This window comes from Almyronema sp. (genome assembly GCF_052168255.1).
GTDB classification, from domain to species: domain Bacteria; phylum Cyanobacteriota; class Cyanobacteriia; order Phormidesmidales; family Phormidesmidaceae; genus Sphaerothrix; species Sphaerothrix epifaneia.
The window spans coordinates 1-50468 of the sequence record NZ_JBQLZL010000116.1 but is presented as its reverse complement, the minus strand read 5'-3'; the positions used below and the strand labels follow the sequence as shown (position 1 = coordinate 50468).

At 50.3% G+C, this 50468-nt stretch carries 48 protein-coding genes; 28 read left to right on the top strand and 20 right to left on the bottom strand.

Annotated elements, in window-relative coordinates:
• Nucleotides 1–133: 133 nt before the first annotated feature.
• A complete protein-coding gene (locus ACTS3T_RS23690; RefSeq protein ID WP_377962349.1) occupies nt 134–265 on the bottom strand; it encodes a hypothetical protein in 132 nt (43 codons plus the stop codon).
• A gap of 66 nt (nt 266–331) precedes the next feature.
• Here ACTS3T_RS23690 and ACTS3T_RS23685 point away from each other — a divergent pair, with 66 nt between their 5' ends.
• The gene (locus tag ACTS3T_RS23685) at nt 332–979 is read left to right on the top strand and encodes a Uma2 family endonuclease (RefSeq protein WP_377962352.1); all 648 of its coding nucleotides are present in this window, start codon (nt 332–334) and stop codon (nt 977–979) included.
• Nucleotides 980–993: 14 nt separating this feature from the next.
• On the opposite strand, the gene ACTS3T_RS23680 is transcribed toward ACTS3T_RS23685, so the two are convergent.
• Entirely contained in the window at nt 994–1362 is a 369-nt protein-coding gene (locus ACTS3T_RS23680) for a DUF2237 family protein (RefSeq protein WP_377962355.1), read from the bottom strand.
• A gap of 210 nt (nt 1363–1572) precedes the next feature.
• Between ACTS3T_RS23680 and murI the strand changes: the two genes are divergently transcribed.
• The 7 genes from murI to ACTS3T_RS23645 all read left to right on the top strand — a co-directional run bounded on the left by murI (nt 1573) and on the right by ACTS3T_RS23645 (nt 8312).
• On the top strand, nt 1573–2376 hold the full coding sequence (gene murI / locus ACTS3T_RS23675) for a glutamate racemase (protein WP_377962358.1): 804 nt from the start codon (nt 1573–1575) through the stop codon (nt 2374–2376).
• Nucleotides 2377–2493: 117 nt separating this feature from the next.
• Nucleotides 2494–2781, top strand: coding sequence for a hypothetical protein (locus tag ACTS3T_RS23670; protein WP_377962361.1), 288 nt, complete (start codon nt 2494–2496; stop codon nt 2779–2781).
• Nucleotides 2782–3162: 381 nt separating this feature from the next.
• Entirely contained in the window at nt 3163–4245 is a 1083-nt protein-coding gene (gmd, locus tag ACTS3T_RS23665; protein ID WP_377962363.1) for a GDP-mannose 4,6-dehydratase, read from the top strand.
• Between the two features lie 198 nt (nt 4246–4443).
• Complete coding sequence (locus tag ACTS3T_RS23660) at nt 4444–5400, top strand: GDP-L-fucose synthase family protein (protein WP_377962366.1); 957 nt, start codon at nt 4444–4446, stop codon at nt 5398–5400.
• A 166-nt stretch (nt 5401–5566) separates the two neighbouring features.
• On the top strand, nt 5567–6103 hold the full coding sequence (locus tag ACTS3T_RS23655; protein ID WP_377962369.1) for a DUF2996 domain-containing protein: 537 nt from the start codon (nt 5567–5569) through the stop codon (nt 6101–6103).
• A 136-nt stretch (nt 6104–6239) separates the two neighbouring features.
• On the top strand, nt 6240–7490 hold the full coding sequence (locus ACTS3T_RS23650; protein ID WP_377962372.1) for an FtsX-like permease family protein: 1251 nt from the start codon (nt 6240–6242) through the stop codon (nt 7488–7490).
• A gap of 54 nt (nt 7491–7544) precedes the next feature.
• Complete coding sequence (locus ACTS3T_RS23645) at nt 7545–8312, top strand: ABC transporter ATP-binding protein (protein WP_377962375.1); 768 nt, start codon at nt 7545–7547, stop codon at nt 8310–8312.
• 3 nt (nt 8313–8315) lie between these two features.
• On the opposite strand, the gene ada is transcribed toward ACTS3T_RS23645, so the two are convergent.
• Both ada and ACTS3T_RS23635 read right to left on the bottom strand, forming a co-directional pair.
• Nucleotides 8316–9404, bottom strand: a complete 1089-nt coding sequence (gene ada / locus ACTS3T_RS23640; protein ID WP_377962378.1) for a bifunctional DNA-binding transcriptional regulator/O6-methylguanine-DNA methyltransferase Ada — start codon at nt 9402–9404, stop codon at nt 8316–8318.
• Nucleotides 9391–10302, bottom strand: coding sequence for a DMT family transporter (locus ACTS3T_RS23635; RefSeq protein ID WP_377962381.1), 912 nt, complete (start codon nt 10300–10302; stop codon nt 9391–9393). The genes ada and ACTS3T_RS23635 overlap by 14 nt, the downstream gene beginning before the upstream one ends.
• 237 nt (nt 10303–10539) lie before the next feature.
• On the opposite strand from ACTS3T_RS23635, the gene ACTS3T_RS23630 reads away from it, so the two are divergent.
• The 4 genes from ACTS3T_RS23630 to ACTS3T_RS23615 all read left to right on the top strand — a co-directional run bounded on the left by ACTS3T_RS23630 (nt 10540) and on the right by ACTS3T_RS23615 (nt 13617).
• Nucleotides 10540–11037 carry a GNAT family N-acetyltransferase gene (locus ACTS3T_RS23630; protein ID WP_377962384.1) on the top strand — a complete coding sequence of 166 codons (498 nt, stop codon included), beginning with the start codon at nt 10540–10542 and terminating at the stop codon, nt 11035–11037.
• A gap of 917 nt (nt 11038–11954) precedes the next feature.
• Entirely contained in the window at nt 11955–12149 is a 195-nt protein-coding gene (locus ACTS3T_RS23625; protein WP_377962387.1) for an NblA/ycf18 family protein, read from the top strand.
• 43 nt (nt 12150–12192) lie between these two features.
• Nucleotides 12193–12996, top strand: a complete 804-nt coding sequence (locus tag ACTS3T_RS23620) for a DUF1838 domain-containing protein (protein ID WP_377962453.1) — start codon at nt 12193–12195, stop codon at nt 12994–12996.
• A 117-nt stretch (nt 12997–13113) separates the two neighbouring features.
• Nucleotides 13114–13617, top strand: a complete 504-nt coding sequence (locus ACTS3T_RS23615; RefSeq protein ID WP_377962390.1) for a DUF6141 family protein — start codon at nt 13114–13116, stop codon at nt 13615–13617.
• Here ACTS3T_RS23615 and glsA read toward each other — a convergent pair.
• Nucleotides 13614–14582, bottom strand: a complete 969-nt coding sequence (glsA, locus tag ACTS3T_RS23610; RefSeq protein ID WP_377962393.1) for a glutaminase A — start codon at nt 14580–14582, stop codon at nt 13614–13616. The two genes, ACTS3T_RS23615 and glsA, sit on opposite strands and share 4 nt — an antisense overlap.
• 121 nt (nt 14583–14703) lie before the next feature.
• On the opposite strand from glsA, the gene ACTS3T_RS23605 reads away from it, so the two are divergent.
• Nucleotides 14704–15324 carry a DUF3267 domain-containing protein gene (locus ACTS3T_RS23605; RefSeq protein WP_377962396.1) on the top strand — a complete coding sequence of 207 codons (621 nt, stop codon included), beginning with the start codon at nt 14704–14706 and terminating at the stop codon, nt 15322–15324.
• A gap of 68 nt (nt 15325–15392) precedes the next feature.
• Here ACTS3T_RS23605 and ACTS3T_RS23600 read toward each other — a convergent pair whose 3' ends face one another.
• Nucleotides 15393–16085 carry a glutathione S-transferase N-terminal domain-containing protein gene (locus tag ACTS3T_RS23600; RefSeq protein ID WP_377962399.1) on the bottom strand — a complete coding sequence of 231 codons (693 nt, stop codon included), beginning with the start codon at nt 16083–16085 and terminating at the stop codon, nt 15393–15395.
• A gap of 68 nt (nt 16086–16153) precedes the next feature.
• Here ACTS3T_RS23600 and ACTS3T_RS23595 point away from each other — a divergent pair, with 68 nt between their 5' ends.
• Nucleotides 16154–16783, top strand: coding sequence for a hypothetical protein (locus ACTS3T_RS23595; RefSeq protein ID WP_377962402.1), 630 nt, complete (start codon nt 16154–16156; stop codon nt 16781–16783).
• An 82-nt stretch (nt 16784–16865) separates the two neighbouring features.
• Here ACTS3T_RS23595 and ACTS3T_RS23590 read toward each other — a convergent pair whose 3' ends face one another.
• The gene (locus ACTS3T_RS23590) at nt 16866–17273 is read right to left on the bottom strand and encodes a thiol-disulfide oxidoreductase DCC family protein (protein ID WP_377962405.1); all 408 of its coding nucleotides are present in this window, start codon (nt 17271–17273) and stop codon (nt 16866–16868) included.
• 172 nt (nt 17274–17445) lie between these two features.
• Between ACTS3T_RS23590 and ACTS3T_RS23585 the strand changes: the two genes are divergently transcribed.
• From ACTS3T_RS23585 to pstB, 4 genes are all read left to right on the top strand, one after another.
• A complete protein-coding gene (locus ACTS3T_RS23585) occupies nt 17446–18459 on the top strand; it encodes a PstS family phosphate ABC transporter substrate-binding protein (RefSeq protein WP_377962407.1) in 1014 nt (337 codons plus the stop codon).
• A gap of 152 nt (nt 18460–18611) precedes the next feature.
• Nucleotides 18612–19559, top strand: coding sequence for a phosphate ABC transporter permease subunit PstC (gene pstC / locus ACTS3T_RS23580; protein WP_377962410.1), 948 nt, complete (start codon nt 18612–18614; stop codon nt 19557–19559).
• A complete protein-coding gene (gene pstA / locus ACTS3T_RS23575) occupies nt 19559–20491 on the top strand; it encodes a phosphate ABC transporter permease PstA (protein WP_377962413.1) in 933 nt (310 codons plus the stop codon). The genes pstC and pstA overlap by 1 nt, the downstream gene beginning before the upstream one ends.
• 63 nt (nt 20492–20554) lie before the next feature.
• Entirely contained in the window at nt 20555–21370 is an 816-nt protein-coding gene (gene pstB / locus ACTS3T_RS23570) for a phosphate ABC transporter ATP-binding protein PstB (protein ID WP_377962416.1), read from the top strand.
• A gap of 208 nt (nt 21371–21578) precedes the next feature.
• Here the strand turns inward: pstB and ACTS3T_RS23565 are convergent, their stop codons facing one another.
• From ACTS3T_RS23565 to ACTS3T_RS23540, 6 genes are all read right to left on the bottom strand, one after another.
• Nucleotides 21579–22817, bottom strand: a complete 1239-nt coding sequence (locus ACTS3T_RS23565) for a DUF445 domain-containing protein (protein ID WP_377962419.1) — start codon at nt 22815–22817, stop codon at nt 21579–21581.
• Nucleotides 22814–23536 (bottom strand): bifunctional demethylmenaquinone methyltransferase/2-methoxy-6-polyprenyl-1,4-benzoquinol methylase UbiE, encoded by a 723-nt coding sequence (gene ubiE / locus ACTS3T_RS23560; RefSeq protein ID WP_377962422.1) that lies wholly within the window; start codon nt 23534–23536, stop codon nt 22814–22816. The genes ACTS3T_RS23565 and ubiE overlap by 4 nt, the downstream gene beginning before the upstream one ends.
• Before the next feature lie 71 nt (nt 23537–23607).
• Entirely contained in the window at nt 23608–24462 is an 855-nt protein-coding gene (locus ACTS3T_RS23555; protein ID WP_377962425.1) for a response regulator, read from the bottom strand.
• Between the two features lie 88 nt (nt 24463–24550).
• A complete protein-coding gene (locus tag ACTS3T_RS23550; RefSeq protein WP_377962428.1) occupies nt 24551–24916 on the bottom strand; it encodes a VOC family protein in 366 nt (121 codons plus the stop codon).
• 7 nt (nt 24917–24923) lie between these two features.
• Nucleotides 24924–26717 carry an aspartate--tRNA ligase gene (aspS, locus tag ACTS3T_RS23545; RefSeq protein WP_377962431.1) on the bottom strand — a complete coding sequence of 598 codons (1794 nt, stop codon included), beginning with the start codon at nt 26715–26717 and terminating at the stop codon, nt 24924–24926.
• Nucleotides 26718–26853: 136 nt separating this feature from the next.
• On the bottom strand, nt 26854–27939 hold the full coding sequence (locus ACTS3T_RS23540; protein WP_377962434.1) for an adenosine deaminase: 1086 nt from the start codon (nt 27937–27939) through the stop codon (nt 26854–26856).
• 452 nt (nt 27940–28391) lie between these two features.
• Here ACTS3T_RS23540 and ACTS3T_RS23535 point away from each other — a divergent pair, with 452 nt between their 5' ends.
• From ACTS3T_RS23535 to ACTS3T_RS23510, 6 genes are all read left to right on the top strand, one after another.
• The gene (locus ACTS3T_RS23535; protein ID WP_377962436.1) at nt 28392–29726 is read left to right on the top strand and encodes an adenylosuccinate synthase; all 1335 of its coding nucleotides are present in this window, start codon (nt 28392–28394) and stop codon (nt 29724–29726) included.
• Nucleotides 29727–29826: 100 nt separating this feature from the next.
• Nucleotides 29827–30471, top strand: a complete 645-nt coding sequence (locus ACTS3T_RS23530; protein ID WP_377962439.1) for a 50S ribosomal protein L25/general stress protein Ctc — start codon at nt 29827–29829, stop codon at nt 30469–30471.
• A gap of 83 nt (nt 30472–30554) precedes the next feature.
• Nucleotides 30555–32084, top strand: coding sequence for a bifunctional aminoglycoside phosphotransferase/ATP-binding protein (locus ACTS3T_RS23525; protein ID WP_462935825.1), 1530 nt, complete (start codon nt 30555–30557; stop codon nt 32082–32084).
• A 66-nt stretch (nt 32085–32150) separates the two neighbouring features.
• A complete protein-coding gene (locus ACTS3T_RS23520; RefSeq protein ID WP_377962445.1) occupies nt 32151–32453 on the top strand; it encodes a hypothetical protein in 303 nt (100 codons plus the stop codon).
• On the top strand, nt 32453–33244 hold the full coding sequence (locus ACTS3T_RS23515) for a YdcF family protein (protein ID WP_377962448.1): 792 nt from the start codon (nt 32453–32455) through the stop codon (nt 33242–33244). Before ACTS3T_RS23520 ends, ACTS3T_RS23515 begins: the two co-directional genes overlap by 1 nt.
• A 3-nt stretch (nt 33245–33247) precedes the next feature.
• A complete protein-coding gene (locus ACTS3T_RS23510; RefSeq protein ID WP_377962450.1) occupies nt 33248–33481 on the top strand; it encodes a hypothetical protein in 234 nt (77 codons plus the stop codon).
• Nucleotides 33482–33685: 204 nt separating this feature from the next.
• On the opposite strand, the gene ACTS3T_RS23505 is transcribed toward ACTS3T_RS23510, so the two are convergent.
• The 3 genes from ACTS3T_RS23505 to ACTS3T_RS23495 all read right to left on the bottom strand — a co-directional run bounded on the left by ACTS3T_RS23505 (nt 33686) and on the right by ACTS3T_RS23495 (nt 37361).
• Nucleotides 33686–34873, bottom strand: coding sequence for an S-layer homology domain-containing protein (locus ACTS3T_RS23505; RefSeq protein WP_462935824.1), 1188 nt, complete (start codon nt 34871–34873; stop codon nt 33686–33688).
• Between the two features lie 157 nt (nt 34874–35030).
• Nucleotides 35031–36467, bottom strand: coding sequence for a cation:proton antiporter (locus ACTS3T_RS23500; protein WP_462935823.1), 1437 nt, complete (start codon nt 36465–36467; stop codon nt 35031–35033).
• A gap of 81 nt (nt 36468–36548) precedes the next feature.
• A complete protein-coding gene (locus ACTS3T_RS23495) occupies nt 36549–37361 on the bottom strand; it encodes a carbon-nitrogen hydrolase family protein (protein WP_462935822.1) in 813 nt (270 codons plus the stop codon).
• A 193-nt stretch (nt 37362–37554) separates the two neighbouring features.
• On the opposite strand from ACTS3T_RS23495, the gene ACTS3T_RS23490 reads away from it, so the two are divergent.
• Nucleotides 37555–37896 (top strand): DMT family protein, encoded by a 342-nt coding sequence (locus tag ACTS3T_RS23490; protein ID WP_462935821.1) that lies wholly within the window; start codon nt 37555–37557, stop codon nt 37894–37896.
• A gap of 99 nt (nt 37897–37995) precedes the next feature.
• Here ACTS3T_RS23490 and ACTS3T_RS23485 read toward each other — a convergent pair whose 3' ends face one another.
• Complete coding sequence (locus ACTS3T_RS23485; RefSeq protein ID WP_462935820.1) at nt 37996–39168, bottom strand: GDSL-type esterase/lipase family protein; 1173 nt, start codon at nt 39166–39168, stop codon at nt 37996–37998.
• Nucleotides 39169–39528: 360 nt separating this feature from the next.
• Between ACTS3T_RS23485 and ACTS3T_RS23480 the strand changes: the two genes are divergently transcribed.
• Entirely contained in the window at nt 39529–41007 is a 1479-nt protein-coding gene (locus ACTS3T_RS23480; RefSeq protein ID WP_462935819.1) for an alpha-amylase, read from the top strand.
• A gap of 343 nt (nt 41008–41350) precedes the next feature.
• Nucleotides 41351–42844, top strand: coding sequence for a hypothetical protein (locus tag ACTS3T_RS23475; RefSeq protein ID WP_462935818.1), 1494 nt, complete (start codon nt 41351–41353; stop codon nt 42842–42844).
• A gap of 3 nt (nt 42845–42847) precedes the next feature.
• Here ACTS3T_RS23475 and ACTS3T_RS23470 read toward each other — a convergent pair whose 3' ends face one another.
• Nucleotides 42848–43867 (bottom strand): SDR family oxidoreductase, encoded by a 1020-nt coding sequence (locus ACTS3T_RS23470; protein WP_462935817.1) that lies wholly within the window; start codon nt 43865–43867, stop codon nt 42848–42850.
• A 260-nt stretch (nt 43868–44127) separates the two neighbouring features.
• Complete coding sequence (locus ACTS3T_RS23465; RefSeq protein ID WP_462935816.1) at nt 44128–45858, bottom strand: ABC transporter ATP-binding protein; 1731 nt, start codon at nt 45856–45858, stop codon at nt 44128–44130.
• Between the two features lie 562 nt (nt 45859–46420).
• Here ACTS3T_RS23465 and ACTS3T_RS23460 point away from each other — a divergent pair.
• Nucleotides 46421–49291: a GAF domain-containing protein gene (locus ACTS3T_RS23460; protein WP_462935815.1), complete on the top strand. Its 2871-nt coding sequence runs from the start codon at nt 46421–46423 to the stop codon at nt 49289–49291.
• A gap of 202 nt (nt 49292–49493) precedes the next feature.
• On the opposite strand, the gene asnS is transcribed toward ACTS3T_RS23460, so the two are convergent.
• On the bottom strand, nt 49494–50468 hold a 975-nt coding region (asnS, locus tag ACTS3T_RS23455; RefSeq protein ID WP_462935814.1), incomplete at its 5' end, for an asparagine--tRNA ligase.

The following is a 50468-nucleotide window of genomic DNA, read 5'->3' as shown; positions in this document are numbered from 1 at the left end:
TGAACCCGCTGTTCATCCATGCTGCCATCCTCAAAAGTCGCCGCTCTTACCCTCTACACCCCGTATTCAATCCATTCCGCCCCATTTTTACCCCCTTACCGTAAAAATACAGAACCCTAACTTTTTCAAAAAGTCAGAGATCCTGGCAAGGATTGAAGCGCAAAGCGATCGCCCGCCAATACCGATTCTTCAAAACAGCCAAAAAGCGATCGCCTAAAATGAAACCAGCGATCGCAGCGATCGAATTAACCCAGCTCGAACTCACCGTAGATCAAATTTGGGCAGCCGATAGTTGAGCATCACCGACTTAAGCATTCAGAGATGAACTGAAATGGTCAACATCCTACCAATCCCTCAAAACTTGACCACCGATACCTGGGTACCTGCCACCTGGGAAGAATTTTTAGCAATTGTCGAGCGCCCCGAATTAGAAAAAGCCCAATGCTACTACGACATGGGACGGATGAGGATTGAAACCATGCCGATAGGATTCGCTCACGGGCGAGATAATTCGCTACTGGCTTCGGTGGTCAGCTTATACGGAACTTTGAAAAATCTGCCGTTTTTATCCATCACGAATGGCAGCTTTCGCAAGACAGGCGAACGAGAGTGCCAACCTGACATAGCGTTTTACATTGGCTCAGACCTGCCTAATATTCCTCGGAGTAACAGTCCCGTAGATGTAAATCTATACGGCTCTCCCACCTTGGCAATTGAAGTAGCCTCCACAACGCTGAGCGATGACTTAGGCCAAAAACGGCTGTTGTACGAGCGCTTAGGTGTTCAAGAATACTGGGTAGTTAATGTTGAAGCTGTTGAAATTATTGCTTTTGCCATCTCTAATGGTGGCAGTCGGCAAATTCAGGTGTCAGCAGTGTTGCCCGACTTGTCAATGTCCATCATTGAAGAAGCGTTACGGCGTAGCCAAAATGAGGATGATGGTGCTGTGAATCGCTGGCTGTTGCAACAGTTTCGTTAAAATACCTCATTCACTTAACTGGGTACTGCGTGCTGCTTTAGCTCATCCATTGAGGCATACTCCAGCGCGGCTGCATGGGTCGCCTCTAGCACCACAGGCGGGGCAACGCCATCGTCATAGGCTTCTTTCCAGCGAGCCGCACACAAACACCAGCGATCGCCCGGTTTTAACCCCGGAAACTGATACATCGGCATCGGCGTACTCAAGTCATTGCCCTGAGCTTTGGTAAAGCGCAAGAATTCTGCCGTCATCTGGGCACAAACCACATGCACCCCCACATCCCCAGCCCCGGTATGACACATGCCATCTCGGTAATAGCCCGTCATTGGAGAAGTGCAGCAACTCTGTAGCTTGCCACCCAGCACATTACTCGCCTCTGCCATGATTTCTTTCCCTGCGCAAATAAGCTATTTTGAGCCTACTGGTTTTTATTGAGTTTGTACCTGTTGACAGTCTAAAATCTTTAGACTCTCCCACCCGGTAAAACTCCGACTTTAGGTAAAGTGCCTGAAGCGCGATCGCTCTCTAGGCGCAGCCTATATTAGGCTATAATCCCGAAAAATTTAGGAAAACCCAGACAGCCCACAACCGCTATGAACCCTTCCGCACCGATTGGCGTTTTTGACTCTGGGGTAGGTGGTTTATCAGTTTTGCGGGCGATTCGAGCGGCCTTACCTTACGAAAACCTTTGTTATGTCGCTGATTCTGGTCACGTTCCTTACGGTACCAAGCCGCCTGAGTACCTACAGCAGCGATCGCTCACACTCACCCGGTTTTTACTCAGCCAAAATGTCAAAGCCATCGTCGTCGCCTGCAATACGGCCACCGTCGCGGCTGTTGCTGATTTACGAGCTACTTTTCCTATACCCATCATCGCTATAGAGCCTGCGGTCAAACCTGCCGTTCTTGCCACCCAAACCGGGGTTGTAGGCGTCATTGCCACAGCGACCACCTTAGCCAGTCAGCAGTTTTTATCTTTGCTAGAGCGCTTTGGCTCCGGCGTTACCATTTTGACGCAGGCTTGTCCCCATCTGGTGCGGCAAGTTGAAAAAGGCGATCTCACCAGCGTCGTAACACGAGCGCTCATCCAAAAATATACCAAGCCAATTTTGATGGCTGGAGCCGATATGCTGGTGCTGGGCTGCACGCACTATCCCTTTTTGCGCCCCCTGCTCGACGAAGTCGTCGGTGCTAACGTCACCCTATTAGACACAGGAGCCGCCGTTACTCGCCAGCTTTCTAATATTTTGGCAGTGCAAAACTTGCTTAATCCGAGTCAGTTACCGGGGCGCGAAGAATTTTGGACCAGTGGTGAAATTAAGCAGGCTCAATCTGTTTTTGCAACGCTATGGGGTGAAGCCGTCAACCTGCAACCTCTGCCGCCAGCATTTGCCTAGAGGCAAGAATTTCTTTTATAAGCTTTTATGGAAGAGAGGACGCTTGATTTAGCCAACCCTGCTCGGCTGAAAAGTCAACTCGCAGCCTTTGCCAGTTTCGTCTGCTTGCTATAAGCCATGTCTTTTCTGTCTTTAATCTTCGCGATTGTGATTTTGGTTAGTGTTTATTTTTGGCTAACGCGATCGCGCCGTGCGGGTCGATCTGGCTATCGTCCCCCTCGTTCAGCTACGAATAAAACGGGTTTGCAACGCCAAACTCAGCGAGAACTGTTGCGTCTAACAAATGGCAATCGAGCCGTCGCCCAGCGATTAGTCGATCGCGTTCGAGATCAAAATCCTGGCCGCTCAGAGCAGTGGTGCTGGGAAAAAGCCATTTATGATTTGCAGCGCGATCGCCGAGCTTAGAGGGCTACGTTGCGGGGCGATCGCCCTTGGGTACTCTTAAGATCGTCTGCTTGTTGACCTGCTACATCGTTTCTCAAGCCTAGCTATGACAACCCATTAGCAGGTATTTGTCAGCAAATGGTGTGTATTCAAAGGGACACTATACCTAGAAATTTGATGCAGTCTTAGTAGACAAAACATCGTTTCTTGATAAAGCGTCCGAAAAATCGATGTAACGTTGTGAAAAGGTTTGAGTAATTTCTCTGATGTAACAGAAGTGCTTGAGAAACACTGTGGGGGTAATCAACATATTCCCAGTGCAATCAGGACTTTTTATCTGAGCAGATATAGAGAAAAGAGCCAGTTAGCTACGTCTAGAAAGTACAAGGGAATCTTAGTAAGATGACGCAAGTGAAGCGCGCACTGATCACAGGTATTACAGGTCAAGACGGCTCATATTTATCTGAGCTGCTTTTGGAAAAAGGCTATGAAGTACACGGCATTATTCGTCGTACATCGACCTTTAATACTGACCGGATCGATCATATTTATGTAGATCCTCACAGCGAAGATGCCAAGCTGTTTTTGCACTATGGCGATTTAACTGACGGCACCATGATGCGCCGCATCTTAGAGCAAGTTCAGCCCGCTGAAGTCTACAACCTCGGTGCTCAATCCCACGTGCGAGTCAGCTTTGACTCTCCTGAATACACAGTTGATTCTGTCGCGATGGGTGCCCTGCGCTTGCTTGAGGCCATCCGCGATTATCAGCAGCGTACGGGTCTAGAAGTTCGCTACTATCAAGCGGGTTCTTCAGAAATGTACGGCAAGGTGCAGGATGTACCGCAAAAGGAAACTACACCTTTTTATCCTCGCAGCCCCTATGCCTGTGCCAAAGTATATGCCCACTGGCAAACGCTAAACTACCGCGAATCCTACAATTTGTTTGCCTGCAACGGCATTCTCTTTAACCACGAGTCGCCTCGTCGCGGTGAAACCTTCGTCACCCGCAAAATCACACGGGCGATCGCCCGCATCGTCGCAGGTAAGCAAGACAAACTTTATCTGGGTAATCTCGACTCTAAGCGAGACTGGGGCTACGCCAAAGACTACGTCAAAGCTATGTGGCTAATGCTGCAACAAGACCAGCCGGATGACTATGTCATTGCCACCGGAGAAACTCATTCTGTCAAAGAATTTTTAGAAGTTGCGTTTGCCCACGTCAACCTCAACTGGGAAGATTACGTGGCCTTCGACCCCCGCTATTTGCGTCCAGCAGAAGTAGATCTGCTCATTGGCGACCCCAGCAAAGCCAAAACCAAGCTGGGTTGGGAGCCTAGCATCACCTTTGAAGGGCTAACTAAGCTGATGGTTGAAGCTGATTTAGAAGCAATTGGCCTGCCTGTCAAGCGCAATGAAAACGGCAACGGTAACCATATTGATATCGCCACCATCCGTCGAGATGTGGCTGGGATTCTTTCCTAACATCTGTCAGCGGTAGCCATGTTCTGGCAGCTACCTTGACAATGAGATTGTTTGAGCCTGGAAGCTACACAAGCCGCCTCTTTAAGCTGGCATTGTGCCGTCTCCAGGCTTTTTGTTTAAAGAAAGGGCTTTTGGCCTTGGCTAGCCAGTGACAAAACCATTGACTATTTTGCAGTCGTGTCGTGATTCTCTAAGCCGATGAATACTCTAGATTTAACGAACAAACGCATTCTGGTAACGGGCGGAGCCGGATTTTTAGGCAAACAGGTCATCGCTCAGCTCGTTGCCGCCGGGGCAGACCCGCAGAAAATTACGGTACCGCGATCGCGCGATTGCGATTTGCGCCAGTGGGAAAGCTGCCAACGCGCGGCTGATCAGCAAGATGTGATTGTTCACCTTGCAGCTCATGTTGGCGGTATTGGTCTTAATCGGGAAAAGCCAGCCGAGCTATTTTACGACAACCTGATGATGGGGGCACAGCTCATCCACGCTGCTTACGAAGCAGGCGTCCAGAAATTTGTCTGTGTCGGCACAATTTGCGCCTATCCCAAGTTCACGCCTGTTCCCTTCAAAGAAGACGACCTCTGGAGCGGCTACCCCGAAGAAACCAATGCCCCCTACGGTATTGCCAAAAAAGCTTTGCTAGTTCAGCTTCAGGCGTATCGTCAGCAGTATAACTTTGACGGCATTTACCTGCTGCCAGTTAACCTCTACGGCCCTGAAGACAATTTCGATCCGCGCAGTTCTCACGTCATTCCAGCGCTGATTCACAAAGTTCACGAAGCTCAGCTTGAAGGACAAAAGCGTTTAGCGGTTTGGGGTGACGGTAGCCCTACGCGTGAGTTTTTGTATTCTGAAGATGCGGCTCGTGGCATTGTCATGGCGACTCAGGCTTACAGCGATTCCGAACCTGTCAACTTAGGTACGGGTTATGAAATTTCGATTCGCGATCTGGTTTACCTCATTTGTGAGGTAATGGAGTTTGAAGGTGAGGTCATTTGGGAAACAGACAAACCCAACGGTCAACCCCGTCGCTGCCTCGATACCCAGCGGGCTAAAGCCGCCTTTGGGTTTGAAGCGCAAACGGATTTTAGAGAGGGTTTGCAGCAAACGGTTGCTTGGTACCGCCAGCAAGCCGTTCCTCAGCCCGCTTAAACGTTTATTGGCAATTTTAGCGGTGGCTCTTGGCGCTCAAGCGTTTTGTTAGCGTCATTTGCCTTTAGAATCTATACAAGTGCAGCGGCATGTCCGATTGGCTACTGGCGATCGCTGGAGTGTTCAGGCATGCTGCTGACTTGAGATAGTTAAACCCGATTGTGCTATGGCAGAAGAGCAGAAGTCTACAGAACAGTCATCTTCAACAAACGCTGACGAAAAACAGCAGTCAGATCAGTCTCAGCCTTCTGCTAAGGCTGCCGGGGAAAATGCTGAAAAAGCAGCTTCAGGCGGCGCTAAAGCAAAGGCCAAAAAAGAAAAACCGCCCGCCCCTGAAGAAAAGCCCTTTCAAGACTTTATTCAGCAAGATTATTTACCGCAGCTCGAAGAAGCCCTACAGCAGCAAGGGCTAGACGATTTGAGCTTAGCCTTTGCAAAGCGAAAATTAGAAATTCTCAGCCAACAAGAAACGGCTGACTGCTGGCAGGTAACTGGCCGTTGGAACAAAGGCCAACGTCAGTTCAACGTAGCCTTTTTGAAGGAAGACATCAAAGGGCCGAAAGTTTTTTCTTACGCCGATGGCGGCGGCCAGCCCAGCACCGTTGAGCAGTTTATGGGAGACGAGCGACGAATCACGCTAGACCTCATGGTGCTGTATGTCATTCAGCGGCTCAATGCCCAAAAGTGGCTGACCCGTAATTAATAATCTGCAGCGTTATGTTTTGCTTGGCAGACTGGGCAGTTTATAAACTGGCTCGTACCGCTTTTTGCTGGCTAGAAAACCACTAGAGTAGAATTAGCCCCTGTATTAGCGGCTGTTTTCTGCTTTTTGACACCTCATGGTTTCTGTTGCACGCAAAAATTTGCTCAAAGATCTGCCTCGGCTATTAGTTGCCCAAGCAGGCATTATGTTTGCGGTCAGCTTAGTCACCATTCAAACGGGCATTCTAAAAGGCTTCACTCGCTCAACGACGCTGCTCATTGAGCAGTCTAGTGCGGATATTTGGGTGGCGTCAGAAAATATTGTCAATTTTGAGCTGACGGAACCCTTTCCGCTGGTACAGCTACGAGAGGCTCGTCAAGTAGAGGGCATTGCGCGGGTAGAAGCTTTGATGATTGGCTCTGGGCGCTGGTATTCCGAAAAAGGCAAACTCACAACGCTCAGAATTTTTGGCTTTGATCCCGAGGGGCAGCTTTTTAGACCGGGGGAAGTCTCTACAGAGGCGATCGCGGCTTTGCAGCAACCTTACACCGTCATTGTCGATAAGGCGAATTTGCGATCGTTTGGTCTGGCACAGGTTGGCGATACCGCTAGAATCCGATCGCTGCCCGCTCGCTTAGTGGGCATTACCGCAGGAACCCAATCCTTAGTTTCTAGTAAGTTTGTCTTTGCTTCCTTAGAAACGGCCAATGCTTACACCACTTCCGGCTTCTCGGCAGGGTTAACGTGTCAGTTGGGCGACGGCGACATTACCTGTGTCAACTCTTACGAGCGCGAGTCTCAAGATGCACCCACCACAGAAACGCCAGCAGCACCAGCGGAGCTAGGGGCAGATGCTCCCATCACTTTTTTGCTCGTTCAGGTTGCGGCAGGCGTTGATTTAGAAACAGCCAAGCAGCGACTTGAGCAGGCTCTACCAGGTACTCGCGCCTTTACGCGTGATCAGTTGATTGCTCAAACCCAGTCTTACTGGCAAAATCGCACAGGCATTGGGTTTATTTTGGGCTTGGGCGCTACGGTGGGCGTGATTGTGGGGATGGTAATTGTGGCTCAAATTCTGTATACGTCGGTGGCTGAACACTTGAAGGAATTCGGTACCCTCAAGGCGATGGGAGCCTCTGATTGGGCTATCTATAGCGTGATTGTAGAGCAGGCGCTATGGATGGCGCTTTTGGGCTATGTGCCCGGTATGCTGCTGTGCTGGGGCTTGGGGGCGTGGACGTTGGCTAGCCAAGGCATTGTGATTTTGATTACGCCGATGTCGGCGGTAGGGGTTTTAGGCGTCACCATTTTTATGTGTGTGGGATCTGCGTTTTTTGCAATTCAAAAGGTAACGCGGGTTGATCCAGGGATTGTGTTTAAGGCTTGAGTATGGCCTGCCTTGAACAGAAAGAGTTTGATAGGCTGAAAGAGAGTTTAGCGAATGACAACTGCATCTATGCCTTATTCTCAGGTACCTTTGCCTGAATCTTCTCATTTGCCTGATCCTGGCCAAGCGGCCAGTCAATGGGCGATCGCAGCTAAAGGGATTGAGATGGTCTTTCGCTCTGGGTTAGAGCAGTTTCGCGTTCTGAAGGGAGTTGATCTAGCGGTTGAACCTGGTGAAATTCGGCTACTGATGGGGCCTTCTGGGTCGGGTAAAACAACGTTGCTTTCAATTTTGGCTGGCATTTTGACCCCTACAGCAGGCCAGGTCTATTTGCTAGGAGACGAAATTACCAGCTTGTCACGGCGAGAATTAACCCGCTTTCGCCGCGACCATATTGGCTTTATTTTTCAAGGGTTTAATCTGTTTCCAGCACTCACCGCGCTAGAAAACGTAGAGCTATCCCTAGAAATTCAGGGTATTCGAGGACGAGCCGCCAAACAGCAAGCAATGAAGTTACTACATCAAGTAGGGCTAGCCGATCGCTCTGACCGTCTACCTCAAGATCTCTCAGGTGGGCAAAAGCAACGGGTGGCAGTGGCGCGAGCTTTGGCAGGCAATCCGCAGATCATTATGGCAGATGAACCGACAGCGGCCTTAGACTCCCAAACGGGTCAAGCGGTCATTGAACTGCTGCATCATCTAGCCAAAGAAGAGGGCTGTACGGTGCTAATTGTGACCCATGACCCTCGAATTACCAGTTATGCCGATCGCATTACATATTTAGAAGACGGGCAAATCAGCCACCATCCAAGCTGGGAATAGGCGTCAAGCTTTGGGGGAGAGTTGCGAGTTGTCTGTTTTCTCCAATTTTTCTAATGCTAAAAGCTGCTGTTTACGTTCAGCCCCCCACCGATAGCCACCGACCCCGCCCGACTTTGGCACAATGCGATGACAGGGAATAGCCAAGGCAACAGGATTGGTTGCGCAAGCGCGGGCGACAGCGCGAGTTGCCTGGGGCTGACCTAGCTTTTCGGCTAGTTGGCTGTAAGTCAGCGTTGTTCCTGCCGGAATTTGGCGTAAGGCTTCCCACACCTGGCGCTGAAAAGCTGTGGCTTTGACGTCAACGGGCAATTGCGGCCAGGGCTGATTGCCTGATAGATAGTCAATTAGGGTTTCTATCCATGCTTGTAATTCGGCTTGAGGCTGTAGCGTAGCGGCGGGAAATTCTTGCCGTAGTTCTTGCTCAAGCGGGTCTGGTGCCTCGCCGAGACGCACATGGCACAGACCTACCTCGGTTGCCGCTACCAGTAAGTAGCCCAAGGGCGATCGCGCGATCGCATAAGAAATCGTTTGATCTTTGGCTCCTTGCTGATAGTTCATGGGGGTCATCCCTAATTGAGAAAGTGCAGTTTCATAAAGACGGCTACTAGAGCCATAACCCGTTTCATACAGCGCCGCTGTCACGCTAGAACAAGATTTGAGCGCTTGCTTAAGCCGATCGCGTCGCAAAGCGTCCCCATACTGATAAGGCGAAATGCCTAAGGCTTTTTTGAACTGACGTTGGAGATGACTGGGGCTAAGCCCTACCTGCTCACCCAACTCTTGCAAAGCTGGAATGCGATCGCGGTGGGCTTCTAAATAGCGGCAGGCCAGCAAAACTTTAGCACTTGGACTGTCAGCCGGATGAAGGCTTTGGGGCTGGCAGCGTTTGCAAGGGCGAAATCCGGCTGCTTCTGCGGCGATCGCAGAGGCAAAAAACCTGACGCGATCGCGTCGAGGCCGCCGACTAGGGCAGGTAGGCCGACAGTAAATACCTGTTGAAGCAACGGCATAGACAAAGCAAGCCTCATACTGGCGATCGCGCCCTAAAACTGCCTGCCAGCGCCAGTCTAAACCGGGTTCAGACGTCATCATTGGCCTCCTGACTAAAAGCGCGAAAATGCCTAAACAAACGACCATCCACAGCTACCAACCCGGCAAAAATCAGGCTCATGCTAAACAATGTCGTGCTATCAATGGTTTCGTCTAGCAGCAGCGTTCCCAACAGCAATGCGCTCACCGGAATTAAAAACGTCACCAGCATCACATTGGTCGCGCCAGCTCGACCCAAAATCCGAAAATAAATAATGTAGGCCAGAGCCGTACTCAGTAAGGCCAGACTCATCATGGCCCAGGTGGTAGGCGCGCTAAAGCGTACCTGCCAGGGGGGTGTAAGGCTAACGACTAGGGGTAACAGCATCACCGACGTAGAGGTTAACATGCCAGCACCCGTGACAATGGGAGGGACGCTGCGAAATTGCCGCCCGTATAAGCCCGCAAACCCATAGCAACAGGCGGCGGCCACCACAGCTAGCTGACCCAAGTTGCTCAGGCTAAAGCCGATGAGAGCCGCTGGCCCCAACAGCACAACAATGCCTGCAAATCCCAGCAGCACCCCCAACAGGCGGCTAGAAGTTAGCCGCTCATCGTGAGTGAGTAAATGCGCTAAAACGACGGTAAACAGTGGCGTAGTTGCATTCAAGATAGCGGCCAGACTGCTGTTAATTTGAGTTTGACCCCAAACAATTAAGCTGAAGGGGATCAGGTTGTTGAGCAAGCCCATGACTAAAAAGCGACGCCAAAGGTGAAGATACTGAGAGAGCTGATAGCCGCGTACGTAGGCGAAAACGATTAAGGCGATCGCAGCCAAACTGACCCGGCTCCACACCAAGATTAAAGGGGTCAGCTCTCGCAGCGCGATTTCAGTAAAAAAGAATGATCCGCCCCACAGGAGCGACAGAAACAGCAAAAGTCCCCAATCGGAGACAGTCATGGTTAATTTGGCCATAGGCGAACCCTATTGCGGATAGCGTCTTTCTAAATTAAATAAATAAAAACTGCGATCGCCATCCGATTATTGCGCTTAAAACAGAAGATGCGACGGGGTAGCTAGAACCAATAGGCAAATAGGCCAACAACCTGTCTATACGGGCGCATAAGTCCAATAGTTTCCCCGCTGCTTCTACTTTGCCGCTATTCTGCCTAATCTGCTTACTTGCTCAATACTGCTATGACCTTACTCATTCGTCGTCCAAAAACTGCTGATATCGCCGCTCTTACAGATTTATATAATCACTATATTCATACCACAACGATTACTTTTGATATTGCTCCTTTCACAGTAGAGCAACGGACTCAATGGTTTAATCACTACCGCGAAACCGGACGACATCAGCTTTTTATTGCTGAACTGGCAGGCGAGGTAGTAGGCTACGCGAGTAGTAGCCAATTACGTTCTAAAGCAGCCTACGACACGTCTGTTGAAACCAGTGTTTATTTAAATCCAAAAGCCCACGGGCAGGGCATTGGTACGCAGCTTTATCACACGCTTTTGTCAGCTTTAGCGACAGAAGACGTTCATCGAGCTTATGCCGGGATCACGCTGCCCAATCCGGCCTCGATCGCGTTACACCAAAAATTTGGCTTTAAAAGTGTAGGGGTTTACCGAGAAGTAGGGCGTAAGTTTGGCCGTTACTGGGATGTTGAGTGGTTTGAGAAAGCGCTTTAGAGCAATTTAGTCGCTTAAAACGGTTTTCCTTATTGCTAAAGGCTCAATTATTTGTTTTGGCTTTGCTTAAAGTGTTTGTCTTTAGAGATGTCAGCACTTTAAAGTCAAACAAGATGCGAGTAAAAAGATATTTGAAAAATCCTGTCTTTTGCAGCAAAAGTGGAGATCTCCCTAAGTTCTGCTTAAAAATGGGGACTTTTAAAACCCCCATTTTAAAGGGTTGGCAGATGTCTAAAGCTACGGCAGATCACTTTTCAAGCAACCTCTAAGGCCGCCCAACCAGAGGTGAAAAGTTATCTGTCTAAAGTTGTAAAAAGAAAAGGTAGCCTATCTCAAGTTTGGGCAATGGCCGTATTTAGCTTTGAAGCCTAGTTGTAAAAGCTTAGCGATCGCTTAAAAGACCTGCTTAAAAGATGGTTTTTCGCTATTTTGAGCTGATCCCTATTTTTCTATAGCCAGAAAATAAAGCTAGAAATATGGTTAGTCTCAAAACTTACTAGAAGCCTTTTTATCAAGCAATCAAAATCTACATAAAATTTGGTTTTCTAAAACAGCATAGCTGGCCTTGTCTAGCTTCTGGTCAATTCAGAGCTACTAGGTTTTTGCTGAGACGCTTTAGCCCGTAGGTTATTGCTAAATATTGAGCGCTCAATGTCAACGAGATAACCAGATAGTTATAATGCGATCAAAAGCTATATCGAGCAAAAAGTGTTCTTCTAGCTACCCGTTCTAAAGCAAAACAGCCATGAACAAGCAATTGACTAAATTTACAACTTTAGCTAGGCAAAAATCTGCTTAGGGATAGATGAAATGGCTGCTTATTTGGCTAGTTCGTTGAGAGAAGCGGCTGAAAATAGATTTTTTATCAGTAAATTTGTTTAAGATAGACCCTGATTAGCTCAGGTCGAGGAGAAACGATGGAAAACTCAGATACATTGACGATGGAACAACAATTTAGATTGCAAGTATTAAGGCAGCAGATTGAAAACCTGACCTTAGAAGAAGCCCAAGATTATTTGTTTGAAGCGCTTAAGCAGTTGATGATTAAAGACAACTGGGTACGGCAAATATTTAAAGCATGTTATTTGCCGGAATTTACCGCTACAGGATGAGGAAACAGTAAGCGCAATGGCTTAGCAACTTTCGTGGGGAACGATTATGATTCAACTTCAAAAACTCGACCCCCTCTATTGGGTCAAGGCTCGCTGCTCTACATTACCCCAGCAGGTATATTTGACCTGGCAAGGTTCTATCTATGCTTGGCAACCTGAGGCTCCCCGGCAACACCTCTTTGACATGGTCGGCATGAATGTAGGGCGGTGCTTGCCGACAGAATCGGGAACTTGGGACTTTACATCGCGAGAGTTAGCTTATTATCTCGATCCTCAAACGGGGGAACGCTTGCACCATTGGCAAAATCCCTGGACGGGTGAAACCGTAAAGGTATTGCCTGTTGCCAATGACCCGGTGCAAGGACGGTTTGCTCAGCCATTTTCAGCTCAGGTGGGGGATGAGGTAGCAACTTTTGTAATTGATTTGTTTCTTAACTACCCCAATCCTTTAGCAGCAGAACCAAAGTTTGCACCCTACAGCCCTCAACCGGTGTATCAGGCGATTGAACTGTTTAAGCTGAGCGTGTCTGCCGCAGAACTGTGGCGTCCTGAAGTGACTGAAGTTTCTCAATTGTTGTTGAGTTGGGATCGTATTGGCCCCTGGCTGCCGTGGATGAAAATGGGCGATCGCCCTGGGCATTTGATCTACAGCGCTCAAGGTCAAAAAGTGCCTGATTTTGAGGCGTTGCCGACGCTACTGCGATCGCAAATTGCTACACAAATGCCTTCGTTTCGCCATGCCCCTACGCACAAGCTACCCCAAGCGAGTATGACCTCGTGGTTATATTTCAAAGCCCATTTTGATGATTATTTAGAAGCTTTAGAAGCGCTGCCGCTCAGCGCTTAATGACCCTGGCTTAGCCTTTTGGCGCTGGTGGTGGCCTAAATAATTAGTTTGGCGATCAAAGTTGCAACCGCCGCAGGCACGAACCTATCTATAGCGGTTAAAAAAGGGTGAGAAGCTATGTTTCGAGAAGTGCAGCAGTTTCGGCAAAAATGGCTTTGGGGTGTGCTGTTGCTCAGCAGTGCGGCTGGGGTGCTGCCCTTTGGCTACGGCTTGTGGCAGCAAAGGGTATGGGGTCAGCCTTGGGGAAATGTTCCTTTGTCGGATACGGCACTGGTGGTGGCCAATGCGATCGCCGTTTTGCTGGCAGTTGCGCTGCTTTACTTCTTCTATGTTCTCAAGCTGGTGACTGAGGTAAAAGCCGATGGCATTCACATTCAGTTTTTTCCTTTGCTGCGGCGCACCATCGCTTTTGTCGATATTCAGGGTTGCCAGGTAAGAACCTACCGCCCGCTGCGAGAATATGGCGGTTGGGGCATTCGCTTCGGCTTTAAAGGCAATGCCTACAACGTCAGTGGCGATCGCGGCGTTGAGCTTGCATTTTTTCAAGGCAAGCCGCTGTTGATTGGTTCGCAAAAACCGGAAGAACTCGCCGCCGCCATCCAAGCCCACTTGCCCCGCTAAACCGCTGCCGTCAAAGACGCCAGAAAGCTACACTTCCCCATTGATAAATCAAACAGGTGAAAACCGTATTGTTGAGCCAGGTCTTCAAACACTCGCAAGCCGCGGACGCTATTGCCATTTTTATCTAACAAAGGTGAAAAAACGGCAATTCCGGCCTGATTCGGCACTACCGCCAAAATACCGCCCGAAACGCCGCTTTTAGCTGGAATACCAACTCGATAAGCCCATTCTCCGGCAAAGTTGTACATGCCACAGGTATACATAACGCTGAGAATATCGCGTATGTACTCTGGATTAACGGCCTGTTCGCCCGTTACCGGGTTAACGCCGCGATTAGCCAGGGTAGCCGCCATTAAAGCTAAATCATGACAGTTAACCAGTAGTGAGCATTGCTGAAAGTAAAGATCTAGAGCTTCTTCAATGGCTCCGTTGATCATGCCAAAGTTAAGCATCAGGTGAGCCATCGCCCGGTTACGATGCCCCGTCGATCGCTCTGACATAAACGTAGAAATGTCGATAAAAACTTCGTGTCCCACATAGCGACGAAACATGGCCATTAGCCGATTGAGACGCTCAGTGGGGTCAGCGCCTTTAATTAAACTGGTAGTGGCGATTGCGCCAGCATTAATCATGGGGTTATCGGGGCGTTTAGAGTCTTCGTCAAGGCGAATGAGCGAATTAAACGGATCACCTGTCGGCTCAACGCCAACTTTGTGCAACAGGGCTTCGCGACCGTGATCTTCAAGCACCATGCCGTAGACAAAGACTTTAGAAATAGACTGAATGGTAAAAGTTTGCTCAAAGTCACCCACCTCATAGCTCTGCCCGTCTACGGTGACAACGCTAATGGCGAACCAGTCTGGATTGGCCTTGGTTAGCTCTGGAATGTAACTAGCTGACTGCCCCGTCGCCAACGGCTGATACTTGGCCTGAAGCGCCGCTAAAAATTGCTGAAACTGAGACATCACCTTACCCGATGCCAACTCTGTGATTGTGCCAGATTTTGCCTGGGAAACTCTGCCTTAGTGCGGGTGAAGTGAATGAACTAGATGTTTACGATCGCAGTGTTGCTGTTCAAGGCTGCGGATGCTCAAGCCGACTCAAACCTTGCCGGATGATTATAAGCGGGTTGCCACGCTTGATCTTTCAAAAGATCTACGGCTGGCGATCGCTTTGAATTTGCTGGGTATCGTTTTATTTTTTGGATGTTTGCTCTTTTTTCTCTGGCTAACCGCCGTATTACGCCAGCAAGTACAGTCGGCAGGAGAACTGACTGTCCGGTTAGACGCCAGCAATAGCCTGCTGGTATTGGTTGGTATGGTAGGTTTGATTTTTGCCAGCATTGTTCTGCATGAGCTGGTACATGCTTTGTTTTTCTGGTTGTTTACCAGGCAGCGAGCGGTATTTGGCTTTAAAGGGCTTTATGCGTTTGCAGCGGCTCCTCGCTGGTATATTCCGCGTAACCAGCATTTGGTGATTACGGTAGCGCCTTTGCTGCTGATTTCGCTGCTGGGCATTGGGCTAATTCCCCTGGTCGCCGAAAAATGGTTGCCGCCTTTGCTGCTGATTTTGATTAGCAATGCTGCTGGCGCAATTGGAGATATTGTGACCCTGACTTGGCTGCTGAGCAAGCCTGCCTCGGCCTATATCAACGATTATGGTGATGGCTTTCACCTGTATTTAGCCAATCTAACCCAGCAGGTCTAGCTGCTAGCTGCGCTGTTAGACAACGGCGCGATCGCTCGCGCCACGCGTGGGTCAAGTATGGCCAAAACCTATTTAGATTGCACCCCAAACAGATTTTTCCGAGCGGCATCGTCCATTTTGATGCGGCTGCGTTCTTCTTTCAGCAGCGCCAAGCCTGTTTGTACGGCAGGCCGTTGGTTGATCGCTTCAAACCAGCGTTTCACGTGGGGATAGTCGGCTAGATTTTGGCCTTGATTTTCGTAAGAGATCAGCCAGGGGAAAATAGCCATATCAGCGATTGAATAATCTCCGGCTACATACTCGACCTCGGCTAGCCGCTTATCTAAAACGCCATAAAGACGGGTAGCTTCGTTGGTGTAGCGATCGATCGCGTAGGCGATTTTTTCCGGGGCATATTGCCGAAAGTGATGAGCTTGCCCCAACATCGGGCCAATGCTGCCCATTTGAAACATCAGCCATTGCAACGTGGCATAGCGATCGCGCGAATTTTCCGCCAGGAACTGTCCCGTTTTGTCGGCTAAATACAGCAAAATTGCCCCTGACTCAAACAGCGCCATCGGTTGGCCTTCGGGGCCTTCGGGGTCAACAATGGCAGGCATTTTGTTGTTAGGGCTAATTTTGAGAAACGCTGGCTGAAACTGATCTCCCGCCATGATGTTAACCGGGATGGGGTTGTAGGCTAGCCCCATTTCTTCCAGGCAGATGCTAATTTTCCAGCCGTTGGGGGTAGGCCAGTAGTACAGATCGATGGGTTGCGACATAGATTGAAGAGGGGTAGCGGTTTACGTTAATGGTAAAGGGTGAAGCTTAAAATCAGCCTAAACAACCTATGCTGCTGACCACTGAAATCCGCTGGTTCCAGCTAGGCGATCCGCCGCGATCGCTGACCGACTGGTTTTATTCAGAGGCTTTAGGCTCAGTACGGCCAACATCAGCCACGCGAGAAGATTGCTACCTAGTGCTACCCCATGACACTTTTTTGGGGGTTAAATTTCGCCAAGGCAACTTAGAGGTGAAATGGCGACAGGCTGAGCTGGGTCAAATCCAGCTAGGTGAAACTTGGACAGGGCAGCTAGAGCGCTGGCTCAAATGGAGTTATGCAGAAGCCGCAGATTGCCAAAACTCGCCGCTACAAGCTTATTTGCAAAGTGGAGGCTGGGTGAGCGTGAAAAAAACGCGATCGCAGCGTATTTACCAAATTCAGGCTGAGCAGGTGATTCCCGTGGAGGCACTGCCCCCAGGCGATCGCGGGTGTAGCTTAGAGTTGACCTGCCTAGAAGCTAACCATCAGCGCTGGTGGACGGTTGGCTTCGAAGCTGAAGGCAATCCGCAACAGTCTTTACAGGCGTTGCGACTAACGCTGGTCTGGCTATCGGTTACCGCCAACCTACCGCCACTAGAACAACTGGCATCTTATGCCTATCCGTACTGGCTTGCCCAGCTTGGCGCTGACGCCTAGCTTTAAGCAGCGGGGGTTATGTCCCCAAACAGCTAAATCCTATGCAGATCAACGGAAACTGAAGCCCACAGCGCTAGCTGGCTCAAGTGCCGCAGTTACCCTCTTCACAAACAGGATAGGCGGGTTCATAGGTGCTAGCACGTTTGCCAAACAACGTATAGCGATTATCCCGAATCTGTTCGTAGGCGCGATCGCCCATCCACCTTAACCCTGGCAAAGCCCGATAAGCATTGACAAAGACTTCTCCTACTGGCAAACGTCGCCCAATCTCTTCAGCGGCTTCGCTCCCCTGCCAGCGGCGCTGCGGATTCGCCGCGTCTAGCAAAATCATGCCCTGCTCACAGTCAGCAGGCGTAATTTTATACTGGCTCAGTTGTTCAGTGTCTTGCATGGGCACGTAGCGAAACTGCTGCCCTTGGTCTAGCTGCTCTAACAACTGCACCAAGCTGGTACAGAGGTTGCAATTGCCGTCATAGATCACGTAGTGCATAAAAATATTACAGTAGGAATGTTCGTAGCAGGTTGAACATTTTTGCCAACCTCTCCGTGGTACCTAAGATGGATTTTTGTGTGATCTTAACCTGACCTTTACGTTCAAGGTGTAGATTGCGTCACGAGTATTGTGCGAGATTCTGCATTTTGTGAGGGAGTGAGGTTTTTAGATGTTTCTCAATTTGCGTTCTATGCGTTTGGCTTATTCTGTTTCTCTGGTAGCTTTGCTAGCAGGCTTGGCAGCTTGCGGCGGCGGCGAAACGACGACTGAAGGAGAAACCCCCACCGATGCAACCACTGCTGCAGGGGGTTCTGAACTTTCCGGGTCGATTGCAATTGACGGTTCCAGCACAGTTTTTCCGATCTCTGAGGCAATGGCTGAAGAGTTTCAGCGGGCAAATCCTGATGTTCAAATTACCGTGGGTGCGTCTGGAACAGGCGGTGGTTTTGAAAAATTCTGTAACGGTGAAACCCAAATTTCGGATGCTTCTCGGGAAGTAAGTCCGGAAGAAATTGCCAACTGCCAAGAAAACGGCATCGAAATGATCGAGCTGCCCGTAGCCACTGATGCGCTAACGGTGGTTGTCAACCCTGACAACGACTGGGTAGAGTGTATGACGCTTGAGCAACTCAGCACCATTTGGGGGCCTGAAGCAGAAGGTACCATCAACAACTGGAATCAGGTTGACCCCAGCTTCCCAGATGCGCCTCTAGTGCTTTACGGGCCAGGAACAGACTCTGGTACCTTTGACTACTTCACCGAAGTGGTTAACGGTGAAGAAGGCGCTAGCCGCAGTGACTACACCGCCAGCGAAGACGATAACGTTCTGGTGCAGGGGGTTGTGGGTGATACCAACGCTCTGGGCTACTTTGGCTACGCTTACTACTACGAAAACCAAGACGACATGAAGGCAGTGTCGATTGACTCGGGTAGTGGCTGTGTTGAGCCTAGCGAAGAGGACGTTCTCAACGGTACCTATGAGCCCCTCTCTCGCCCCCTTCGTATTTACGTCAGCAAGCAAGCTCTAGAAGAGAACGAGGCTGTACAGGCATTTGTTGACTTTTATCTAGATCCAGCAAACAAAGACTTCGTCGCTGGCACAGGCTATGTTCCTCTAGCTGACGATGCCTACTCCGAAGCTCAGGCCAAAGTGGAATCAGGTGAAGTCAAGACGGCTGAATAATTCCGTCTGACTGGCGCTGAGTGCGTATGGTTGTCAGAGCTGAGATCTAGCCTAAGCATCTTAGCTCTGACTCTAAATCTAGTTATCTTAAGAAGCCGCCAGGAGCTGCTGTTACCAGGTGTAGTTGCCTGTATAGAAAGCAAAAGGTCAAAATGACAGACAGCGTTTTACCCAGACCCTCAGATAGCATTCGTAGCGATCGCTGGAAGCCCAATCGCTCATTGAGCAAGCTCACGCAAAAGCTAATTGTTATAATTTTTGGAGCTTTTGCCTTTGTTTCAGTCGCCACCACAATTGGCATTGTCTTTACGCTTGTTTTTGAGACGATTGAGTTTTTCTTAGAAGTTTCCCCCTTAGAATTTTTTACCGCGACTCGCTGGTCTCCAACGTTTGCCAATCCTCAGTTTGGCATCATTGTGCTGCTGTGTGGCACCTTCTTAACCTCAGTCATTGGCTTGCTGGTAGCCGTTCCGCTAGGGCTACTGTCAGCCGTTTGTTTGAGTGAATATGCCCCGCGATCGCTACGCGCCTGGTTAAAGCCAGCCCTAGAAATTCTGGCGGGCGTGCCCACGGTTGTGTTTGGCTACTTTGCCCTGCTGATGGTAACGCCATTTTTGAAGACATTTGTGCCGGGGCTATCCACGTTTAACTCTTTGAGTGCAGGGATTGTTTTAGGATTTGCCATTCTCCCGACCATTGCCTCTTTGAGTGAAGACGCGATCTTTGCCGTCCCACCGAGTTTGCGGCAAGGTTCTTATGCATTAGGGGCAACCAAGCGAGAAACCATTACTGGTGTAGTTCTCCCGGCTGCTCTCTCAGGTATTGTCGCGTCGATTGTTTTAGGCGTAGCCCGGGCAGTAGGCGAAACCATGATTGTTACCCTAGCGGCTGGCCAAAGTCCTACCCTGACGCTAGATCCGCGCAGTGCGGTTCAAACGATGACAGCTTTTATCGTCCAGGTAACGGGCGGAGATGCGCCCTACGGCTCTATCGAGTTTAAGACTCTCTTTGCAGTCGGGATGACGCTGTTTGTGATTACGCTCATGCTGAATGTTTTCAGCTTCTGGTTTGTCCGTCGGTTCCAGGAGAAATACGAATAATGAACCCCGCTGATTCGGAACAGGGTTCTAAGCTACAAGAACCCAAAGCAACGAACTTTAGTCCCAATTTGCAGGGCCGCTATCGCACTGACCAGGTCTTCAAGTCAATTAGCTGGGTGGCTACCTTTACAGGTATTGCTGTGCTGGTAGTGCTGCTGATTGGTATTTTGGCAGGGGGTCTATCTACCCTGGACTTTAACTTTATTGTTAGCTCTCCGTCACGTAGACCTGAGGATGCTGGTATTTGGCCTGCTTTAGTCAGCACCGTCTACTTACTGGTAATTACTGCGCTTGTAGCTTTTCCGGTTGGGGTGGGTTCTGGCGTTTTCTTAGAAGAATTTGCTAAAGATAACCTTTTTGCCAAGATTGTTGAAATCAACATTAGTAACTTGGCGGCGGTACCTTCCATTATCTACGGGTTGCTGGGTCTGTTTGTGTTTGCCCGCATTTTTGAGCCGCTCACAGGCGGACGCAGTATCCTGTCTGGCGGCTTAACCCTAGCCTTGCTGATTCTGCCTGTCATCATTGTGGCAACGCGCGAGGCATTGAGAGCAGTTCCTGACAGTTTGCGCTTAGCAGGTATGGCTTTAGGCTCTACTCGCTGGCAAACTGTTCGCAGTCATGTATTACCGCAGGCTCTACCAGGCATCATGACGGGAACAATCTTAGCGCTTTCGCGGGCGATTGGCGAAACGGCTCCCCTTATTGTCGTTGGGGCTGCGGCATTTGTTCCCTTTGCTCCCGAATTTTCTTTGGATGGGCTTAGATCCAGCTTTACAGCCATGCCCATTCAAATTTATAGCTGGGTTGGGCGTCCTCAAGATGGCTTTCATGCCATTGCAGCTTCAGCCATTATCGTTCTCATGATTGTGCTGCTTGTCATGAATGGAACGGCCATTTGGCTACGCAACAAGTTCCAAAGTTCTCGCTAGTTTTCGTGCGATCGCGTTTTTCAGGATTCTGCCATTCATTTGTTCAGTAAGAGGCTGTTCCCTATGCAATCTCAGCAATCCCAATCTTCCCTAGCTATAGAGACTGAGCGGGTTTTTCATGTTCAAGATACGGGCTACTACTATGGCTCCAACCTGGCCGTTCGAGGCGTCAATTTAGAGATTCCTGGCAACAAAATTACTGCGTTTATTGGCCCCTCTGGCTGCGGCAAAAGTACGGTACTTCGCTGCTTTAACCGCCTCAACGATCTGATTCCTAGCGCTCATATCAAAGGCCGCATTACCTACCGTGGCGTAGATATTTACGACAAGCGGGTTGACCCCATTGAGCTACGCCGTCGTATCGGTATGGTTTTTCAAAAGCCCAATCCTTTTCCCAAGTCTATTTACGACAATATTGCCTTTGGCGCACGTATCAACGGTTACCAAGGCGATATGGACGAGCTAATTGAGCGATCGCTCAAAGGAGCAGCGCTTTGGGAAGAGGTTAAAGATAAGCTGCAAGACAGTGGCCTATCGCTCTCTGGTGGACAGCAGCAGCGTTTGTGTATTGCCCGAGCGATCGCCATTGAGCCAGAAGTGATTTTGATGGATGAGCCTTGCTCAGCGCTAGATCCCATTTCCACGCTAAAAATCGAAGAGTTAATGCATGAGCTGAAGGAAAACTACACGATCATCATCGTTACCCACAACATGCAGCAAGCTTCGCGCGTTTCTGACAAAACGGCCTTTTTCAACGCTGAAGCAACTGAAAAAGGTGGAAAAGTGGGTTATTTGGTTGAAGTAGATGACACCCAGAAAATCTTCAGTAACCCGCAGCAAGAGCAAACGCGTGATTATGTTTCTGGCCGTTTTGGTTAAAGACATCTGAAGATTCTTTAACGGCCTGCAAGCTGGGTAAGCCTAAACGCGATCGCACTTTTTGCCCAAAATAGCCAGTGGCGCGGCAAAACCTGCTGGCAGCGTGATACTGCGGTGTCTTTTCAGATTAACCGCTAGCCCGAACCAAACCGTAAGAGAAGGTAGCCCGTTGCTGCATCTCTTACGGTTTTTAGCATGTTTACCTAGCTCAGGATTGCAAAAAGAGGACAATGCCCTGAAAACAACCGATGGTGAAGCCCAGAATACCGCCTAAATTGACGATCGCCTGCAGTTCATTGCGCACAATTCCCTGAATATTGGCTTCTAAATCGCGCGGAGAAGTTGCCATGACGCGATCGATAATCACCTGGTCAATATCTAGAATCGGAATAGCTTGAGTAACAATTTTTTCTAAATCGCGTTCTAAGTATCGCTCCAAAATGAGCGCGAGTTCTTCGCTCACCAAACCCAAAGAACTGCTGATAATTGGAGATTTTTGCAGTCGATTGAGCAGTTGAATCGCCAGTTCTTGCCAGTTGATAGATTCGCTCAGCCCCTGCAACAACTCAGCTCCGTGAGTTTGGGCATAGGTGCGTACCGTTTCACGCAGCGTGCGTCGTAGCTGCCGAACCGTAGAAACGGGCAAGTTTTGCAGCGAAAAATTTTGCAGCCATTCTTTCAAACGTACCTGTACCCCTAAAGCCGTCACGAGTTCAGCGATGCGTAAATTGCTGGCTTCTCGCTCATCTAAGCAAAACGTTCGCAACCGAATCAGCGAATTGCGTAAGCCAAAGAGATTGGCAACCACCCAGTATGTACCGCTCGTCTTTTCCCGAAAAGCTTCGTCAATGACTTGAATATTGCGATCGGTGAGAAAATCAACAATGAGCTGCCGAATGGCATCAGGGGGCAAAACGCCTTGCAGCATCCACTGCGAAAGCTGATTGGCCTGCTCGTCTGTTAACTGAAACTCCAGCAGCACCTGATCAAATATTTGATTGAGTTGCGCTTCTAAAAAGTCTTCTTGTCTGGCCCAAATTTTCAGCAGCCGAGGCAAAGATTGGCCAAACAAGTCTTTGAGAATATTGCCTAAAATACGAGCCGTTTTATCCTGGGTTTCAACTTGAATTTGGTCGAGTGCCAATCGCAGCAGCCAATCAATAGCACTTTGAATACGCTCGGTTTGCAGCAGCCGTTTAGCCAGGGTTTGTAAAGCTTCTGGGGTAAGGAGTGACCCCATAATGGTGTCTGCAATGCGGTTGGCTAGCCGTTCTTGATTGCTGGGAATGAGACCTGGAGTAAAGGGCAGCTTGCGGCCAAACAAATAGAGGGGCCGATAAGGGCGAAACAGCATTTTAATGGCAATGTCATTGGTAAAGTAACCAATCACACCGCCAACAATCGGCGGGCCTAAGAGTAAAAGTGAATCCGACCAGGTGAGCGTCATCGAGTTGCGACTAAGACTCCCATCATGCCGCCTGCAATTGGATAGTGGACGGCACGACCAAACCCTGCCTGCAATGCTGTGGTGACTTGTTCGGCACCACTCAAGAATCGATCGAGGCTGGGGCTAATGTAAGCATACTCTGATGCTAAGCCATATTGCTTGGCAGTGGGGACAACGATAGTGCTGAGGTACCACTGCTGGAACTGCTGCATCCAGTCGCTAGCGGGACGATGAAAGTCGAGAATAGCTGCTGTCGCGTTAGGTTTAAGGACTCGCCTTAGCTCAGTTAGACTGGCTGTAATATCGACAACGTTCCGTAAGCCATATCCCATGGTGGCGCTGTCAAAATAGGCATCTGCAAACGGCAGTGAAAGTGCGTCTGCTTCTATCCATTGGTAGGACAATGGCGGCCAGACTTGGTTGGCTCGCTGCTGGGCGATCGCCAGTTGAGCAGCAGCAAAATCAACACCATAAACTTTGCCGCTTTGGCCAACTCGTTGCCCTAACAGCAGTGCTAAATCGCCACTACCGCAGCACACATCGAGACAGGTATCTCCCGGCTTGGCTCGGCTCCAATCCACCGCCATTTGCTTCCAAATTCGGTGTAGACCAAAACTGAGCTGCTGGTTGAATGCATCATAAACCGGAGCAATTCGGTTGAATAGATCACGAATGTGAGCGGCATTGCCTAGATAAGCAGACTCCGCAGAATAATCCATAAATAGCGCTAGGCAAGACTATGCAGATCATCCTGACACACTCTTTAGCGGAAAGAAATGCTCAAGCAGGTTTATTGCAAGCTTTTAATCGCGATCGCTACTTGCCGAGAAACAGCTTCTAGCCAAGCGATCGCGTCTACGGTAGAAATGTGGGATAGCGGCCACTGTAGGGCAATCAGCGCTACGAGCTGCTGTTGATAGAGAGCGGGTAGCACAACTTGCGTTTGGGCATCTGCCGTTTGTTGCTGCAAGATCTTTTCTGCGATCGCCGTTTGCACTAAAGTCGAGTCTGCTAGACCTGCAGACGCGCCATCGCTACCCTGATCACCAATAGAGCTTTCGTCAGCCATCAGAAACACTTCGCAGCTACTAGCTTCTAAAGACTGACGCAAGGCTTGTGCCAGGGGGGGCAGCATTGCAGCCGGAGATTGAGTTTTATTGACTAACTCAATAATGTTGAGCATCAACTGAGTTTGCTGCCGCGATTCCAGCAGCTCTTGATTACGCTGCCGCATGAGTTCATAGGTTTCGGCAGCCCGATGTACCACATCTTTAAGCTCATCGGGATCCCAAGGCTTAGTGATATATCGGTAAACCTGTCCAGCATTGATGGCTTCAACCAGGTCTTCGACATCAGTAAACCCGGTTAGGATAATGCGCATCGTATCGGGAAAGTCGGATACGGTTTTGCTTAGAAACTCAGTTCCTTTCATTTCCGGCATCCGCTGGTCAGAGATGATCACTGCGACCTCGCCACAGTCTGCCAGTAACGTCAGCGCTTCTTGCCCACTCTCTGCCCGCAAAACTTGAAAGCTACGGCGAAAAGTACGATAGAGCAAATCGAGGTTGTCAGGTTCGTCATCGACAACCAGCATTTTGGGCTTTTGAGATTGGCGCTGCTGTTTTGAGGTATCTACAATCATCATTTTCGACTTAAAAAGCCAGGGAGCATTTATGTCCAGTCTGCCCAGACTGGCTGGTCAAAATGACAACTGGCTTTGAAGATTGTCGGACTTACGCTTGGCTCAGTTCAACGATGTTGCCATCTGGATCGCGCACAAACAAAGCGGCTCGCCCAGAAGCGCTGAGCTGATAAGGCAAACCCGCAGCGTTCAAAGCAGACTGGGCTGTCTGTAAGTCAGCGATCGCCAAGACTAGGTGAGGATTGCGACCCCACTTTTGGGGATTGACGAGCGTACTTGGCGGCGTCTCAGCCAGGATGAGATGAATTTGCACCTCGCCGACTTGATACCAGGTACCGGAGAAATTGAGCGATCGCTCAACCTGGGGCAACCCTAGCAAATCTCCATAAAAAGCCTCGGCCTTCGCCAGATCACTGACCAAGACAGCGACATGCAAAGGCCGAATAACTTGAATCATGACGGTATTAACTATCTTTAGGCTTGGGTTTGTAGGTCGAGGCGACGTGAAGTTCTTTGAGCTGTCGGGTATCTACTTTAGAAGGAGCATCTGTCAACAGACAGCGGGCTTGCTGCGTTTTTGGAAAGGCGATCGCGTCTCGAATCGAGTCTTCGCCCGCTAAGAGCATTACCAGGCGATCGAGTCCGTAGGCAATACCACCGTGGGGCGGTGTGCCATACTCGAAGGCTTCTAGCAAAAAGCCAAATTTGTCGTGGGTTTCTGCCGCCGATAAGCCAATAGCTTCAAAAACCTGCTGCTGTAAGTCTGGCTGATAAATTCGCAGGCTACCCCCGCCGACTTCGTAGCCGTTGTACACCAGGTCATAGGCTTGCGCGCGAGCCGTCTTCAAGTCGCTTTGGTCTTCGGGGTAAGGGGCGGTGAAGGGGTGATGTAGCGCTTCTAAGCGCTTTTCGTCAGCGTTCCATTCAAACATCGGAAACTCAGTCACCCACAGTAAATTGGTTTGCTCGGCGGGGATCAGCTTCATTTCTTGGGCGATCGCCTGTCGCAGCCGATCTAACGTGGCGTTGACCACTTCTGCCGCATCAGCGCAGAAAAGCAGCAGATGCCCGTCAGTCGCGCCTGAGCGTTCTAGAATCTGCTGTTTTTGAGCCTCACTGAGGTTGTCTTTAATCGCACCGATAGTATCAATATCGCCATTGCGAACTCGAATATAGGCCAATCCTTTAGCCCCAGCCTCAGCCGCAATCTTAAAGAGATCGCCACCGGGCTTAATCCGAACGTTAGAAATGACTTCGTTGCCCCCCGGAATGGGCAGCACTTTAACTAAGCCGCCATTTTTGACAGCGCCAGAAAAGACCTTAAACCCAGAGTCAGCCACCAAGTCAGAAACATTGACAAGCTCCAAAGCATAGCGGGTATCAGGCTTGTCTGTTCCGTAGCGATCCATCGCTTCAGCGTAGGTTAAACGAGGGAAAGGGCGCGGCACCTCAACCCCTTTGACTGTTTTGAAGATATGGCAAACCAGCCTTTCGTTCAGTTCTAGAATTTCGGCCTGAGTCATAAAGCTCATTTCCATATCGAGCTGGGTGAACTCTGGCTGGCGATCGGCTCTGAGGTCTTCATCTCGAAAGCAACGAGCAATTTGGTAGTAACGATCTATACCTGACACCATCAGCAGTTGCTTAAAAAGCTGGGGCGACTGCGGCAGGGCATACCACTCGCTGGGGTTAACGCGTGAAGGCACCAGGTAATCGCGCGCGCCTTCTGGTGTAGATCGCGTCAGAATGGGCGTTTCAACTTCAACAAAGCCTTCTTCATCTTCTAAAAAGCGGCGAATAGCCCGGTTAACCCGGTGACGCAATTGCAAATTCTGGCTCATGCGCTCTCGCCGCAAGTCTAGATAGCGATAGCGTAGCCGCAACTCTTCGCGCACAGGCTCTTGCTCAGCCGTTGAAACTTGAAACGGCATCTGTTTGCGGACTTCGTTGAGCAGTTCAATCTGGTCAGCGTAGATTTCGACCTGCCCGGTCGGCAGCTTAGGATTGAGAGATTCTGGCGGACGCTGACTGACGCGACCCACCACTTTGATAACGTACTCGTTGCGTACCTGTTCGGCCAGCGAATAGGAATCAGGTGTGCGCTCTGGATCGCTGACAATTTGCACAATGCCACTGCGATCGCGCAGATCTAGAAAAATAACGCCCCCATGATCGCGGCGACGGTCTACCCAGCCAAAGAGGGTGACGGTTTCTCCAATATGTTCCGCTCGCAGATGACCGCAATAGTGGGTTCGCATGACGCTGATCGGTTTCGTTAAAATATCAAAACTTTTTCATTATGGCAGCATTATTTGACCGTTCAAAATGTTTTTTAGGGTGCCTCTACGACGACACCCTTAGCTAAGTTGGCAGACAACAGAGGCTGAGCGATCGCTACTGAAACCAAGCCTGGTTGATCAATCCGGAGGGGGCTTCAACGGTTTCTGCTTCTGCACGGGGCAAGCGAGTTCGGCGCAGCAGCGCTGAAAGCATTGATGAGGGTTGGGAATTGTGAGGCCAAGCAAAGGCATGGCGAAAAGCCGCTTCCTGACAAGCCTGCAAGCCATCAAAGCCAATCACATCCTGGGTGAGCAGCGTTTCGTATTCAAACGGCAACCGCACGTTGTGTAAACCTGCGTTATCTGTACAAATAGCAATGTCAACTCCAGCGTCAAAGCAGCGATCGAAAACGGTCTTGAGCTGGCGAATTTCTTGCAGGGTGCCTGTCTTTAGATAAGTCGTTGGGCAAACTTCTAGACACTGCCCTCGGGCTGCTACCTCTTTAAGCAACTCAGGATGCCGTAGCGGAATCTGGATGCCATGCCCAATTCGCATCAGATAAGGCAGTAGTTCAGGGTAGCAACCTTCCGTGGTTTCGTAGAGGTGCCCAGTTGTATTGATGCCTAGAGACTGGGCATGGGCATAGAGGCTTACCAGTTCATCAAGGCGATCGCGGTACTGAGCATCGCCACCCGCAAGGTCAACAGCACAAACATACTCAGGATATTGCGCTGCCAAGTCAACGATGGCGCGGTTGACTTCACCTGGCAATTTAGAGTGCATACAAAGAATCTGGCGGGTTACGACCGGATACTCCGTTTGCTGGCTGGCTCGACCGACCGTTTCAACGATTTCGGCCATTTTTTCGATCCGCTCGTTCTGGGGCAAATGCTCAGGTGTTCGCAGGTAGGGCGTATAGCGTAGCTCTAGATACGCCAAGTTCTCAAAAATGTAAGCGCCTCGAATCAAGCGATAAATAAAGTAAGGCAGCGCTTCTTGAGTTTGTACGCTTTCTACTAATGTGTGCAGTTCGAGATACTCTTCTAGCGTTTTACGGGGACGGGTATAGAAGTCTTCGAAAGCGTCATAAGCGGCAAACTGACTGGAAATATCGGGACGATTGCGTTGAAAATAGCGCCAAAGAATCCGGGGAACCACAGAACCCCCCAGGTGACGGTGCAGTTCAGCATAAAGTGTCATAGATCACCTCAGTAGAATTTAGGATTTAAGGTTAAAAATTATTAAATTGTAATTGATCTGTTGTAGCGTAATTTTCTCAATCTGGTGATAGAAATTCAGGACTCAATTAGCAGCCGTCAATCAAGTGAATGGCTTCTTGCGGCTGAGATGCTTGCGCTAAAAGCCGTTGAATCTTTTTCAAACAGTCTATAGACTTTGGGGCTAACAACTTAAATAACGAATAAACTGAGGCGCGTCAGGTCTGAGTTTTAGCAGCCTCCTCAGGCTATCTTCACTCTTTGCCTGCCGGAACTAGCGGCTGAGAGTTATCAGAGCCATTGAACTCGCAAAAGTTCGGAGGCTTGCTGCGTTTTGGCCGCGATCGCTAAGAAAAGTTAAAAGAATAAGTTGACGAAGATCGCTTTTGCTGCCGATAATGGTGATTTGTGTGAACGCTAGCTCCTTAAAAACTCTTGGCAAACGTTATCGTAATCGGCGCCCAGTGGGGCGATGAGGGCAAAGGCAAAATAACCGATTTGCTCAGCAATTCGGCGGATGTCGTTGTACGCTACCAAGGCGGCGTCAACGCAGGGCATACCGTCGTGGTTAAAGATCAGACCTTTAAGCTGCACCTAACGCCCTCTGGCATTTTATATCCAGAAACTCAGTGCGTTATTGGCAGTGGCACGGTGATTGATCCGAAGGCGCTGATTGCAGAACTCGATAAGTTAGATCAATTAGGAATCTCGACGAATAACTTATTTATTTCTGAGACGGCTCACGTCACCCTGCCTTATCATCGCCTGCTTGATCAAGCTGCCGAAGAACGTCGCGGTAACCAAAAAATTGGCACCACCAAGCGGGGAATTGGCCCAACTTACGCCGACAAATCGGAGCGCACAGGGCTAAGAATCATCGACTTGATGAATGCCGAGACGTTTCGAGAGCAGTTGGAATGGACGATTAACTATAAAAACATTGTTTTAGAGAAGCTATATAATCTGCCGCCTCTAGACCCACAGGTTGTCTTTGACGAATATCATGAGTATGCCGAGCGGTTGCGGCCTCATGTTGTCGATAGTTCGCTGCTGATTTATAACGCTATTCAAAAACGGAAGAACATCCTGTTTGAAGGGGCGCAGGGAACGCTACTCGATCTAGATCACGGTACCTATCCCTACGTGACATCGTCTAACCCAGTAGCGGGGGGAGCATGTATTGGCTCAGGCATTGGCCCAACGATGATCGATCGCGTGATTGGCGTTGCCAAAGCTTACACCACGCGTGTAGGCGAGGGGCCATTTCCTACTGAGCTACACGGCGAAATGGGGCAGTTGCTATGCGATCGCGGGGCTGAGTTTGGCACAACAACCGGGCGCAAGCGTCGCTGTGGCTGGTTTGATGCCGTGATTGGTCGCTATGCAGTTCGCATTAACGGCTTAGACTGCTTGGCGATTACCAAGCTAGATGTGCTTGACGAGCTTGACGAAATTCAAGTTTGCGTGGCTTACGAGATTGAAGGCCAGCAATGCCGAGATTTTCCGGTGAGCGCTCGTCAGCTAGCGCAGTCTCGGCCCATTTACAAGACGCTGCCAGGGTGGAAGCAGTCAACGGCCAACTGCCGTTCGCTGGAAGATTTACCCAAGCAAGCCCTAGCTTATCTTAAGTTTTTAGCCGAACTGATGGAAGTGCCGATCGCTATTGTGTCTTTAGGGGCAAGTCGCGACCAGACCATCATTGTTGAAGATCCCATCCACGGCCCTAAACGTGCTTTGCTATTTGAGAACGGCACCCCTCAAGTAGCTTAAAGGTTTAAAGCTGCGATCAGCCGCGATCGCTTGTCTAGCCGCTGACCGATTTGCCCAATAAATTTGTTTACCACTCTTCTAGAAAACACGAGTAATTCCTATGGATCTGTCAATTCAATGTCAAAAACGAGACTTTTCTCAAAATCCTAAGGCAATCCGGCGAGAAGGGCGTTTACCAGCGGTTCTCTATGGTCACAAAGGAGCCGAATCGGTTGCGCTAACAGTCGATGCTAAAGAAGCAGACATGCTGCTACGCCAAGCAGCGATTAACAATACGTTGGTCACAGTTCAAGTTCCTGACCTGTCTTGGAGCGGCAAGGCGCTGCTACGAGAGGTGCAAACTCACCCGTGGAAAAACACCATCCACCACATCAGCTTCTTTTCAGTGGCGGCTCAAGATGAGGTTGAAGTGGTTGTACCACTGAGCTACACAGGCGAAGCTAAAGGCGTCACCAACGAAGGCGGCACGCTAGATACGCTGATTAACGAGTTGGCTATCAAGTGCCCTCCAGACGCTATCCCTGAAAGTATTGAGATTAATGTTTCAAACCTGGGAGTAGGCGATATTTTACGAGTGGGCGATTTAGTTTTACCAGCGGGTGTTGTTGCCGTAGCTGAATCCGAAAAGTCGGTTGTATCGGTATTAGCGCCGACGGTCAGCGCTGAACCGGAAGAAGAGCCGGAACTAGTAGACCTTGCTATTCAGCCGGAAGCTGAGCCAGCCAAAGCGGATGTCGCCGAATAGAAAGCGCTTTCTCTGTTAGGCTGACGAAATAGATAAGCCAGGGATAGTGTCCCTGGCTTTTTGCTGATAGGTTTTTGAAAACTATGGTTGACGCTGCTTTACCGCCTCTGATTCAGCAAATGCTGCAGCCGGAGTTTTATCCTCATCCGGTGCAGGTGCCAATTGAGCTGGTTCAAACTCACGTTTCTTACGTGCTGCTGACAGGCGAGTTTGCTTACAAGCTGAAGAAAAATGTAAATTTTGGCTTTTTAGACTACTCTACGCTGGAAAAACGTCAGCACTTTTGCCAGGAAGAGCTACGGCTAAATCGGCGGGCGGCAGCACCGATTTATTTAGAAGTGGTGTCTATTGGCAAAACGGGCGATCGCTTTCAGTTAGGTGAGGGGGAAGCGGTTGAGTATGCCGTTAAGATGCGGCAGTTTCCGCAATCAGCTTTGCTTAGCCACTTATTTGAGCAGGGAGCGTTGACGGCAGAATTGCTGCAAAGGCTAGCTCAGGCGATCGCTGAGTTTCATACTGAGGCCGAAACCAATGACTATATTCGTGGTTTTGGCGAGGTCGCTCAGATTCGGGCTTCTATTGACGAAAATTATGCGCAAACCACCGATTTTATCGGCGGGCCTCAAACCCAAACGCAGTTTGACCAAACCCAAGCCTATACCGATCGATTTTTTGCGCAAGAGCAAGCCTTGTTTCAGCAACGCATTGACCAAAATCGCATTCGAGCTTGTCACGGCGATCTGCATCTCAACAATATTTGCCTGTGGCAAGATCAGCTCTATTTGTTTGACTGCATTGAGTTTAACGAACCGTTTCGCTTTGTCGATGTCATGTTTGACATTGCCTACATCGTTATGGATTTAGAAGCGGGCGATCGCCCCGATTTGCGTACGGTGTTTTTAAACCACTATGTAGAGCAAACAGGTGATTGGGAAGGGTTAGAAATTTTACCGCTCTACGTCAGCCGCCAGTCTTATGTCAGGGCTAAAGTAACTTCTTTTCTCTTAAATGACCCGTCGGTTTTGGCGGCAGAAAAGACCAAAGCCAGCCGTAAAGCTGCCCCTTACTATCGTCTGGCGTGGGCTTATACCCAGCCGCAGCAAGGACAGATCTTTGTCATGTCAGGGTTGTCAGGTTCCGGCAAAACAACGACAGCCCGACAGCTCGCCCAGCAGATAGGAGCCATTCATATCCGCTCTGACGCGGTGCGTAAGCATTTGGCTGGAGTACCTTTGGCGGCAAAAGGCAGCGATGCCATTTATACGCCTGAAATGAGCCAGAAAACCTATGCTCGATTGCTAGATCTCGGCATTCGTTTAGCCAAGCGTGGCTATCCGGTAGTGTTAGACGCCAAGTACGATCGGCAAGCTATGCGGCAAGCGGTAATCGAACAGGCTGAGGCGAAAGACATACCGCTGCAAATTTTGTACTGTGATATTCCTCCAGCAGTGATGCAGCAGCGGCTGCAGCAGCGCACAGGGGATATTGCAGATGCGACCCCGGCAGTTCTCGCTCAACAGAGAATGGAGCCGTTTAGCCATGCTGAGCAGATTTATGTAAAGACTATTGATACAACCCAGGATCTCACGCCTCAGCTAAAGGCGATCGCCTAAACTAGGCAAAGAACCAACGCAGATATTGAACGATGCAGGTTGATTGGTGGGGCTGCGGAGCGTGTCATGGTTGATAAGGCCATTCCAGCCGGACTCAAAATTTGGCTAACCTTTTTGCTGGGATTGCTAGTCGTGGGCTACCCGATTGTGCCCAGCATTTTGTTTGGGGCGATAGGGGGGGTCGCGGGGGGTCTGGTTTCGGCCTGGTGGCAAACGCCGGGAGGCGTGCCAACCGCTGAGGCAGAAAATCCGCTCAAGCGGATGCAGCAGCGCCTACGGGAACGTTCTAGCCGTTTACGCTTGCCGTTTGGTAGCCGTGAGCTACAGCGTAGCCAACGACCTCGCCGGATGCGACGCCGACCCCGCTGATGTTTGTATTTCTTTCTAAGCTACTGCCGCTGTTTGTTTACCCACTGGGTTTGGCTTGCTTGCTGTTGCTGAGCGCTTTAATCTTGCTGTGGCGTCGTCCTCGCTGGGCTGCTGCCGCGATCGCTTTAGCTTTGCTGCTGCTGAGTTTGGGGGGCAATCGCTGGGTGGCTGATAGCCTGGTGCGATCGCTGGAATGGCGATATCTACCAGCGGCTGAGCTGCCCACGGCGGAAGCGATTGTTGTGTTGGGAGGGAGTGTTTACCCTGCGATTCCCCCGCGACCGTGGGTAGAGGTTTCTGAAGCGGGCGATCGCGTGATTTATGGAGCCAGACTGTTTTTGGCAGGCAAAGCGCCAGTGCTGATTTTGAGCGGTGGGCGGATTGACTGGAAAGACGGTGGGCCACCAGAGTCGGCTGATATGGCAAAATTAGCGCGAATGCTAGGAGTGCCCAACCAGGCAATTTTTGAAGATCCAACATCGCTCAATACTTACGAAAACGCAGTGAACGTCAAGCGAATTTTGCAGGCTCAGCGGATCAACCGGGTTTTGCTGGTGACTTCGGCAATTCACATGCCGCGATCGCTTTTAATTTTTCAAAAGCAAAATATTGAGGCCATTCCGGCTCCTGTAGACTTTGTGATCACAGAGCAAACGCTACAGGAAAATAGCACCACCCCGGAGGGAAGAGTGCTGAGCTTAATTCCTGATGCTGAGCCGCTAGAATATTTGACGCGGGCTCTTAAGGAATACATCGGTATGGGTGTTTATCGCCTCAAAGGCTGGCTTTAACTGATGCTTGATCCGCTCTCAATGCCTAATTCGGCTGAAGTACGGCCCGCTGCCAAAGCCTTTGAACTCCAGCAATGGGCTATAGAATTTCGGCAAGAAGTAGCCTACCGCGAAGATTTGGAAGCTTACTGCCAGTGGTACGACCAAACTGCTGCTGAAAATCAACAGACGCTAGCAGCCATGCAGCGAGAAATTGACTTTTTCGGCTGTTTTTGGCGGCGGCGAAGCCAAAGTTAAGGGCAGAAGGCCAAAGGCAGAGGGCAGAATAAAAACGTTTCTGTCAGGGGCTTTTAGCACTCTTTAAAAACCTCAACGCTAGGGGCTACAACTGCAATGGCCTTTGAGTAACTAGGCGGTAGGGGACTCATCACAAGCCTAAAAACGCTAGCAGCAAAATTTCAATGGCTATCCACGATTCGTTCTTTAGGGATTGCCGACGGCTTAAGGCAGCCGTTGCAGGCTGTTCATCATAGCTGCTAGTACTTGCTTGTTGCGCTCATATTGTTGGGTGGCAATGTCATAAGTCGAACCTACCAAAATGCGATCGCCCCAATCCACCACATAACGGTATGAACGAATGCCTGCTGGTAAAAGTCCTTGCCCCGTGGATTCTCCTTCGCTCACCAGTGCCTGCTGTCCGGCAATAGTGATAAACCGTTGCGAGATTATCCGTTCGGCAATGTTTTCGTTGGCGATAATGCGATCAAAGGCAATAGCATCTACTCGAATGAGAACCGCTTCATCAAAGCTTTCTGCTCGCTCAGGCAGCGTGATTTCACTGGGGTCAAACGCTTGGCAAACCTGAGTTACATCACCGTCATTTGTCTGCCAGTCTTCTGGATAGCGAACGCTATAGCCAGCCGTTTCGTTGATGCAGGTTGCCGCCAGCGCTATATCTGGCGCGGCTGGCGGCTCTGTAGCGGGTTGGGCCACATAGGTTGCCGGAATGCCAGCGTTTTCAAACTTGATTTCACATAAGGCCGCTGCGACTTGTGCTCTGGTTGCAAGACCGTTTGCATTCATTAAAGGATCGGCGATCGCAGCGGGGGGAGCAATCAAAAAACCTTGCTGAACAGCCGCTGCTATTTGAGCAACCGCATAGTCGGGAATGTCGTCAGCATCGACAAAGGTTAAATTCAGAAGCGCCTGAGGTGATGTAGGCAAGCTATAGCCTAAACCGCTCACCAAAGCAACAAACGCCTCAACGCGGCTTAAAGATGCTGCTGGCCGAAAAGTTTGATCCGGAAACCCAGAGAGAAAGCCGCGCTGATACGCCGTTTGGATGGCGGCTTGTCCCCAGTAACCTACTGGAACATCCGCAAATTGAACGGCTTCACGCTCAGGCTGCACTTCCGGAAAAGCCTGGTTGATCAACGCTGCATACTCTGTCCGGCTAATCACGGCTGCTGGCCGAAACGTGTTGTCTGGGTAGCCGCTGACAATTTGCTGCTGGCTTAGCTGATCAACGCAGCTTTGAACCCAGTGTCCCTCTAGGTCACGATAAGTTTGTCCGACGGCAGGGGCTGCTTGAGTAAAGCCCATCCCCCCGGCGATGAGTCCGGCTGCAATCCGGCTAAAAACGGCTTTCCATTGGTTGAGCGGCTGGGTAAAGCGATTGGCAAAGCGCATAAACAACTCCTAACTAAAACGTTCTCACGGGTTCGTTTTAGCGAGCATGGCTGAGCTAATCGTCTAGCTATAGAAGAAGTCTTCCCCCGCCTGTAGCTATACCTCAAGACAGAGGATTACCTCTTAAAAAAGCAAAAATAGTTTGAAATCGACGCGGCTATGTGCTCTCAGGCGCAGAGTCGGCTTCTTCTAGCTCGGCTCCAGCTTTTTCTAAAACAGCTTCGTCAGTGTCTTTAAACACTATGCGCAGCAGCGGCGGTGCCAAAAAGGTCGTGAGAATGACCATAACAATGATGGCGGCCTCTAAAGATTCAGATAGAACCCCGCTAGCAGAGCCTACACCCGCAAATACCAGACCTACCTCACCTCTAGGAATCATGCCAATTCCGATCGCCAGTCGGTTAATGCCTGGTTGACCAAAGATGGCAAATCCAGTCACCACCTTACCGATAATAGCGACCACAATTAAAAACGAAGCAATGATCAACCCTTCCCGATTGCTCGGTACGGCAGGATTCAGCACGCTCAAATCTGTTCGGGCACCAACCGTGACGAAAAACACGGGCACCAGCATGTCGGCGATTGGGGTGATTTTTTCTTCTAGCTCTTTGCGTTTGGTCGTTTCTGCCAAAATCAGTCCGGCTGCAAAAGCGCCCAAAATGGCCTCTAGCTGAATAGCGGCTGCAATATAAGACAGAACAAAAGCAAAAATCAGAGAGCTGATAATGAGCTGTCCTCTGGTTTTGAGCTGATCGACTAATCCCACAAAAAAGGGACTGAGTAAACGCCCCACCAAAATCGCCCCTACCAAGAAAACAGCAGCCCCTACAATTAGGTAAACCACGTTGAGAATTTCGATTTCTCCCGTCTTGGCGAGGCTAGCGACCACTGCCAGCACAATAATGCCTAATACGTCGTCTAAGACGGCTGCCCCAATAATGATTTGGCCTTCTTTGGAGCTAAGCTGTTGGAGTTCTGCTAAAACCTTAGCCGTGATGCCAATGCTGGTAGCGGTTAGCGCGGCTCCAGCAAAAACGGCTGGAATGGTGCTGATACCGAAGAGGGCAATCAACCCCGCCGTACCCGCAGCAAAGGGAAGCACCACACCAATAATCGCCACAACTGCCGCTTGCGGGCCTACTCGAATCAGCTCTTTGAGGTCTGACTCTAGGCCAATTTCAAACAGCAAGATGACAACCCCTAACTCTGCTAGCACCGAAATGACTTCACTTTGGGCAGCAAAAACAGAAGTCACCAGTTCAGGTGGCAGGCCAGCCGTCGTTTGTAAAAAATCTGTAATGAGCGAACCAGCGCCTGTCGCACCTTCAGGGAAAACGATCAGGTTGAGGGCTGAAACACCCACGACTACCCCACCGACTAATTCTCCCAATACAGGTGGCAGGTTGATACGGGCGCATAGCTCACCGCCAATTTTGGCCGCAAGATAAATGGCGATTAAGCTAACCAGCACGCCTGCTAGTACCAGAGGGCCAATCTCGGCTTCAGAGGCTTCTGCTAAAACGGGGACGAAATTAACAGAAAACGGGTTAGAAACCGGGACTAAAGAAGATACCGAGTTTATCAGATCAACCATTCGGGTCTTGCAAATCTATCCTGTCTACTTTACCTGAGTTTACAAATTAGAGACAGTCCATCCTAAGAAGGATTGCCTTTGCTAGATGAAAATTCGGTGCTGTAAAGCGGGCATTTGCCGTCTTACCTGTTCTAGACGAGCGGGTTTAATCTCGGCGATCGCCATGCCCGGTTCTTCACCCGCGTCCGCTAAAATCACGCCCCAAGGGTCAATAATGAGAGCGTGTCCGTGAGACTGGCGTATTTGATTGTGGCGTCCGGTCTGGGCAGGGGCAATGACATAGCAGGTATTTTCGATCGCCCGTGCCTGTAGCAAGATTTGCCAGTGATCTTTGCCTGTAAAAGCGGTAAAAGCGGCGGGGACGAACAGAACTTCAGACCCCATCTGAGAGAGGTGCCGATACAGTTCTGGAAAGCGAACATCGTAGCAAACAGATAGCCCCAGGTTGCCAAAATGCTTGGAAGGATAAACCGTAGGGAGTTGTTGACCAGAGGTGACGGTACTGGACTCGCGGTAAGTATTGCCATCTGGCAAATTCACATCGAACAAATGCACTTTTTCGTAGCGAGCCAGTTCTTCGCCATTAGGATCGACCAATAAGGCTGTGTTGTAAACCTTGCCGTTGCTGGCTGGGACGGGATAGCCACCCCCCAAAAGCGTTACCTGATAGCGCTGAGCCATCGTTTTAAGAAACTTTTCGCTGAGCTGGTGAATGGTAGAAGCCTGCTCTAGCTTGGCGGCTTCGTCTCCTAAGAAGGAAAAGTTTTCGGGTAGGGCAATCAGCTCTGCGCCTCGCCGAACTGCTAAATCAATTAATTCTTCTGCTTGAGCTAGGTTGTGCTCTAAATTTGGAATGCTGGTCAATTGCAGAGCGGCTGCCAGGTAAGACCTCATGGGTGGGTATCGCTTCAGTCAAAAGGTTTGTCATCCAATTTTATGGCATGAGGGCTGAATGAGGCGGTTTTAACAGCAGGATTCGCCTGTCTGGGCAAGCTTTTGGCTCAGGTGTCCGGGCTGTTACCAAAGTGTCTCTAGGCGAAATATCAGCCCAGCGTTACACTGCCTTTCATGCTTTGCCAATACCTCTATGCTTAAGCCGATTGCGCTACTGCTGATTTCCAATGTTTTTATGACCTTTGCCTGGTACGGTCACCTCAAAGATCTGAAAACGGCTCCGCTCTGGATCACTATTTTTGCCAGTTGGTCAATTGCTTTTTTTGAGTATTGCTTTCAGGTACCTGCTAACCGGATCGGGGCTAGTTATTTCAATTTGCCGCAACTGAAAGTAATGCAAGAAATTATCACCATGCTGGTTTTTGCTGGCTTTAGTGTGACCTATATGAAGGTTCCGGTGACGCGCAACTATTTCTTTGCTGCCATGTTGCTGGCCGGGGCAGCTTACTTAGTTTTTAGCGACAAAAGCCGCTGAGCGTCAGTGCGATCGCGCTGCCATGACGCTAGGCAATTTGAACCTATTTACAACATTTCAGCCTACAAAGCCTCCAGCTTTATCCGCAGCGCTCACACGCTAAAGGGTTGCCAGCGCTACCTGCCAGATCCGGTAGCCTTGGGGGCTGAGGTGTAACCCATCGGTTGTCAGTTCGCGCCGGAGAATACCTTGCTCATCTTGAAAATCGGCTTGCAAATCGATAAAGGTAGCGCCTGCTTGCGCAGTCATGGCATTAATCTGCTGATTGAGGGCTTGAATGCGATCGCTAGGGAGACTGGCCAAGCGGGTTGGCAAAATTGAGTGAACGACAACCTGCGCTTGAGGATGGGTTTGCCGCAGACGCTGCACAATTTGTTGCAGATTGTGCAAAACCTGGCTGTCGGTTGCTCCATTTTTGAGATCGTTGATGCCTGCCATGAGATGAATGGTGGTCGGTCGTGTCTGATCAAAGGCTGAGAGCCGCTGCAAAATTCCGGCTGTGGTATCTCCTGAAATGCCCTGATTCAGCCAAAACTGGTTGGTAGGCAACCACTCCGGCGGCAGCCACAGGCTAAGCGAGTCGCCAACAACGACAGTCAACCGATTTTGGCCTTGCCCCGTGGCCATAGCTTGGGCTTCTTGCGCTAGCAGTTGCCGCCATTGCGGGTAGGTAGGCTGTTGGGTAGCATTGGCCCATTGAGAATAAAATTCATCGGGAGACAGGCGCGTGTAAAGCCGACCTTGCTGCAAAGCCGCTCGGCGCTGCTGAAAGAGCTGACTGCCTGATTGAGGCCGTGGCCCTACAAAGCGCGGCAAAGTTTCAACGGGGGTTCGCAGGGCTTGCAAGCGGCTAAGCTGGGGCGCTGACTGCACAGCTCGATAACCCGATGCAGGCGGGCGTTCTGGGGATGGCTGATTGGGGCGATCGCTAGAAATACCTTTTAGCAGTTGTTCGAGGGTGGGAGGTGTTAGCTCTGGCGGCTGGGTGGGCAGGGGGCTGTTGACCTGGGCGATCGCGGCGCGACGGCTCAGCCATCCCGGCGAAGCTGGTGGCGTTAGCGTTTGGTAAAGCTGCTTAACAGCCAGAAGGGGCAGGCTAAAACGAGGCCGATGGGGCGTAACCGGAGCCACCGCAGACGCTAGAGGTTTAGGATGGGGGGCGATCGCTGCTTCTGTCAGCGGCGCTACCTCAGCCGTCAATGTAGCCCGCTGAGCCTGCTGTAAATTCTGCTCTGCCAATAGCTGGGCTGTAAACAACGTCAGATCTGCCATACACCAAATTCTCCCTCAGCAACTTATTAGCTATGGCAGCCAAATCATCACAGGTCAGGACGTTTTTTAAATCTTTCTGCGAAGTTCTGACCACCCGATTCACCTGAGTTAGCTTGAAATCGCTAGAAGCTGTGCTGACATCAGGAAAACTGACTCAGACCTTTGTGGATAAAAAAGGAATTTTTTGGCGCTGCCTAAACCAGCAATTGCTGATGCAAGATTCAAAAGGAGACATAATCCCGCTTTTTTCCCTAAGCTGCACCTGCTGAGACTTTGGCCGCCAAGCCTTCAACCTCGATTCAACCAGTTCCTACCCATTTTGCTTGTCCCCAGCGTGTAATCCGATATGGAGAACGACAGATGGCCTCGATTAACGGCACAATGATGCAATATTTCCACTGGTATATTCCCCCCGGTGGTACCCATTGGAACGAGCTTAAAGATAAAGCTCAAGAATTGGCTGAAGCTGGCTTTACCGCCTTATGGTTGCCGCCGCCTTACAAAGCCAGTGGTGGCGGTTACGACGTTGGCTACGGGGTCTATGATTTATTTGACCTGGGCGAATTTAATCAAAAAGATACCGTAGGCACCAAATATGGCACCCGCGATCAGCTAATAACGGCAATCAAAACGGCTCAGGCTGCCGGACTGCAAATCTATGCGGATGGAGTCTTTAACCATCGCAATGGTGCCGACGAAACAGAAATTGTCGAGGCTGTTCCGGTTGCCTGGAACGATCGCAACTACGAAATTGGCCCCCCGCGTAACATTCGGATCTGGAGCAACTTTACCTTTCCGGGTCGGGGCAACCAATATTCCAGCATGAAGTGGCACTGGTGGCACTTTGATGCCGTCAACCACAACGCTGATGACCCCTATGATTTTTCAATCTACCGTCTGAAAGACAAGCAATTTGATACCGAAGTTGACCTGCGCGAAGGCAACTATGACTTTTTAATGGCGTGCGATCTGGATATGGGGGTTGATCAGGTTCGGGGGGAATTGAAATATTGGGGGGAATGGTTTTTAGAAACCACAGGCGTTGATGGGTTTCGCTTAGATGCGGTTAAGCATATTCGCGCTTTTTTCTTCAATGAATGGCTAGACCATGTGCGCGACAAGTCCGGCAAAGAACTTTTTGCCGTAGGTGAATACTGGCTCGATGACATTGAAACGCTGCACTGGTTTATTGGTATTACCGGTGGCCGCATGTCTTTGTTTGACGTACCGCTGCACTACAACTTCTATGAAGCCAGCAATGCGGGTGGTCACTACGACATGCGCCGTATTTTAGAAGGAACGCTGATGCAGCAACAGCCCAGCAAAGCCGTCACCTTTGTAGAAAACCACGACTCTCAACCGTTGCAAATGCTGGAGTCAGTCGTAGAGCCTTGGTTTAAGCCACTGGCGTATGCGCTGATCTTGCTACGGCGCGAAGGCTATCCTTGTGTTTTCTATGCTGACTATTACGGGGCAAGCTACCGAGACAAGGGACGCGACGGTAATGATTATGAAATCTATATGCCTTCGCATCGCTGGTTAATCGACAAGTTTCTCTATGCCCGTCAGCACTATGCCTATGGCGATCAGTATGACTACTTTGACCACTGGAACACAATTGGCTGGACGCGCTTAGGAGATGACGAACATCCTAAAGCAATGGCGGTGTTGATGAGCGATGGCCCCAAAGGGTCTAAATGGATGGAAGTGGGCCAGCCGAATGCCAAGTTTGTAGATATTACTGAGCATGTGAAAGAACCTGTTCATACGAATGAATGGGGGTGGGCTGAGTTTCATTGCAACGGCGGCTCGGTTTCAGTCTGGCTGCAGGCAGACTAGGGCAACGGTTGAGGGGTTAAGGCAGGCGCTTTCTTGGCATCTAAGAAGCTTTTTAGCGGTAGCCTTTGCCCCTCCGCTAGGTGGCTTGATTGGGCTGTTGATGGCTACCGCTGTACCGTTTGCCAGAAAGCGATCGCGGTAGCCACCAGCGCTGAGACACTTCAATAGCTGCAAGCCGTTGAGAGAAAAACTTTCCTTCTGACCGCTGGCCTTTGCCTTCAGCGATGGCTCTGTTCCCAGTATCGGTATTTTAAGAAAGCTAAATGCCTACTAACTTCCCTGGATATTTTTTTGTAGATCAGCCAAGTTTAAAAAATTCCCTCTAATGGGTTTTGAGGTTGGCATGCAAACTCACGCCCTTGAACCGCAGCCTTCACCTAAAGCTACAGGCGATCGCGCTCAGCTAGCGTCTCGTCCTTTTAGCGCGATCGCTTCCCCTCAAACGGCTTCAGGCGCTCCACCCCCGGCGACGACTTTGCCGCCGCTTTCTCTGCCCGCAGCGGCGGCGTTAGATCCCCAAGCACACCTAGCCCATGTCAAGCAGTTTGGCTTTGATCCGATGCAGGTAAGTCTCTTTGCTGGCGGCAATCCCCCCGTTCAACTTCATCCGTTCAAACCTCTGACGATTCAGCGGCAGCAGGCCGAGCCAGAACAGACGGCTGATATGACGTTTACCCTAGACGAGTTGGAAGCAGGTGAAACGGCTGATCTAGCCGAGCAGCCTACCTGGGCAGAGCAATTTCCTGACGGCATTAGTCTTACATTGTCACTGCGGCCTGATCCCGCCGAAATGGCTGATCATGCTACCCGCCTTCAAACAATGACCTGGGATCAAGTGCTGAGCCGCTATCAGGGTCGCATTGGCAGAAATCCTCGTTTTCAAAGAGCCGTCGCCCTCTTTCGTGCCCGACAAAGCTCCGCAACAGCCAGTGAATCGAGCGATCCCCTTTCTCCTAATGCGGCAGAAGCTCAACTGATTGGACAAGCACTCTATCAAAACGATCGCGAATTTTCTACGCAGGCAATTCCCCATGCTCAATCGCGTCGCAGCATCGGCGGAACTGCGAGAGAGTTGGAAGTTGGCGTGCCTATTTTCTTCACGCAGGCAGAAGATCCAATGGCCAAAGTTCGCTCTGTAAGTGCGGCTGTTTCTGAACAGTCCGTTGAGCGTTGCTTGGAGCGGCCTGCCAATATTCGCGAACTAGCTATCTTCACGCATGGGACTCAGCAGCATATGTCTTTGGGTACGCAAGGCAGTGCTTCTGGCAGCACCATTGCTGGTTTGCTGGCTGACTATTTAACGCCTCATGTGCAAATTCAGCTTTATGGCTGCTCAGCCGCAGGGGGTGAAGATTCTTTTGCTGAACAACTGGCGACGACCTTAGCTGAACACGGACACTCAGCCCGCGTGTTTGGCCACACGACACCGAAGCACACCACGCGCAACCCCGATGGACGCGAGTTTGTTGCTACGCCTGAGGGTGCTGAAGGCGTTCAGGTTAGCGAGGCAGATACCTGGGCGGCCTGCTTTACGCCTGCGTTTTTGGCGGCTGAAACCACGCGCTTAGCCGCTGCCTTAAGCGTTGATGAAGCTGAGGTCGCCGGAGTAATGGAGCCAGTTTCTAGCGGTTGGCTATATGGAGGCAGCGGGCGGCGGGCGGCTCTACAACGCGTTTTGCTAGATGGGCAGATGGCGGCTTATACGCTAGGCTTTGAGCGCGATCGCACGTTGCAAGAGCTACGCGCCTTTTGGCAACAACCCGCAGAAGGTTTAGACGTCATCCAGCAGCGGCTCCGGCGCAGCGCTAGAAGACGGCGAACAAGAACGCGAGAATAAAGCTTAACCCAGCCGGGGATCGCTATCAGAACGGTGACTGATAGCCAGCAAAACAGCGGCTCCTAGGGCGATCGCCCCTGCAACCTTAACCGGATTTTTGACGACCCAATCCGACAAACTAGGGACGCTCAAATGGCCGAAATCTCCGGCTACCTGCTCGTAGCCTGACATTGGCTCAAACAGGTTATCAGGGTCTTGGGGAGCTTTCAGCTCATTAGTTTTTTGCCCTTGAAAGCCCACCTGCACCAAGAACTGGTCTAACCAACCGGGTGCTAGTCGCTGTGCGAGATCTAAAACTCTGCCGACATCGCCGACAATATAGTCTCGCGTGGGATGTTCAGCGGCATATAAAATGGCGTCTGCTACCAACTCAGGCGCGTAATAAGGCGGGATGCCTGTCGGTTTAACGCCGATTTTGGTGCGGGCGTGATTATAAAATGGCGTATTAATCACAGCGGGCTTAATGCTGGTGACATTGATGTGGCTTCCCTCATGCGCTAGCTCAACCCTTAGGGACTCTAAAAAACCTTCCAAACCATGTTTCGCGGTTGAATAAGCGCTTTGCAAGGGCAATGCCCGCCGACCTTCCATAGACGAAACGGCAATGAGCGAACCGCCACCCGCCGCTTTCAGATGGGGCAGCGCTACCCTAGCCCCATAGACCTGCCCCATTAGGGTGACATCAATCACCCGCCGAAACTCTTCGAGGTTGCTGGCTTCAAAAGTCGCCACCATGCCAGCACCAGCGTTGTGAACCCAGGTGTCGATGCGGCCAAAGGCGGCGACAGTAGCATCAGCGATCGCCTGTACCTGCTCAAACTCAGCCACATCAGCCACAACGGCGATCGCTTTACCGCCTAACTGTTGAATTTGACTCACCAGCGAGTCAAGTCCGGCTGAATTACGAGCTGCCACAGTCACGCTCGCTCCCCGTTGGGCAAATTTTAGGGCGGCACTCCGACCAATACCACTAGAGGCTCCCACGACCACCACAACCTGCTGACGAATTGACTTGAGCTGCATAAAATAATTCCCGTTGAACTGGAGGAGCAAGGTGCCATAAAGCCCTGCTTTGACCGTAACGGGTTTTTGAGGATTAAACCGTCCCTCAAGCGGTCGAAGATCAGTCTACCTAAGGGTATAGCTGTAGCCAAAAGCCTTGGGAGACTTACATGGCTGAAAGCCGCTGACGGCAAAGCTTTCCTTCTGCCCGCTGCTCTCACCCTTTTGCCTTAGCTATAGAACTGGTGTCTAGCCAGATTGAGGCGATCGCTGGCAGACCCTTAGTGACCTTGAAACTGCTGGGCGTAGAAGTGGGCGTAGCGATCGCCCTTTTCTAATAGCTCCGTATGGCTACCCTGCTCGACCACCTGCCCCTGCTCTAGAACCAAAATTCGATCGGCATTGCGTACGGTTGCCAAACGGTGGGCAATGATAAACACAGTGCGATCGCGCATCAGCCGTTCTAGCGCTTCTTGCACCAAAGCCTCTGACTCAGAATCTAATGCCGACGTAGCCTCATCTAAAATCAAAATTTTAGGATCTAGCAAGACAGCACGAGCGATCGCAATTCGCTGTCGCTGCCCCCCCGACAAATTCACCCCGCGTTCTCCGACCCAGGTATGGTAGCCCTGCGAAAACTGCTGAATAAAGTCGTGGGCATTGGCCACTTTAGCCGCAGCTTCTACGGCTGCTAAATCAAACTGCGATCGCCCAAAGGCAATATTTTGCGCGATCGTACCCGTAAACAAAATATTTTCCTGGGGCACAATGCCAATCTGCTGACGCAGGCTCCGCAGCGTCACCGTTTGAATATCCTGACCGTCTATCAAGATTTGGCCTGTTTGGGGTTCGTAGAAACGCGGCAGTAGGTTAACCAGCGTGGTTTTGCCCGCGCCAGACGCCCCCACTAGGGCGATCGCTTCTCCCGGCATGACCTGCAAATTAAGATTTCGCAGAACGGGCTTATCGGCTTCGTAGCTAAAGTTGACGTTGGTGTATTCCACCTTACCCGTCACAGCGGGTAGTTCAGAGGCTTGCGGCTGCTCTTGCACACCGGGCTTGATCGCGAGTAACTCAAAAATGCGATCGAGGGAGGCTTCGCCTTCTTTAAACTGACTGTAGTTGATAATGACGTGGTTAACGGGATCAATCAACATTAAGGCAGCGGCAATGTAGCTGCCAAAGCCTTCGCCCGTCAGGTTGCCCGCTGCAATTTGCCAAGAGCCAATCAGCAACAGCAGCGCCACCATAAGCGCATAAAGAAACCCTGTCACTGGGTACTGTACCGACTTTAGCCATTCCGCTGAATAGCGAGCTTGCCGATTGCGCTCTGCCGCCTGCCGAAATTGCTCAATTTCGTAAGCTTCAGCCGCAAAGGCTTGTACCAGGCGAATGCCACTGAACACCTCAATCAAATGCGACGATAGATCAGAAACCAAATCTTGACTACGGCGTGAAAACTGTAGCATTTTGCTCCCAAACCACCCGGTCAAAACGGCTAGCAACGGCACCAAAATTAGCGCCGCTAGCGTCAGTTGCCAGTTGAGGTAAAGCATGTAGCTCAAGACCACCACGAGCTGCAAGACCGATGGCACAAAATCATGAAAAAACTTGTTGACGACTTCGCCAACGCGATCGACATCTTCTGTCAGGCGATAGGCTAAATCGCCGGTTTGAGCTTTTTCAAAGTAGGCCAGACTTAGCCGCTGTAAGTGGCTGTAAACCTGCAGGCGTAAATTTAAGGCAATCTGCAACGCCGCTTTGGCCATTAACGAATCTTGGCCGTATTGACCTATCTTTTGAATCAAAAAGCCGATCATGGTCAGCGTAGCAATCTGAGCCAGCGCGACGACCTGACCCTGAACTAACAGCGAAATAATTTTGCCTGAAAGCCAAGCTAGAATAGGCCAAAATGCTGTAAAAACAAGCGTTGATAAAAAAGCGTAAAAAATTGTGCGCCATTGCTGCCGCACATAAGGAGTAAGCTGCCAATAGTTCGATCGCGTCTTCAAAAGCTGCTGCCATGACCTCGCCTATGGTCAACGCTACCAGCTTTAGTCGCCAATTGAGCATAGCGGCCACAGGGAACCTGCTTTGGCAGATGGCTTTAAGTGTTTTTGAAAAGCTGTGAAGGCTCTACCAGGGCTATGCCAGCCATGATGAGCAGCGGTTATATTGAGAAATACGAGCCAGCGCTCCCCCAGTCTTTGCTGTTTAGTTATCCGGATCGTAAGGATGATTTTAGATTCGTTTCAAAACGAGTCAATTTTTGCCCTAGTTGCAGAGTCAGCCATTTGCTCAAGTCTGTTTAAATTTTGCAAGTTGCCTCTCATCTGCTAGCCCCTATCTGCGCCTAGGAGAAAGGGAGCCAACTCAGAACTTCCCCCAAGCTTAGAAGCAAGATTTGGGGTGGGAGCCGCAGAAGGTATAGAAGCTTCCTCGTGGAAACTGTGAATCCTTACAGGTGGGTGCTGTCATCTTTAAAACGCTGCTTGAAACCTTCAAACCTTAGACAAATTTCTTGAAGGTTTTGCAAGTATATAAATCTATGGTTACTGCTGAATCAACCCTAAGATGAATCATTGGCTTCAAACCATTTTCTCCTCTGAGTTGCCTTATGTTCCGCATGGCCATTGTTATCTCTGGCAAAAGCCTCTGGTTGGCTTGCATGTTGTTAGCGATTTGTTAATTGCGATCGCTTACTTCTCAATCCCAGCGATGCTGATATATTTTGTCCACAAACGTCAGGATACGCCCTTTTCAAAAGTTTTTTTGCTATTTGGTTTGTTTATTACTGCCTGCGGTGTTGGGCATTTACTAGATATCTGGACACTCTGGTTTCCTAACTACTGGATGGCTGGAGCCGAGCGTGCCATAACCGCCTTTGTCTCTTGCCTAACGGCTATTCGCTTAGTTGAGTGGATGCCTCAGTTTTTAGCCCTGCGATCGCCCCAAGAACTCGAAGATCTCAATCATCAGTTACAGCAAGAAGTAGCTGCCCGCAAACGTGCCCAAGAGACGCTGCAAAATCTTTTAGAGGCGACGGCTTCCGTCACTGGCAAAGCCTTCTTTTCTGCCTTGGTGCAGCAGCTAGCTCAAGCTACGGGGGTTGAACATGCCTTTGTTTCTGAATGGCGTGAAGCTGAACCCGATAAACTCCATCTGCTAGCTGCTTGGAGCCGAGGCAGCCGTCAACCGCCTGAAAGTGAGTTGCTGAGCGATTATCCCTGCGAAACTACCCTCCACGCAGGGCAAGCCACTTATATTGAAAACGTTCGCGACCAGTTTTCTCACTCGGAAGCGCTTGCGGCGCTAGGCCCCGTCAAATGCTACCTGGGCGTGCCACTTCTCAATTCGACTGGGCAGGTGATTGGCTCACTGTGCATTATGCATCGGCACAGCCTATCCTCGCGGCGAGAGGCCGAAGCGATTATGAACCTGTTTGCCGCCAAAGCCTCGGCTGAACTCCAACGGCAGCACGCCGAAACAGCCCTCCGCAGGGCTTACGCGGAGATGGAACAGCGAGTTGCCGACCGCACAGCAGCCTTAAGGCAGGCGAATGTGCAACTAACTCAGGTTGCTCAGCAAGAGCGTACCCTGACGCGGGTAATTCAGCAAATGCGTCAAACTTTAGATGTAGAGACTATTTTCCGTGCAGCTACGCAGGAGTTGAAAAGAGCCATTGTTTGCGATCGCGTCATTGTTTATCGCTTTAATCCAGATTGGAGTGGCGATGTGATTGCCGAAGCCATGGGAGCGGGGCGATCGCTGCTGAGCGAACCATCAGCCGATTTACCCTGGCAGACAGGTTTACTCCAGCAAGATCGGTGTACTGTACGTCTGCTAGCTAACAAAGCCACCAGCATTCAAGATACCTATCTACAAGAAACCCAGGGTGGCCTTTATAACCAGGGCACTCCTTACTTAACCGTAGAAGACATCTATACGCGTGACTTTAGCACTTGCTATATCGACCTGCTAGAGCAGCTTGAGGTGCGCGCCTACCTCACCGTACCCATTTATTCAGGGTGCACCCTCTGGGGGCTATTAGCGTGCTACCAAAACACCAACCCGCGCCAGTGGCAAACTGAAGAAATCCGCCTGGTAACGCGCGTTAGCGATCAACTGGGTGTTGCTATCCAGCAAGCAGAACTTTTTCAGCAAACACAAGAACAGGCTCAAGCACTCCAACAGGCCAAAGAAACTGCTGACAAAGCTAATCAAGCCAAAAGTGAATTTTTGGCGAACATGAGCCACGAACTACGCACCCCACTCAATGCCATTCTGGGGTTTACGCAGCTGATGCACCGCGACCCCGCTTTATCCAGCCAGCACCAAGAATATATCGGCATCATCAACACGAGCGGTGAACACCTGCTAGGGCTGATCAAAAACGTTTTAGAAATGTCAAAAATTGAAGCGGGTCAAATGCAGCTAGACGCTGAAGCATTTGACCTGTCTGGTTTATTGCAAGAGTTGCAGGCGATGCTACGCCTAAAAGCACAAAACAAAGGGCTGAGGTTACAGGTTTACCAAGCCCCTGAAGTCCCTACCGCGATCGCCAGCGATCCAGGCAAGCTGCGGCAGGTTTTGCTGAACTTATTGGGCAATAGTATCAAGTTTACGCAAACGGGTTCGATTAGCTTACGCGTTGAGGTGGCCGCTGCCTCGAACAGCCTCCCCGCTGCTCAGCCAGCCACCTCTCAACCCTGCGGCTCAACCACTTTGCAATTTACGGTAGAAGACACAGGCGTCGGCATTGCCCCCGATGAACTAGCAACCCTGTTTCAGCCCTTTCAGCAAACTCAGTCAGGTATCCAGTCGGGTGAGGGCAGCGGCTTAGGATTATCGATTAGCCGCCAATATGTCCACCTGATGGGAGGAGAAATTCAAATTGCAAGCCAGATGGGCCAGGGAACTCAAATAACATTCACCATTCAGGTAGAGCCGACCAGTCTACCAACGCCAGGTTTAGCCGCTAGTCGAGCTAGCCGAGGGTCGCTACCCGATAACAGCCAACAGCGGCATCGCATCCTGATTGTTGAAGACAATCGAGTCAACCAGCTACTACTGCAGCGATTTATGACAGCCTTAAATGTGGATCATCGCACGGCTGGGGATGGCGAAGAAGCCCTCCGGCTTTGGCAGACATGGAAACCGCATTTAATTTGGATGGACATGCGGATGCCGCGGCTAGATGGGTATGAAACAACCCGGCAGATTCGCACGGCTGAAGCAGAGCAAACATTGTCGCCCACTGTCATTATTGCGTTGACAGCGACAGCTTTTGAAGAAAGTCAGGCGGCTATGTTTGCCGCTGGCTGCAACGAGGTGCTGCTGAAACCCTTCAAGCGAGAAAAGCTCCTAGCGTTAATGCGGCAATATTTAGACCCTGCTTGTGGCTATGGGGCTGAGACTTGGCCATCCTCGTCGCAGCCAGCTTAAAAAGTTCTTTTCCTGCTGGACTGGATTTTTTCGGCCTGCACAAACAGCAACCGAACTTTATAGGTTGAAATGGCGTAAACACGTTCAAATTTTTGAGGGTCATTGAAAAGTGTTTGGGCTATCTGGGCTAGCGACCGTTCAGCCGCGATCGCAGGTAAAGCGCTAATCACGAGCGATCGCCAGCAGAAACAAACCTCAATGCTTAAAACTCCACATTGTCGGGTGTGCGGGGAAAAGGAATCACATCTCGAATGTTGGCCATCCCCGTCATAAACTGAATCAGTCGCTCAAATCCCAGCCCAAAGCCCGCATGAGGCACAGTGCCATAACGTCGCAAATCCAAATACCACCAGTAGTTTTCTACGGGTAACCCTTGCGCTTGAATCCGCCGCTCTAGCACAGCTAGCCGCTCCTCGCGTTGTGAACCACCAATAATTTCCCCGACCTTGGGCGCTAGCACATCCATTGCCGCAACGGTTCGTTCATCCTCATTCAAGCGCATATAAAAGGCTTTGATCTCGGTCGGATAGTCCGTTACAATCACGGGCTTTTTAAACACTACCTCCGAAATATAACGCTCGTGCTCTGACTGCAAATCCAGCCCCCAAGACACCGGGTATTCAAACTGACTATCGGCGTTTTCCAACAGCTTGATTGCCTCAGTATAGGTAATTCGCTCAAACTCACTGCTGATAATATTGTCTGCGGTTTCTAAGACAGTTTTGTCAATTCGCTGGTTAAAAAACTCCATGTCTTCAGGGCATTGCTCTAACACAAAGCGAAAGACAAATTTTAGAAACGCCTCTGCTAAGTCCATGTTGCCTTCTAAGTTGCAGAAGGCCATTTCTGGCTCAATCATCCAAAATTCAGCTAAGTGGCGCGAGGTGTTTGAATTTTCAGCCCGAAATGTTGGCCCAAACGTATAAACATGGGTGAAGGCCATCGCCATGATTTCAGCCTCTAGCTGACCGCTGACCGTCAGATAAGTCGGTTTACCAAAAAAATCTTGGCTATAGTCCACGGTTTTGTCAGCGGTCAGCGGCACGTTTTTGAGATCAAGGCTAGTCACGCTAAACATTTCGCCTGCCCCTTCACAGTCACTAGCAGTTAAGATAGGCGTGTGAATCCACAAAAAACCCCGTTGCCGGAAGAATTCGTGGACGGCTTGGGCGCAGGC

What these genes read in the sequence shown, in the direction of transcription:
- ACTS3T_RS23685 (WP_377962352.1), top strand. Translation starts at nt 332, where the DNA reads ATGGTCAACATCCTACCAATCCCTCAAAACTTGACCACCGATACCTGG.
- ACTS3T_RS23680 (WP_377962355.1), bottom strand. Translation starts at nt 1,362, where the DNA reads ATGGCAGAGGCGAGTAATGTGCTGGGTGGCAAGCTACAGAGTTGCTGC.
- murI (WP_377962358.1), top strand. Translation starts at nt 1,573, where the DNA reads ATGAACCCTTCCGCACCGATTGGCGTTTTTGACTCTGGGGTAGGTGGT.
- ACTS3T_RS23670 (WP_377962361.1), top strand. Translation starts at nt 2,494, where the DNA reads ATGTCTTTTCTGTCTTTAATCTTCGCGATTGTGATTTTGGTTAGTGTT.
- gmd (WP_377962363.1), top strand. Translation starts at nt 3,163, where the DNA reads ATGACGCAAGTGAAGCGCGCACTGATCACAGGTATTACAGGTCAAGAC.
- ACTS3T_RS23660 (WP_377962366.1), top strand. Translation starts at nt 4,444, where the DNA reads ATGAATACTCTAGATTTAACGAACAAACGCATTCTGGTAACGGGCGGA.
- ACTS3T_RS23655 (WP_377962369.1), top strand. Translation starts at nt 5,567, where the DNA reads ATGGCAGAAGAGCAGAAGTCTACAGAACAGTCATCTTCAACAAACGCT.
- ACTS3T_RS23650 (WP_377962372.1), top strand. Translation starts at nt 6,240, where the DNA reads ATGGTTTCTGTTGCACGCAAAAATTTGCTCAAAGATCTGCCTCGGCTA.
- ACTS3T_RS23645 (WP_377962375.1), top strand. Translation starts at nt 7,545, where the DNA reads ATGACAACTGCATCTATGCCTTATTCTCAGGTACCTTTGCCTGAATCT.
- ada (WP_377962378.1), bottom strand. Translation starts at nt 9,404, where the DNA reads ATGATGACGTCTGAACCCGGTTTAGACTGGCGCTGGCAGGCAGTTTTA.
- ACTS3T_RS23635 (WP_377962381.1), bottom strand. Translation starts at nt 10,302, where the DNA reads ATGACTGTCTCCGATTGGGGACTTTTGCTGTTTCTGTCGCTCCTGTGG.
- ACTS3T_RS23630 (WP_377962384.1), top strand. Translation starts at nt 10,540, where the DNA reads ATGACCTTACTCATTCGTCGTCCAAAAACTGCTGATATCGCCGCTCTT.
- ACTS3T_RS23625 (WP_377962387.1), top strand. Translation starts at nt 11,955, where the DNA reads ATGGAAAACTCAGATACATTGACGATGGAACAACAATTTAGATTGCAA.
- ACTS3T_RS23615 (WP_377962390.1), top strand. Translation starts at nt 13,114, where the DNA reads ATGTTTCGAGAAGTGCAGCAGTTTCGGCAAAAATGGCTTTGGGGTGTG.
- glsA (WP_377962393.1), bottom strand. Translation starts at nt 14,582, where the DNA reads ATGTCTCAGTTTCAGCAATTTTTAGCGGCGCTTCAGGCCAAGTATCAG.
- ACTS3T_RS23605 (WP_377962396.1), top strand. Translation starts at nt 14,704, where the DNA reads ATGCTCAAGCCGACTCAAACCTTGCCGGATGATTATAAGCGGGTTGCC.
- ACTS3T_RS23600 (WP_377962399.1), bottom strand. Translation starts at nt 16,085, where the DNA reads ATGTCGCAACCCATCGATCTGTACTACTGGCCTACCCCCAACGGCTGG.
- ACTS3T_RS23595 (WP_377962402.1), top strand. Translation starts at nt 16,154, where the DNA reads ATGCTGCTGACCACTGAAATCCGCTGGTTCCAGCTAGGCGATCCGCCG.
- ACTS3T_RS23590 (WP_377962405.1), bottom strand. Translation starts at nt 17,273, where the DNA reads ATGCACTACGTGATCTATGACGGCAATTGCAACCTCTGTACCAGCTTG.
- ACTS3T_RS23585 (WP_377962407.1), top strand. Translation starts at nt 17,446, where the DNA reads ATGTTTCTCAATTTGCGTTCTATGCGTTTGGCTTATTCTGTTTCTCTG.
- pstC (WP_377962410.1), top strand. Translation starts at nt 18,612, where the DNA reads ATGACAGACAGCGTTTTACCCAGACCCTCAGATAGCATTCGTAGCGAT.
- pstA (WP_377962413.1), top strand. Translation starts at nt 19,559, where the DNA reads ATGAACCCCGCTGATTCGGAACAGGGTTCTAAGCTACAAGAACCCAAA.
- pstB (WP_377962416.1), top strand. Translation starts at nt 20,555, where the DNA reads ATGCAATCTCAGCAATCCCAATCTTCCCTAGCTATAGAGACTGAGCGG.
- ACTS3T_RS23565 (WP_377962419.1), bottom strand. Translation starts at nt 22,817, where the DNA reads ATGACGCTCACCTGGTCGGATTCACTTTTACTCTTAGGCCCGCCGATT.
- ubiE (WP_377962422.1), bottom strand. Translation starts at nt 23,536, where the DNA reads ATGGATTATTCTGCGGAGTCTGCTTATCTAGGCAATGCCGCTCACATT.
- ACTS3T_RS23555 (WP_377962425.1), bottom strand. Translation starts at nt 24,462, where the DNA reads ATGATGATTGTAGATACCTCAAAACAGCAGCGCCAATCTCAAAAGCCC.
- ACTS3T_RS23550 (WP_377962428.1), bottom strand. Translation starts at nt 24,916, where the DNA reads ATGATTCAAGTTATTCGGCCTTTGCATGTCGCTGTCTTGGTCAGTGAT.
- aspS (WP_377962431.1), bottom strand. Translation starts at nt 26,717, where the DNA reads ATGCGAACCCACTATTGCGGTCATCTGCGAGCGGAACATATTGGAGAA.
- ACTS3T_RS23540 (WP_377962434.1), bottom strand. Translation starts at nt 27,939, where the DNA reads ATGACACTTTATGCTGAACTGCACCGTCACCTGGGGGGTTCTGTGGTT.
- ACTS3T_RS23530 (WP_377962439.1), top strand. Translation starts at nt 29,827, where the DNA reads ATGGATCTGTCAATTCAATGTCAAAAACGAGACTTTTCTCAAAATCCT.
- ACTS3T_RS23525 (WP_462935825.1), top strand. Translation starts at nt 30,555, where the DNA reads ATGGTTGACGCTGCTTTACCGCCTCTGATTCAGCAAATGCTGCAGCCG.
- ACTS3T_RS23520 (WP_377962445.1), top strand. Translation starts at nt 32,151, where the DNA reads ATGGTTGATAAGGCCATTCCAGCCGGACTCAAAATTTGGCTAACCTTT.
- ACTS3T_RS23515 (WP_377962448.1), top strand. Translation starts at nt 32,453, where the DNA reads ATGTTTGTATTTCTTTCTAAGCTACTGCCGCTGTTTGTTTACCCACTG.
- ACTS3T_RS23510 (WP_377962450.1), top strand. Translation starts at nt 33,248, where the DNA reads ATGCTTGATCCGCTCTCAATGCCTAATTCGGCTGAAGTACGGCCCGCT.
- ACTS3T_RS23505 (WP_462935824.1), bottom strand. Translation starts at nt 34,873, where the DNA reads ATGCGCTTTGCCAATCGCTTTACCCAGCCGCTCAACCAATGGAAAGCC.
- ACTS3T_RS23500 (WP_462935823.1), bottom strand. Translation starts at nt 36,467, where the DNA reads ATGGTTGATCTGATAAACTCGGTATCTTCTTTAGTCCCGGTTTCTAAC.
- ACTS3T_RS23495 (WP_462935822.1), bottom strand. Translation starts at nt 37,361, where the DNA reads ATGAGGTCTTACCTGGCAGCCGCTCTGCAATTGACCAGCATTCCAAAT.
- ACTS3T_RS23490 (WP_462935821.1), top strand. Translation starts at nt 37,555, where the DNA reads ATGCTTAAGCCGATTGCGCTACTGCTGATTTCCAATGTTTTTATGACC.
- ACTS3T_RS23485 (WP_462935820.1), bottom strand. Translation starts at nt 39,168, where the DNA reads ATGGCAGATCTGACGTTGTTTACAGCCCAGCTATTGGCAGAGCAGAAT.
- ACTS3T_RS23480 (WP_462935819.1), top strand. Translation starts at nt 39,529, where the DNA reads ATGGCCTCGATTAACGGCACAATGATGCAATATTTCCACTGGTATATT.
- ACTS3T_RS23475 (WP_462935818.1), top strand. Translation starts at nt 41,351, where the DNA reads ATGCAAACTCACGCCCTTGAACCGCAGCCTTCACCTAAAGCTACAGGC.
- ACTS3T_RS23470 (WP_462935817.1), bottom strand. Translation starts at nt 43,867, where the DNA reads ATGCAGCTCAAGTCAATTCGTCAGCAGGTTGTGGTGGTCGTGGGAGCC.
- ACTS3T_RS23460 (WP_462935815.1), top strand. Translation starts at nt 46,421, where the DNA reads ATGAATCATTGGCTTCAAACCATTTTCTCCTCTGAGTTGCCTTATGTT.